Raw genomic sequence first — 57671 nt, 5'->3', positions numbered from 1 at the left:
CTACAAGTTATGATGGTGAGATAGAATCAAGTACAGAAGTGTTGATGCAATTTGTAAATCAAGTAAAAGAGTTGGAGACGAAATTGCATGATAATGAGCAATTACTTGCAACGTTTGCTGACAATTTAGAGGAACAAATTGAGAATTTAAAAGGTGACTATATTGAGCTTTTAAATCAACAAGCTAGTCATCGTAATGAATTATCTATGATTGAAGAACAATCTAAACAACAAAACTCTAAAAATGAACGCCTTGATGAAGAAAATGCGAAATATGTAGAAATGCGTATGGAAATTACAGCGAAAAAGACGAAACTTGTGGAAAGTTATGAACAAGTGAAAGAAAAAGTAGCTGGAATCCTGTCGAATATACAAAAGACAGAAGCGGCACTTGGGAAATGCAAAGCACAGTATAGTGAAAACGAAACAAAACTGTATCAAGCGTATCAATTTGTACAACAGGCACGTTCTCGAAAAGAAATGCTAGAAGAGATGCAAGAAGATTACTCTGGTTTCTATCAAGGGGTACGTGAAGTATTAAAAGCTAGAGAAAATAGGTTGCAAGGTATCGAGGGTGCTGTTGCGGAACTGCTAACGGTACCGAAAGAATATGAAGTTGCAATGGAGATTGCTCTAGGTGCAGCAACACAGCATATTGTCGTACAAAAAGAAGAGCATGCTCGTAATGCAATTGCATTTTTAAAACAAAATAAACATGGACGAGCAACGTTTTTACCACAAGCTGTTATTAAAGGTAGATCGTTATCGTTTGAGCAATTACGTATTGTAAATCAGCACCCATCGTTTGTAGGTGTGGCGGCAGAACTTGTGCAATATAACAATAAATATGAAAATGTAGTTTCGAATTTGTTAGGTACTGTTATTGTTGCAAAAGATTTACGCGGGGCGAATGAGTTGGCGAAACAACTACAATACCGTTATCGCATTGTAACAATCGAAGGTGATGTAGTGAATCCTGGTGGTTCTATGACAGGTGGAGCGGTAAAACAGGCGAAATCTTCTTTATTAGGACGTCAACGTGAGCTAGAAGAGTGGACGAACAAGTTAACTGATATGGAAGAAAAAACGACGAAGTTAGAAAACTTTGTTAAAGCAGTAAAGCAAGAAATTCAAGAAAAAGAAGTACAAATACGCGAACTGAGACAAAGTGTAGAGGTAGAGCGTGTAGAAGAACAGAAATTAAGGGAAGAAATTAGTCGCTTAGAATTAGAAGAACATCGTATTAATGATCGTTTATCAATTTATGATTTAGAGATTGAAGGGTTCTTGCAAGATCAAGTGAAAATGCAAGGGCGCAAAGAAGAGCTAGAAAAGATTTTAGCGACCCTTCAAGCAGAGATTACGGAATTAGATAGCAATATTGCAGCTTTAACAAAACAAAAAAGTGAGCAGCATTCTTCGAAAGAAAAAGTTCAAAAAGAAATGACAGAGTTAAAAGTGTTGGCAGCTGAAAAGCAACAACGCTTATCTAACCAAAAAGAAAAAGTTGAACGATTGACGAAGGAAAAAGAAGAAACAGATGCAACGCTTGTTAAAACGAAAGAGGACTTAGCATTCTTAAAACAAGAAATGACATCGAATTCAAGTGGTGAAGAGCAAATTACGAATATGATTGAGAAGAAAGCATACGATCGTAATCAAACTTCAGAGTTAATTCGCTCTCGTCGTGAACAACGTGTATCGTTACAAGAGAGAGTAGAACAGTTAGAACGTAATCTGAAAGAAACAACAGGTAAACATAAATACATTCTTGAGATGTTGAAAGATCAAGAAGTAAAAATTAACCGACTTGATGTAGAGTTAGAAAATAGATTACAACATTTACGTGAAACATATACAATTTCATTTGAAGCGGCAAAATTGAAGTATACAATGGTGATGCCTGCTGAGGATGCACGTAAAAAGGTGAAATTAATTAAACTATCTATCGAAGAGCTAGGTACAGTAAACTTAGGAGCAATTGATGAATATGAGCGTGTAGCAGAGCGTCATACATTCTTGCTAGAGCAAAAAGATGATCTAGAAGAAGCGAAAACGACATTGCACCAACTTATTACTGAAATGGATGAAGAAATGAAAAAACGCTTTTCTACTACGTTTGAAGGAATTCGAATGGAGTTTCAATCGGTATTCTCTGAATTGTTCGGAGGCGGTAGAGCGGATTTAGTCATGACGAATCCAGAGGATTTACTAAATACAGGTATTGATATTGTAGCGCAACCGCCAGGGAAGAAACTGCAAAACTTAGGTTTACTTTCAGGTGGAGAGCGTGCTTTAACAGCAATTGCGCTGTTATTTGGTATTTTAAAAGTGCGCCCAGTTCCATTCTGTGTACTAGATGAGGTAGAGGCTGCTCTTGATGAGGCGAACGTTGCCCGTTTTGCCCAGTATTTAAAGAAATTTAGTGATGAGACACAGTTTATTGTAATTACACATAGAAAAGGTACGATGGAAGAGTCTGACGTATTGTACGGTGTAACAATGCAAGAGTCAGGGGTATCTAAACTTGTCTCGGTTCGTTTAGATGATGGAGAAGAACTAGTTGCAAGCAAATAGGAAGGATGGGTCAGTATGAGCTTTTTTAAAAAACTAAAAGAAAAAATTTCGAAACAAACAGATACGGTAACAGAGAAGTTTAAACAAGGATTAGAAAAAACGAGAAATTCATTTGCGGATAAAGTAAATGATTTAGTCTTTCGTTACCGTAAAGTAGATGAAGATTTCTTCGAAGAATTAGAAGAGATTTTAATCGGTGCAGACGTTGGTGTGTCAACGGTAATGGAATTAATTGATCAATTGAAAGAAGAAGTGCAACGCCGTAACATTCAAGATCCAAGAGAAGTACAAGCTGTTATTTCGGAAAAACTAATAGAAATTTATAAAGGCGACAGCGATTTTACTAATGAAGTTAATATGCAAAAAGATGGCTTGACAGTTGTTTTATTTGTTGGTGTTAATGGTGTAGGTAAAACGACAACAATTGGTAAAATGGCTCATAAGTTTAAATCAGAAGGTAAGTCTGTCTTATTGGCGGCAGGAGATACATTCCGCGCTGGGGCGATTGAACAATTAGAAGTATGGGGCGATCGCGTTGGTGTAGAAGTGATTAAACAAGGATCAGGTTCTGATCCAGCTGCGGTTATGTATGACGCTGTACAAGCTGCAAAAGCACGTAACGTAGACGTATTACTATGCGATACAGCAGGACGTTTACAAAATAAAGTGAACTTAATGAAGGAGTTAGAGAAAGTAAAGCGTGTAATTGAGCGTGAAGTACCAGGAGCTCCTCATGAAGTATTACTTGTTATTGATGCTACAACAGGACAAAATGGTTTAAGTCAAGCGAAAACATTCCGTGAAGCAACGAATGTTACTGGTATTGTTTTAACGAAGTTAGATGGAACTGCTAAAGGTGGTATTGTATTAGCGATCCGTAATGAAATGGATGTACCGGTGAAATTTGTTGGATTAGGAGAGCAAATGGATGATCTGCAACAGTTCGATCCAGAACAATATGTATATGGTTTATTTGCGAACTTAGTAGAAACAGAAGAAGTATAAGTGAAAGAAGCGGTATTTTCCGCTTCTTTTTCTATAAAAATATGTGATGTTAAGAAAAAAACTTGACACTCTTTTGTACTCCATGTAAACTAATTCATGTAAAGGGAAATCACTTAACAAAGGATGATCCAACATGCTCGAAAAAACAACGAGAATGAACTATTTATTTGATTTTTATCAATCGTTGTTAACGCAAAAACAAAGAAGTTATATGTCGCTTTATTATCTAGATGATTTATCTCTTGGTGAAATTGCGGAAGAATTTGATGTAAGTCGCCAAGCCGTGTATGATAACATTAAACGGACTGAAGCGATGCTTGAAGAATATGAAGAAAAATTAGTATTACTTCAAAAGTTTCAAGAGCGACAGCGACTTGTTGCAAAGCTAAAACAGCTAATCAGCGAAGAAGAGCATGTGAATGAAGAAATGAAACAAGTTGTTGAAGCTATCGAAAAATTAGATTAGGAGGGCGGCAATATGGCATTTGAAGGATTAGCCGACCGACTTCAACAGACAATGCAAAAAATCCGCGGCAAAGGAAAAGTTTCTGAAGCCGATGTGAAAGAAATGATGAGAGAAGTTCGTCTAGCTCTTTTAGAAGCGGACGTTAACTTTAAAGTAGTAAAAGATTTTGTAAAGCGTGTGTCTGAACGTGCTGTCGGACAAGATGTAATGAAAAGTTTGACACCTGGACAACAAGTAATTAAAGTTGTACAGGAAGAACTTACAGAACTTATGGGCGGAGAGCAAAGCAAAATTGCTGTTGCTAATAAGCCACCGACTGTTATTATGATGGTTGGTCTGCAAGGTGCAGGTAAAACAACGACGACAGGTAAGCTTGCGAATTTGCTTCGTAAAAAGCATAATCGTAAACCTATGCTTGTTGCAGCGGATATTTACCGTCCTGCAGCGATTAAACAGCTTGAAACATTAGGGAAGCAATTGGACATGCCTGTATTCTCTTTAGGAGATCAAGTAAGTCCTGTTGAAATTGCGAAACAAGCGATTGTAAAAGCAAAAGAAGATCATCACGATTATGTTTTAATTGATACAGCAGGTCGCCTGCATATTGATGAAGAACTAATGGATGAATTAGCGAAAGTGAAAGAAGTTGCGAAACCGGATGAAATTTTCCTTGTTGTCGATGCGATGACAGGACAAGACGCGGTTAATGTTGCACAAAGTTTCCATGAACAGTTAGGTTTAACTGGGGTTGTATTAACAAAATTAGATGGTGATACGCGCGGTGGTGCGGCATTATCTATTAAAGCTGTTACAAATACACCAATTAAATTTGCTGGTATGGGTGAAAAACTAGATGCACTTGAAGCGTTCCATCCAGAACGTATGGCATCCCGTATTTTAGGGATGGGAGACGTCTTAACATTAATTGAAAAAGCGCAAGCTACAGTTGATGAAGAGAAAGCAAAAGAACTTGAGCAAAAAATGCGTACACTTTCGTTTACGCTTGACGATTTCCTAGAACAACTTGGACAAGTGCGTCAACTTGGACCGCTTGATGAATTGTTAGGAATGCTTCCTGGTGCAAATAAAATTAAAGGGCTGAAAAATGCACAAGTTGATGAAAAACAAATTGGGCATATTGAGGCAATTATTCGTTCTATGACTAAATTAGAGCGAGAACAACCGGAAATAATCAATGCTAGTCGCAAAAAACGCATTGCCAAAGGTAGCGGTACAACGGTACAAGAAATCAATCGTTTAATCAAGCAATTTGATGATATGAAAAAGATGATGAAAACGATGACTGGAATGCAAAAAGGTAAGAAAAAAGGACTAGGTGGATTGAAGTTTCCATTCATGTAAGGAAAAAAGATGGCTCTGTTAAGAAAAAATACTTTACAAAGCAATAGTCTTTTTGCTAATATAATTATCTGTGTGAAATAAATTCGGAGGTGCTTTATAAATGGCAGTTAAAATTCGTTTAAAACGTATGGGAGCTAAAAAAACTCCTTTCTATCGTGTAGTTGTTGCAGATTCTCGTTCTCCTCGTGACGGACGTTTCATTGAGGAAATCGGTACTTACAATCCGGTTGCTCAACCAGCTGAAGTTAAGATCAACGAAGAAGCAGCATTAAAATGGTTAGGAAATGGTGCTAAACCATCTGATACAGTTCGTAACTTATTCTCTAACCAAGGTATCATGGAGAAATTCCACTTATCTAAACAAGGTAAGTAATTGAGGCAATGACTATGAAGAAGTTAGTCGAGACGATTGTCAAGCCTCTTGTCGATCATCCTGAAGATGTAAAAGTTACACAGGAACTTTACAACGGAGAGATAAAGTATCGATTAACTGTACATCCTGAGGATGTTGGAAAAGTCATTGGAAAGCAAGGCAAAGTTGCGAAAGCAATTCGAATGCTCTTGTATTCAGTGGGACATCATAATGATGAAAAAGTAACACTGGAAATTCAATAAACGTAAAAAGGGCGAGGAGTTATTTCCTCTCCCTTTTTTAACATTTAAAGAGAAGTTGCATGTTCCATATGTGAAATGGGGATGCTTAATTTATATAGAAACCAGGGGTGACATACTATTTATGACAAAATGGTTTAACGTAGGGAAAATTGTAAATACTCATGGCGTAAGAGGAGAAATTCGTGTAGTTTCTCGTACTGATTTTCCAGAAGAGCGATATAAAGTAGGAAATACATTATACATATCGAATGAAAAAGGTGGAGAGCCTTTCCCGGTAAAGATTACTTCTCACCGCCAACATAAAACATTTGATTTATTGACATTTGAAGGATATGGGAATGTAAATGAAGTAGAACAGTTTAAAGGATCTCTTTTAAAAGTGCCTGAAGATCAGTTAGGCGAACTAGCTGAAGGTGAATACTACTATCATGAAATTATTGGTTGCAACGTTGTAACAGAAGAAGGAGAAGCGTTAGGGACAATAAAAGAAATTTTATCTCCAGGTGCAAACGACGTTTGGGTTATTAAACGTCCAAAAGGTCAAGATCTGTTAATTCCTTATATTGATGATGTTGTACTTCAAGTTAACATTGAGAATAAATTAGTAACCATTCATGTAATGGAAGGGCTGCTATAATGAAAATTGACATTTTAACATTGTTTCCAGATATGTTTACAGGTGTGTTTGGATCTTCAATTTTAAAGAAAGCACAAGAAAAAGAAGCAGTAGAGCTTCGTGTTGTCAATTTCCGCGATTATACAACGAGTAAGCATAATAGCGTAGATGATTATCCGTATGGTGGTGGCGCTGGGATGGTATTAACCCCTCAGCCTATTTTTGATGCTGTAGAAGATTTAACGAAAGAGACAGAGCGTAAGCCGAGAGTTGTTTTAATGTGTCCACAGGGTGAAAGATTTACTCAGAAGAAAGCGGAAGAGCTTGCGGAAGAAGAACATTTAATCTTTGTATGTGGACATTATGAAGGATATGACGAACGAATTCGTGAACATCTCGTGACAGATGAAATTTCTATTGGTGACTACGTATTAACGGGTGGAGAGTTAGCTTCTATGGTTATAACTGATAGTGTCGTGCGTCTCTTGCCAGGAGTACTAGGAAATCATGCTTCACAAGTCGAGGATTCGTTTAGTACAGGTTTATTAGAGCATCCTCATTATACACGTCCAGCTGATTTTCGTGGTATGAAAGTGCCCGATGTATTAATGTCAGGAAACCATAAAAATATTGATGAGTGGCGACATAAAGAATCGTTGCGTCGTACGTACACGCGTAGACCGGATTTACTAGAAGAAAGAGAATTGTCTAAGCAAGAAAAGAAATGGCTAGAACAGATTAAAGAAGGCAAATAAGGGCTTGATATATTTTCTATTGCAACAGTTCTAGCAATATGCTATTATAACACTTGTGCTGCTGAAATCAGTAGCCGTATTAACGATGTTCCGCTGTAATTTATTTAGACTTTATAAGAGCATCTGTTTAAAGGAGAGAATTTAATATGCAACAATTAATCGCAGAAATTACAAAAGGCCAATTAAAAACTGACCTTCCTTCATTCCGTCCTGGAGACACTTTACGTGTACACGTAAAGGTAGTTGAGGGAACTCGTGAAAGAATTCAGCTTTTCGAAGGTGTTGTAATTAAACGTCGTGGTGGCGGAATCAGTGAAACATTCACAGTTCGTAAGATTTCTTACGGTGTAGGTGTAGAGCGTACATTCCCAGTTCACACGCCAAGAATCGCGAAAATCGAAGTACTTCGCCGTGGTAAAGTACGTCGTGCTAAGTTATACTACTTACGTAACCTTCGCGGTAAAAAAGCACGTATTAAAGAAATTCGATAAGACATGTATGGGAGCTTGTAAATGCACAAGCTCCCTTTTTCCAATCTATATAAAATTTTGATATAATACGAGCAGCTTACATAATCGTGGAGGGGAAAAGCATGAAGAAAGAAAAGAGTTCACTTTGGGAATGGATCAAGGCAATTTTGATTGCTGTTGTATTAGCGGGTGTTATTAGACAGTTTTTCTTTGCGCCAATTCTCGTAGATGGAGTATCGATGGCATCTACTTTACATGATCGCGATCGAATGATTGTTAATAAAATTGGTTATCACATAGGAGATCCGAAACGATTTGATATTATTGTATTCCGAGCAACGGAAGATAAAGATTATATTAAGCGTATTATCGGCCTACCAGGCGATGAAATAGAGTATCGTAATGATAAACTATATGTTAACGGAAAGGCTTATGAGGAGCCGTATTTAGACAAGCAGAAAAAACAAATTGCTGACGGACCGCTTACATATGATTTTACTCTTGAAGAAATGACAGGGAAGAAAACTGTTCCGGAAGGTCAATTATTTGTTTTAGGCGATAATCGTCGTTTTAGTAAAGATAGCCGTTCGATTGGTACAATTTCAATGGACCAAGTGATCGGAAAAGCAAATATACTATATTGGCCGTTAAAAGATGCTCGTATTGTGAAATAAAAGAAAAAGAAGGTGGCAACATGGTAATTCAATGGTTCCCGGGCCATATGGCAAAGGCTAGACGCCAAGTAACAGAAAAATTAAAGTTAATTGATGTTGTAATTGAGCTTGTAGATGCTCGATTACCTTTATCTTCTCGAAATCCGATGATTGATGAGATTATTACACATAAACCGAGGCTTGTTGTTTTAAATAAAGCAGATATGGCGGATGATCGTTTAACAAAACAGTGGATCGCATATTTTAAAGAAAAAGGCCATATGGCAATTTCAATTAACGCACAAGCTGGACAAGGTATGAAGGAAATTGCAACGGCTTGTAAAGTGTTAGTGAAAGAAAAATTTGATAAAATGGTTGCAAAAGGTATTAGACCGAGAGCGATTCGTGCATTAATTGTAGGTATACCGAATGTTGGTAAATCTACGTTAATCAATAAGTTAGCGAAGAAAAATATTGCTAAAACAGGAGATCGCCCTGGTGTGACAACAGCTCAGCAATGGATTAAAGTTGGGAAAGAAATGGAGCTGTTAGATACACCTGGTATTTTATGGCCTAAATTTGAAGACGAATTAGTTGGTTTACGTCTAGCTACGACTGGTGCAATTAAAGACTCTATTTTAAATCTACAAGATGTAGCTGTTTATGCGTTACGTTTTATGGAGAAACATTATCCAGAACGATTAAAAGAGCGCTATAGTTTAAATGACATTCCAGAAGATATCGTGGAATTATTTGATGCGATTGGAAAAAATCGAGGCTGTTTAATGGGCGGCGGAATGATTGATTATGATAAAACATCTGAACTTGTACTTCGTGAGCTTCGTGGTGGTAAACTTGGAAAAATGACATTTGAAACACCAGAAGAGTTTGCAGAGCAAACAGAAGATGTAGAAAAAGTAGAAGAAGTATAAGACGTGCGTTTGTACGTCTTTTCTTTTTTGTATATAAAGGGAGTGGCATGAATGGAAAAAGTGACTATTCAAGAAGCGGAACATTTACTGCAAGAAATTATGAGTGAAGAGGACGATCGCTTTCAAATATTAATGAAAGATGAACGTAAAGGGGTGCAAAAGCTCATTATGAAGTGGTATAAACAAAAAGAGTTAGCGCAAAAGGAAAAAGAAAAATTTCTAGAAATGTCTAAGTATGAGAATGCTTTACGTGAAAAAGGCCTCGCATATATCGCTGGTATAGATGAAGTGGGGCGTGGACCACTAGCTGGGCCTGTTGTTACGGCGGCTGTTGTTCTTCCGGAAGATTTTTATATTCCAGGGTTAAATGATTCGAAAAAGCTGAGTGAGGCGAAGCGAGAGCGTTTTTATGATGAAATTAAAGCGCAAGCAATTGCGATTGGAGTTGGAATTGTATCATCGCAAGTGATTGATGAGATAAATATTTATCAAGCGACGAAACAAGCGATGTTAGATGCTGTAGCAAATTTATCTTGTACACCAGAATATTTATTAATTGATGCGATGAAACTTCCTACACCAATTCCGCAAACATCCATCATTAAAGGTGATGCAAAAAGTATCTCTATTTCAGCTGCATCCATTATTGCAAAAGTAACGAGAGATCGTATGATGAAAGAGCTTGGAGAAAAGTATCCTACATATGGATTTGAACAACATATGGGATATGGAACGAAACAACATTTAGAAGCGATCGAAGCGCATGGAGTATTAGAAGAACACCGAAAATCGTTTGCGCCAATTAAAGATATGATTAAAAAATAAGCTGTGTTTTCGCAGCTTATTTTTTATTTTGACATATAAACATTACTATTTTCAAAAAAGAATAAAGCGATTTCAGTTTTCTGACACTTTATTGTAGACAGCTTGCCAATCATCTTATACAATGGCAATGTAATGTTTTTTAAACATTAAAAAACTTTTCGAGTAAAACAGGAAAACAGGGGAGGATGGGACCATGAATATCCATGAGTACCAAGGTAAGGCAGTCCTTAGAAGCTATGGGGTTAGCGTTCCGAACGGGAAGGTTGCATTTACAGTAGAAGAAGCTGTAGAAGCAGCGAAAGAATTAGGAACGGATGTATGTGTAGTGAAAGCACAAATTCACGCTGGTGGACGCGGCAAAGCTGGCGGAGTAAAAGTTGCAAAAAATTTAGATGAAGTTCGTACATATGCAGAGAGCATTTTAGGAACTACACTTGTGACACATCAAACAGGTCCTGAAGGTAAGGAAGTAAAACGCTTACTTATCGAAGAAGGTTGCGATATTAAAAAAGAATATTATGTAGGTCTTGTTTTAGACCGTGCAACTTCTCAAGTTGTTTTAATGGCGTCTGAAGAAGGCGGAACAGAAATTGAAGAAGTAGCAGAAAAAACACCTGAAAAAATCTTTAAAGAATATATTGATCCGGCAGTAGGCTTACAAGGCTTCCAAGCGCGCCGAATCGCATTTAACATCAATATTCCAAAAGAGCTTGTAGGACAAGCTGTGAAGTTTATGATGGGCTTATACCGTGCGTTTATCGAAAAAGATTGCTCTATCGCGGAGATTAACCCACTTGTTACAACAGGTGACGGTAAAGTTATGGCATTAGATGCGAAATTAAACTTTGATTCTAACGCTTTATATCGCCATAAAGATATTTTAGAACTTCGTGATCTTGATGAAGAAGATGCAAAAGAAATCGAAGCCTCTAAATATGACTTAAACTACATTCCTTTAGATGGAAATATCGGTTGTATGGTTAATGGTGCAGGTTTAGCGATGGCTACAATGGATATCATTAAACATTACCATGGAGATCCAGCTAACTTCTTAGATGTTGGTGGCGGTGCTACAGCTGAAAAAGTTACAGAAGCATTCAAAATTATCCTTTCTGACAAAAATGTAAAAGGTATCTTCGTTAACATTTTTGGTGGCATTATGAAGTGTGATGTTATCGCAGAAGGTGTTATTGAAGCAACGAAACAAGTAGGTCTTGAGTTGCCTTTAGTTGTACGTCTTGAAGGTACAAACGTAGACTTAGGTAAGAAAATTTTAAATGAGTCTGGCTTAAATATTGTTGCAGCAGAATCTATGGCAGACGGTGCACAAAAAATTGTTTCACTAGTGGGCTAATAGAAAGCGGGGGAGAAAAATGAGCGTATTAGTTAATAAAGATACAAAAGTTATTGTTCAAGGTATTACAGGTTCTCAAGGGTTATTCCACACAAAACAAATGATTGAATACGGTACGAAAATTGTCGGTGGTGTAACGCCAGGTAAAGGTGGCACTGATATTGAAGGTGTACCAGTATTTGATACTGTAGAAGATGCAGTGAAAGCAACAGGTGCAAACGCTTCAGTTGTATACGTTCCACCCGCTTTTGCGGCTGATGCAATTATGGAAGCAGTTGATGCAGAAATTGATTTAGTAGTATGTATTACTGAAGGAATTCCTGTATTAGATATGGTAAATGTAAAGAGATATATGGCTGGTAAACATACACGTTTACTTGGACCAAACTGCCCAGGTGTTATCACGCCTGATGAATGTAAAATCGGTATTATGCCAGGATACATTCATAAAAAAGGTCATGTAGGCATCGTATCTCGCTCTGGTACATTAACGTATGAGGCTGTACATCAGTTAACACAAGAAGGTATTGGTCAATCTACGGCTGTAGGTATCGGCGGAGACCCTGTTAACGGTACAGACTTTATTGATGCGTTAAAAGCATTTAATGAAGATGAAGAAACACATGCTGTAATTATGATTGGTGAAATCGGTGGTACAGCGGAAGAAGAGGCAGCTGAATGGGTGAAAGCTAATATGACAAAACCTGTTGTAGGCTTCATTGGCGGCCAAACAGCGCCTGCTGGCAAGCGTATGGGTCATGCTGGTGCAATCATTTCTGGCGGCAAAGGAACTGCTGCAGAAAAGATTAAAACGATGGAAGCTTGTGGTATTAAAGTAGCGGAAACTCCAGCAGTTATGGGTGAAACGCTAATCTCTGTTTTAAAAGAAAAAGGTCTATTTGAAACTTGTAAAAACTATTAATCTGTTGAAAGACACCTTCTTGCTTGAAGGTGTCTTTTTACAAACCTCTTGTTAACATAATAAAAATTATGGGTAAGGAGAATTATGATGAAAAGAGAACGATTATTGCATCTCCACTACTTGTTAGCTGATCATTGGAAGGCGATAGAGAGGCTATTATATGTCGATCCAGAATTGAAAGGAATATACAATTTTAATGCAAAACAAATGGAATGTTACACTGGAATATCCTCGAAAAAATCTTCAGAATTAGTAAATTTTCTTCAAAGTTCAAATCTCCCGCAATATATATCTTATTTAGAGAAAAACCGAATCTTTTATATGACTATATGGGATGAAGAGTACCCACGATTATTACGTGAAATACAAGACCCTCCCTTTGTATTATATGGAAAAGGAGAGAAGGATTTCCTCAATAAAGCGAATAAATTAGCGGTTGTTGGAACGAGAGAACCGACTTTATATGGACATGAGAGTTTACAATTTATTTTACATCCATTATTAGAAAAGGAATGGCTTATTGTCAGTGGGTTTGCAAGAGGGATAGATACGATGTCTCATGAAATTACAGTAAGACGGCATTGCCCGACTATAGCGATACTAGGACACGGATTATCGTATATATATCCAAAAGAGAATCGATATTTATATGAAGCTTGGAATGAATATATATTGTTATTAACAGAGTATCCTCCGCACTATGCACCGAAAAAATGGTATTTTCCAAAGAGGAATCGGATTATTAGTGGTATAAGTAAAGGTGTTTTAGTTGTAGAAGCGAAATCGAGAAGCGGAACACTTATTACCGCGGACCTTGCTTTAGAGCAAAATAGAGAGGTATTTGCACTTCCTGGACCGATTTTTATAGATAGTGCATCAGGAACAAATCATCTAATTCAACAAGGGGCGAAACTAGTAAGAAATGCAGAAGATATCCTAGAAGAGATTTTAAATTAACCTTATATTTTTATGTTTTTATTAAACAATTATTGACAAATGGTAGATAGGCACTGTATGGTATATTCATTCTTGATTGACAAAAACAAGAGAAATCAATAAGATTAATGAAGACTTGAATCCACCTCTTAAGGAGGCACTAGCATGTCAGATTACCTCGTAATCGTGGAGTCGCCTTCTAAGGCGAAGACCATTGAGAAATATTTAGGGAAAAAATACAAAGTTGTCGCGTCTATGGGACACGTTCGCGATTTACCTAAAAGCCAAATGGGGATAGAAGTAAAGAACAACTTCACCCCGAAGTACATTACCATTCGTGGTAAAGGTCCCGTCTTAAAAGACTTAAAATCAGCGGCAAAAAAAGCAAAGAAAGTCTATCTCGCGGCCGATCCAGACCGCGAAGGAGAAGCAATTGCTTGGCATTTAGCCAATACGTTAAATGTGGACGTTGAATCAGATTGCCGAGTTGTGTTTAATGAGATTACAAAAGATGCAATAAAAGAATCATTCAAACATCCTCGAGCGATCAATATGGATTTAGTGGATGCACAACAAGCAAGACGTATACTAGATCGTCTTGTTGGTTACAATATTAGTCCTTTATTATGGAAGAAAGTAAAAAAAGGATTAAGTGCAGGACGCGTACAATCTGTAGCAGTTCGTTTAATTATCGAACGTGAAAGAGAAATTCAAAGTTTTGAGCCTGAAGAATTCTGGACAATTAAGACAGAATTTGTGAAAGGGAAAGACACATTTGAAGCAAGCTTTTACGGTGTAGATGGTGAAAAAGTTCAATTAACGAATGAAACGCAAGTGAATGAAATAATTGAACAGTTGAAAGATAATGCGTTCTCAGTTGAAAATGTAACGCGAAAAGAGCGAAAACGTAATCCTGCATTACCGTTTACGACATCTTCCTTGCAACAAGAGGCAGCGCGTAAGTTAAACATGCGAGCAAAGAAAACGATGATGCTTGCGCAGCAATTGTATGAAGGAATCGATCTTGGAAAACAAGGGACTGTCGGTCTTATTACGTATATGAGAACTGATTCAACACGTATCTCAGAAACAGCTCAAACAGAGGCGCGTGCTTACATTACTGAGGCGTTTGGTACGGAATACATAGGAACAGAAAAGAAGAAAGAGACGAAGAAATCGAACGCACAAGATGCGCATGAGGCAATTCGTCCTACTTCGGTAATGAGAAAGCCAGAGGAACTAAAGAGTTTCTTAAGTCGTGATCAACTTCGATTGTATAAATTGATTTGGGAGCGATTTGTTGCAAGTCAAATGGCGTCTGCTATAATGGATACTGTGACAGCGAGACTCATTAATAACAATGTTCAGTTCCGTGCAAGTGGATCGGTTGTAAAGTTCCCAGGATTTATGAAAGTGTATGTAGAGTCGAAAGATGACGGTGCTGAAGAAAAGGATAAGATGTTACCACCTTTAGAGGTAGGGGAAACAGTATTTTCGAAGGATTTAGAACCGAAGCAACACTTTACACAACCGCCGCCGCGCTATACAGAGGCTCGTCTAGTAAGAACACTTGAAGAGCTTGGAATTGGAAGACCGTCGACTTACGTACCGACACTTGAAACAATTCAAAAACGTGGGTATGTAGGTTTGGATAATAAACGATTCGTTCCAACTGAACTTGGTGAAATAGTAATTGAACTTATTTTAGAGTTTTTCCCAGAAATTATTAACATCGAATTTACTGCTAACATGGAGCAAAGCCTCGATGAAGTAGAAGAAGGAAATGCGAATTGGGTGAAAATTGTTGATGATTTCTACGTAGGCTTTGAACCGCGTTTAGAAAAAGCGGAAAAAGAAATGCGCGAAGTGGAAATTAAAGATGAACCAGCTGGGGAAGACTGTGAATTATGTAATCACCCAATGGTCTTTAAAATGGGTAAATACGGGAAATTTATGGCTTGTTCGAATTTCCCAGATTGTCGTAATACAAAACCGATTGTGAAAGAAATCGGTGTTACTTGTCCGAAATGTGATAAAGGCCAAATTATTGAACGTCGTAGTAATAAAAAGAAACGTCTTTTCTATGGATGCGGTACGTATCCAGAGTGTGACTTTGTATCTTGGGATAAGCCAATTGGCCGTAAATGTCCGAAGTGCGAAGGTATGCTAGTAGAGAAGAAGTTGAAAAAAGGCGTGCAAGTACAATGTATTTCGTGTGATTATGAAGAAGAACAACAAATGTGAGCGTAACTGCTCACATTTTTTTCGGGAAGAAAAGGAAAGGTGATAAATATATGACAACACAAGTAGTAAACGTCATTGGCGCAGGTCTTGCAGGAAGCGAAGCAGCTTACCAAATTGCAAAACGTGGTGTCCAAGTAAGATTATATGAAATGAGACCGGTAAGACAAACGCCAGCTCATCACACAGATAAATTTGCAGAGTTAGTATGTAGTAACTCGCTTCGTGCAAATACATTAACAAATGCTGTTGGTGTTATTAAAGAAGAAATGCGCTTAATGGATTCTGTTATTATCCGTGCAGCTGATGAGTGCTCTGTACCAGCTGGAGGGGCTTTAGCTGTAGATCGTCATGAGTTTGCGGCAAAAGTAACGGAATATGTGAAGAACCATCCAAATGTAACTGTGATGAATGAAGAAATCACTGAAATCCCAGAAGGTCCTACTGTTATCGCGACAGGTCCACTTACGTCACCTGATTTTTCTGCACAATTAAAAGAATTAACAGGTGAAGACTATTTTTATTTCTATGATGCTGCAGCACCGATTGTTGAGAAAGACAGCATTGATATGAATAAAGTGTATTTAAAATCTCGTTACGATAAAGGTGAAGCGGCATATTTAAACTGCCCAATGACGGAAGAGGAATTTGACCGTTTTTACGAGGCTTTAATCGCTGCTGAAACAGTACCTTTAAAAGAATTTGAAAAAGAAATTTTCTTTGAAGGTTGTATGCCGGTAGAAGTTATGGCAAGTAGAGGAAGACAGACATTAGTATTTGGACCGATGAAACCTGTTGGATTAGAAGATCCGAAAACAGGGAAAACGCCATATGCTGTTGTTCAGTTACGTCAAGACGATGCAGCGGGAACGTTATACAATATCGTCGGTTTCCAAACGCATTTAAAGTGGGGACCACAAAAAGAAGTTTTACAGTTGATTCCAGGATTGGAAAACGCAGAGATTGTACGTTATGGTGTCATGCATCGTAATACGTTTATTAACTCACCTAATTTACTTCGTCCAACATACCAATATAAACAACGTGATGATTTATTCTTCGCTGGTCAAATGACTGGGGTAGAGGGATATGTTGAATCGGCGGCTTCAGGATTGCTAGCAGGTATTAATGCTGCTCGACTTGTGAAAGGTGAAGAGCCAGTTGTATTACCGCCTGTAACTGCAATGGGAAGTATGGCGAATTATATTACTGCGACAAACGCGAAAAACTTCCAACCAATGAATGCGAACTTCGGATTGTTTGCACCGTTAGAGAAGAAAATTAAGAAGAAAGCAGAACGTAATGAAGCCTATGCAACACGCGCTTTAGAAACGATTCAAAATTTTGTAAATATTTAGTTAAATTTCTTGCAAAGGCTACTAAGTTGTGATACGATTTAGTAGCCTTTATTGAGGTGAATTGTGTGAATGTGAAGAAATTGTTACAATTATTCGTTGGATATTTACAAATTGAAAGAAATTATTCAAAATATACAATTGCAAGTTATCAAAATGATTTAGAACATTTTGTGCAATTTATGGAGCGAGAAGGCATATCCTCTTTTTTAGATATTACATACGCGGATGTTCGTTTGTACTTAACGACGTTGCACGATGAAAAGTTAGCCCGTAAATCTGTCGCAAGAAAAGTATCAAGCTTACGAAGTTTATATCGTTTTTTGATGCGTGAAGGTTATCGAAAAGATAATCCGTTTGCACTTGCGTCACTCCCCAAAAAAGAATTGTCAATCCCAAAGTTTTTATATGCTGAAGAATTAGAGGAATTATTTGAAGTTTCTGATACGGAAACACCGCTAGGTCAAAGGAATCAAGCTTTATTAGAGTTGATGTATGCGACTGGGATCCGTGTGAGTGAATGTGTCAATTTACAACTTACCGATATTGACTTCGCGGTGGGAACAATTTTAGTAATGGGAAAAGGGAAAAAACAAAGGTATATTCCGTTCGGGAGCTATGCACAAGATGCTTTAATTACTTATATAGAGAACGGAAGAAAACAGTTGGCTCAAAAAACTGAAGAACACTCTCATATGGTATTTTTAAACGCGAAAGGCACGCCGCTGACAAGTCGAGGGGTACGTTATGTATTAAACGAACTCATTAAGAAAGCTTCACTGACAATGCGGATAAGTCCCCACATGTTAAGGCATACATTTGCTACACACATGTTAGATGAAGGGGCGGATTTACGTACTGTACAGGAGCTACTCGGTCATGAGAATTTGTCGACGACACAAATTTATACGCATGTCTCTAAAGAAAGATTGCGTTCTGTCTACATGAAGCATCACCCACGGGCATAAATTGCTTTTAAAGCTATAAAAACATATAAAGGAGTTTTTTCTATGGGAAATTTCCACGCTACAACGATATTTGCAGTTCATCATAATGGAGAATGTGCAATGGCTGGAGATGGCCAGGTGACAATGGGAAATGCTGTTGTAATGAAACATACAGCTCGTAAAGTTCGTAAACTTTTCCAAGGGAAAGTTTTAGCTGGTTTTGCAGGCTCGGTTGCTGATGCATTTACTCTTTTTGAAATGTTTGAAGGGAAATTAGAAGAGTACAATGGGAACTTGCAGCGTGCTGCTGTTGAAATGGCGAAACAATGGCGTGGCGACAAAATGTTACGTCAGCTAGAAGCGATGCTCATTGTCATGGATAAAACAACGATGCTCCTTGTTTCAGGTACAGGAGAAGTAATTGAACCGGATGATGGTATTTTAGCAATTGGATCTGGCGGGAATTATGCGCTTTCAGCAGGTCGTGCTTTAAAGCAATATGCAAGTGAACATTTAACAGCGAAGCAAATTGCGAAAGCGAGTTTAGACATTGCTGGCGATATTTGTGTGTATACAAACCACAATATAATTGTGGAAGAATTGTAGAATCGTAAGGGAGGCATTTTATATGCATTTACATTTTACTCCGCGTCAAATTGTGGAAAAATTAGATCAATACATTATCGGTCAAAAAGATGCGAAGAAAGCGGTTGCTGTAGCTTTAAGAAATCGATACCGCCGAAGTAAATTAGCTGAAAATCTACGTGATGAAATTGCACCTAAAAATATTTTAATGATTGGACCGACAGGTGTTGGTAAAACAGAGGTAGCACGACGAATGGCGAAACTCGTTGGAGCACCTTTTATTAAGGTTGAAGCTACTAAATTTACAGAAGTTGGATATGTAGGTAGAGATGTAGAATCGATGGTGCGCGATCTTGTAGAAACGTCAGTTCGCATCGTGAAAGAAGAAATGGTAGTTAACGTACAAGACAAAGCGGAAGAACAAGCGAACCAACGTCTTGTTGAAATTTTAGTGCCGAGTCCGGAGAAGCAATCTGGATTTAAAAACCCATTAGAAATGTTATTTGGTGGCGCTCAAAATTCAAATCAAACAACAGATTCGCAGGAAGATGTTGAAATCGAAAAGAAACGTCAAGACGTAGAAAGAAAGCTTGCTGCAGGACTACTTGAAGATGAAATTGTATCGATTGAAGTGACTGAACAACAGTCTTCTATGTTTGATATGTTACAAGGAACTGGCATGGAACAAATGGGAATGAATTTCCAAGATGCATTAGGAAGTTTTATGCCGAAAAAAACAAAAAAACGTAAACTTTCTGTAAAAGAAGCAAGAAAAGTCTTGACAAATGAGGAAGCACAGCGCTTAATTGATATGGATGAAGTTACACAAGAGGCTGTTTATCGTGCTGAACAGCTCGGGATTATTTTTATCGATGAAATTGACAAAATTGCTGGTAAGCAGTCGAATAGCGTAGATGTATCACGTGAAGGTGTGCAACGTGACATTTTACCAATTGTAGAAGGATCGAATGTTGCGACAAAATACGGATCAGTAAAAACGGATTATATTTTATTCGTTGCAGCTGGAGCGTTTCATATGTCTAAACCGTCGGATTTAATTCCGGAATTACAAGGGAGATTTCCGATTCGAGTAGAATTAACAAAATTATCGACTGATGATTTTGTTAAAATATTAATCGAGCCTGACAATGCGTTAATTAAACAATATATGGCTTTATTAGCGACTGAAGGTATAGAAATTGAATTTTCAGACGAAGCTATTCGTAAGATTGCTGAGATTGCTTATCAAGTTAATCAGGATACAGATAATATTGGAGCAAGAAGACTTCATACGATTATGGAGAAGCTCCTTGAAGATTTATCGTTTGAAGCATCTGAAATTACGTTAGAGAAAATAACGATAACACCTCAATACGTTGAGGAGAAATTAGCAACGATTGCTAAAAATAAAGATGTGAGCCAGTTTATTTTGTAATAGTGTCATCAGGTGACTCGCCCTAGTTTCCAAGTGATGAAAAAATATGTGAGTAATATGTAGGAGGAACTTTTGAAATGGAATTATTAGCAAAAACAAGAAAATTAAATGCGTTATTACAGAGCGCAGCAGGAAAGCCTGTAAACTTTAGAGAAATGTCTGACACAATGTGTGAAGTAATCGAAGCGAACGTATTCGTAGTAAGTCGTCGTGGTAAATTACTAGGATATGCAATTCACCAACAAATCGAGAATGAGCGTATGAAACAAATGCTTGCAGAGCGTCAATTCCCAGAAGAGTATACACAAAGCTTATTCAACATTACAGAAACATCTTCAAACTTAGATGTAAACAGTGCTTACACAGCATTCCCAGTAGAAAATAAAGAATTATTTGGTCAAGGTTTAACTACAATCGTACCGATCGTTGGTGGCGGTGAGCGCTTAGGTACATTAGTATTAGCTCGTCTTGGTCAAGAGTTCTTAGACGATGATTTAATCCTTGCTGAATACAGCTCAACTGTTGTAGGTATGGAAATTTTACGTGAAAAAGCAGAAGAGATCGAAGAAGAAGCACGTAGCAAAGCTGTTGTTCAAATGGCGATTAGCTCATTATCTTACAGTGAGTTAGAAGCAATCGAGCACATCTTCGAAGAGTTAAACGGAACAGAAGGTTTACTTGTTGCAAGTAAAATCGCTGACCGCGTAGGAATCACTCGTTCAGTAATCGTAAATGCACTTCGTAAATTAGAAAGTGCTGGTGTAATTGAGTCGCGTTCGTTAGGTATGAAAGGAACATACATTAAAGTATTAAACGACAAATTCTTACATGAACTTGCTAAATTAAAAACAAACTAATTTATAAAACTCTCCTCATGTTTTTGAGGAGAGTTTTTTTGTATATAACAGATTGATGTTGCTTGTAAATAGCGTCATAATCGTACTCTTTTGAAAAGCTATGAATTGAATTTTACTTTTTTGCTTAAAAGAAATACAGGTTGGTAATACTAGAATTCGAGTATGAACAAAGAAAGTTTTACATTGTTCGCATTTTCGACTTGATTGTAATATTTCAGTATGATATAGTAAGCAGTGGTGTCAGTACAAAGTACACACGTTTACTGATTTAAGTGTTGGTGCTACGTTTGTAGTTTCGCTTAGAGATGAAGTAAACGGAGGATATCAAAAACCATTTAGGAGGAACTATATTATGTCAGTAATTTCTATGAAGCAATTGCTTGAAGCTGGTGTTCACTTCGGACATCAAACTCGTCGTTGGAACCCAAAAATGAAGCGTTACATTTTCACAGAGCGTAACGGTATCTACATCATCGACTTACAAAAAACTGTGAAAAAAGTTGAGGAAGCTTACAGAACGATGCGTGACATCGCTGCTGAAGGCGGAGACATCTTATTCGTAGGTACTAAAAAACAAGCACAAGAAGCTATTAAAGAAGAAGCAACTCGTGCTGGTATGTACTTCGTTAACCAACGTTGGTTAGGTGGAACTTTAACAAACTTCCAAACAATCCAAAAGCGTATCAAGCGTCTTAAAGACATCGAAAGAATGCAAGAAGATGGTACTTTCGAAGTACTACCTAAGAAAGAAGTTGTTCAACTTAAAAAAGAGTTAGAGCGTCTTGAGAAATTCTTAGGCGGTATTAAAGATATGAAAGGTCTTCCAAGTGCATTATTCGTAGTAGACCCTCGTAAAGAGCGTATTGCAGTTGCTGAAGCACGCAAATTACACATTCCAATCATCGGTATCGTTGATACAAACTGTGATCCAGACGAAATCGATCACGTTATCCCAGCAAACGATGATGCAATTCGTGCTGTAAAACTTCTTACATCTAAAATGGCAGACGCGATCCTTGAAGCAAAACAAGGTGAAGAAACTGTTACTGCGTAACAAAGTTGGAAAGGTGATAAGGGGTTCGGCCTTTTATCACCTTTTTTAAGGTATAAACACCTTTATAAAAGGTATAAATACATATTTTAGGAGGATGAAAAGTATGGCAATCACTGCACAAATGGTAAAAGAATTACGTGAAAAAACTGGCGCAGGTATGATGGACTGCAAAAAAGCTTTAACAGAAACTAACGGCGACATGGAGAAGGCAATTGACTTCTTACGTGAAAAAGGTATCGCTAAAGCTGCTAAAAAAGCAGACCGCATCGCTGCTGAAGGTTTAACTTTCATCGAAACAAACGGTAACGACGGTTTAATCTTAGAATTAAACTCTGAAACTGATTTCGTTGCGAAAAACGAAGGTTTCCAAACATTAATTAAAGAATTAGCTGCTCACTTATTAACTAACAAACCGGCTAACGTTGAAGAAGCTATGGCTCAAACAATGGAAAACGGTAAAAAAGTTGAAGAGCACATCAACGAAGCAATCGCTAAAATTGGTGAAAAACTTACACTTCGTCGTTTCGAAATCGTATCAAAAACTGATGCAGATGCATTCGGCGCTTACCTACACATGGGTGGACGCATTGGTGTTCTAACAGTTCTTGAAGGTTCTACTGACGAAGCAGCTGCTAAAGATGTTGCAATGCACATCGCTGCAGTTAACCCTAAATACATCGACCGCGATGCTGTAACAGCTGAAGAAGTTGAGCATGAGCGTCAAGTATTAACACAACAAGCATTAAACGAAGGCAAGCCTGAAAAAATCGTTGCAAAAATGGTTGAAGGCCGTCTTGGCAAATTCTTCGAAGAAATTTGCTTACTTGACCAAGCATTCGTTAAAAACCCTGATATGAAAGTTCGTCAGTTCGTTGAGTCTAAAGGCGGAACATTAAAAGGATTCGTTCGCTACGCTGTTGGTGAAGGTATCGAAAAACGCGAAGACAACTTTGCTGAAGAAGTAATGAACCAAGTAAAAGGTAGTAACTAATACAGATTAGGGAACACATTGTGTTCCCTTTTTTAAAATAAAGATGTAAGCAATTGGAGGTTCATTATGAGTAAACCGAAATATAATCGTGTCGTTTTAAAGCTAAGTGGAGAAGCTTTAGCTGGAGAGCAAGGATTTGGAATTAACCCAGCTGTTATTAAGTCAGTTGCGGAACAAGTGAAAGAAATTGCAGAACTAGATGTAGAGGTTGCTGTTGTTGTTGGTGGCGGTAACATTTGGCGTGGGAAAATTGGAAGTGAGATGGGCATGGATCGTGCAGGAGCAGATTACATGGGTATGTTAGCAACAGTTATGAATTCATTAGCTCTTCAAGATAGCTTAGAGAATATCGGAATTCAAACTCGCGTACAAACTTCAATTGAGATGCGTCAAGTAGCAGAGCCTTACATTCGTCGTAAAGCAGTTCGTCACTTAGAGAAGAAACGTGTTGTTATCTTTGCAGCAGGTACAGGTAATCCATACTTCTCTACAGATACAACAGCGGCATTACGTGCGGCAGAAATTGAAGCAGACGTAATTTTAATGGCGAAAAACAATGTAGATGGCGTATACAATGCTGACCCATCTATTGACCCAACAGCTACGAAATACGAAACGCTTACTTACTTAGATGTATTAAAAGAAGGTTTAGGTGTAATGGATTCTACAGCTTCTTCTCTATGTATGGATAACGATATTCCATTAATTGTATTCTCAGTTATGGAAAAAGGTAATATTAAACGTGCCGTTTTAGGCGAAAATATTGGAACAGTTGTAAGGGGGAAATAAATATGGGACAACAAGTATTAAAGTCTTCAAATGAAAAAATGGAAAAAGCAGTTGTTGCTTATTCTCGTGAATTAGCAACAGTTCGCGCTGGCCGTGCAAACGCGTCTGTATTAGATAAAGTACAAGTTGATTACTATGGTGCACCAACACCAGTTGTGCAATTAGCGAACATTACAGTTCCAGAAGCACGTTTACTTGTAATTCAACCTTATGATAAAACTTCTATCGGTGATATCGAAAAAGCAATTTTAAAAGCAGATTTAGGCTTAAATCCTTCTAATGACGGAACTGTAATTCGTATTGCATTCCCTGCATTAACAGAAGAGCGTCGTCGTGATCTTGTAAAAGTTGTGAAAAAATATGCTGAAGAAGCAAAAGTTGCTGTTCGTAACGTACGTCGTGACGGTAACGATGATCTTAAGAAGCTTGAAAAAGCTGGCGAGATTACAGAAGATGATTTAAGAGGATATACTGAAGATATCCAAAAAGAAACAGATAAATATATTGCAAAAGTTGACGAAATCGCAAAAAACAAAGAAAAAGAAATCATGGAAGTGTAATAGCGATACTTTCGCAAATATGACCCTCTTCTTAAGGGGGTCTTTTTACACTTTTAGGCATACGTCTGCTTGCTGGAGGGTATGAATGATGTTTAAAAACTTTCCTTTTTTTAAAGGTAAAAAGGACACATCGTTTGATCATCTCGTTGAAGAAGTGAAAAAAGGATACATCCCAGAACACATTGCCATCATTATGGATGGTAATGGAAGATGGGCAAAGAGGAGAGCGATGCCTCGTATTGCGGGACATCATGAAGGCATGCAAGTTGTAAAGAAAATCACAAAATTTGCAAGCAAACTTAATGTAAAAGTATTAACTCTTTATGCTTTTTCAACTGAGAACTGGAAAAGACCGAAAAAGGAAGTTGATTATTTAATGAGGCTTCCGGAAGAATTTTTAGGTACATTTTTACCAGAATTGATTGAAGAGAACGTACAAGTCCGAGTAATAGGACAACAAGATCGTCTTCCTACGCATACACGCAGAGCGATGGAGAAGGCCATGGAAGATACGAAAGAGAATACGGGATTAATTCTGAATTTCGCGTTAAACTATGGAAGTCGAGATGAAATCGTTTCTGCTGTGCAACATATGATGAAAGATAGTGAGCAAGGAAAGATTCGTGTAGAAGATGTAAGTGAAGAAATGCTTTCTTCCTACTTAATGACGAGTTCTTTACCTGATCCAGAGTTGTTAATCCGTACGAGCGGAGAGCTACGTATTAGTAATTTCATGTTATGGCAAATTGCATATTCGGAATTTTGGTTTACAGATGTGTATTGGCCAGATTTTACTGAGGAACATTTGTTAAATGCGATTACAGACTTTCAACATAGAGGGCGCAGATTCGGAGGCGTGTAGAAAGAGAGGGTTTGGTAGTGAAACAGAGAATTATTACTGGAGTGGTTGCTGCCGCGCTGTTCATTCCCATCGTAATTTACGGTGGCGTGCCTTTTACGGTTTTAGTGTATGCACTTGCTTCTATAGGCTTATATGAATTAATTCGTATGAATAAGCTTACGCTTATTTCAGTACCAACAGTTTTAGCTGCAGTATTATTATGGGTTATTTTAATTCCAAGTAGTGCATCAGAACTGTTTACTTGGATTGGATTAGGTAAATTAGAAATCACATTTGTGATTGTTTTATTACTTTTATCATATACAGTCCTTTCTAAGAATACATTTACTTTTGACCATGCTTCCTTTTTACTAATGGCAACAACATATGTTGCAATGGGATTCTTATATTTGAATGAAACGAGAATTTTAGGAATTAAATATGTGTTTTGCGCATTATTTATTATATGGGCTACTGATTCAGGCGCATATTTCGTAGGAAAAGCATTAGGGAAAAGAAAATTATGGCCAGAAATTAGTCCAAATAAAACGATTGAAGGTTCATTGGGCGGCATCGTTTGTGGGATTGTTGTGGCAATTGTTTACAATATGTTCTTCCCAGTTGAGGCTAATGTAGGGATTTTAATTGTGTTGACAATTATCATTTCTATTTTTGGACAAATTGGTGATTTAGTACAATCTGCATTTAAACGTCATTATGGCGTAAAAGATTCAGGTACAATTTTACCTGGACATGGTGGTATATTAGATCGAACAGATAGTTGGTTATTTGTTTTACCAATTCTCTACTTCTTATTACAATACAATTAATAAATGAACGAGGGGTTGGAGTCATGAAAAACATTAGTTTATTAGGTGCAAGCGGATCAATTGGTACACAAACTTTAGATGTATTACGCTCGCACCCAGACCAATTCCGTCTCGTTGCTTTTTCTGTAGGGAAAAATATTGACTACGCAGTAAAGGTAATTCAAGAATTTTCTCCGCAAATTGTCTCTGTGCAAAGAGAGGAAGATGTTTTAAAATTACAAGCTGTCTCTGGTAATACAAAAATTGTATATGGTAGTGAAGGGCTTTTAGAAGTAGCATTACATCCAGATGCAGAGATTGTAGTAAATGCTGTTGTAGGTAGCGTAGGGTTGTTACCAACACTTCGTGCAATTGAGGCGAAAAAAACAATTGGAATTGCAAACAAAGAAACGTTAGTAACTGCAGGGCATCTTGTAATGGAAGCAGCGCGAAAACATAATGTTTCGTTACTTCCAGTAGACAGTGAACATTCAGCTATTTTTCAATGCTTGAATGGTGAAAATGAAAAAAGAATTTCTCGGCTAATTATTACGGCTTCTGGAGGAAGTTTCCGCGATAAAACGAGAGATGAATTGCATCATGTGACCGTAGAAGATGCGCTTCGACATCCAAACTGGTCAATGGGTTCGAAAATTACAATTGATTCTGCTACAATGATGAATAAGGGGCTAGAAGTAATTGAAGCACATTGGCTTTTTGGTATCCCTTATGAGCAAATCGATGTTGTTTTACATAAAGAAAGTATTATTCATTCTATGGTTGAATTTGAAGATCGTAGTGTGATGGCACAGCTTGGCTCACCTGATATGCGAGTACCAATTCAATACGCACTTACATATCCTGATCGATTACCTCTTTCAGACACAAAGCAGTTAAATTTATGGGAAATGGGTACATTGCATTTTGAGAAAATGAACCAAGAACGTTTCCGTTGCTTGCGCTTTGCGTATGAAGCTGGAAAAGCAGGCGGAAGTATGCCAGCTGTAATGAATGCAGCGAATGAAGTAGCTGTTGAAGCTTTTTTACAAAAGAGAATTGGTTTCTTAACAGTGGAAGACCTCATTGAAAAAGCAATGAACCATCACAATGTCATTGCACGTCCGAGCTTAGAGGAAATTCTGGAAATTGATGCAACCACAAGACGGTTTGTGATGGAACAAATTTAGCAAAGGTGGTATGGAATTGAATACAGCGATTGCCTTTATATTAATTTTCGGTGCACTCGTATTTTTCCATGAGCTAGGGCATCTATATTTCGCAAAAAGAGCAGGTATTTTATGCCGTGAGTTTGCGATTGGTTTTGGTCCGAAAATATTCTCATTTGAAAAGAATGAAACGGTGTATACGATTCGATTACTGCCCCTTGGTGGCTATGTAAGAATGGCTGGCGAGGATGCAGACACAGTAGAGTTAAAGCCTGGGAAAAAGGTTGGCCTTGTATTAAATGAAAAAGACGAAGTTACAAAATTAGTTTTTGATGGGCATGAAAAGTATCCAAATGTCCGCGTTATAGAAGTGGAGCAAGCTGATTTAGAACATAAGTTAACAATTTCGGGCTATGAAGAGTACGAGGAAGAGCTTCAAACATTCCGTGTGAATGAAAAGGCTCGTATTATTACTGCTGGTGAAGAGATTCAAATTGCTCCGTATAATAGGCAGTTTGGCTCTAAAAAATTAGGTCAACGTGCCTTAACAATCTTTGCAGGTCCTGCTATGAACTTCATTTTAGCGTTTGTTATTTTTGTGATTCTTGGATTTGTACAAGGTGTTCCTGTTGACAAGCCAATGGTCGGAAAAGTAATGGAGAATAGTGCAGCAGAGCAAGCTGGATTAAAAGAAAATGATACAATTCAAGCAATTGATGGGAAAAACACAAGTACATGGAAAGATGTTGTTACCATTGTACGTGAAAACCCGAATAAAGAAATTACGTTACAAGTAAAGCGTGATAGTGAACAGTTTAATGTGAAAGTAACGCCAACGCTTGATAAAGAAGGTAAAGAAGAAGTTGGTAGAATCGGTGTTTACTCTCCTGTAGAGAAAACAGTGATGGGTTCTATTAAATCAGGTTTTGAGCAAACATACCAATGGACGAAACTAATTTTTGAGTCTCTTGTAAAATTAGTAACTGGTCAATTCTCTATTAATGAGTTATCAGGTCCAGTAGGAATTTATAATCTAACAGATCAAGTAGTAGATTATGGATTTACGCGTGTATTAAGTTTAGCTGCAGTATTAAGTATTAACCTTGGTTTATTTAATTTACTACCAGTTCCTGCTTTAGATGGTGGACGTTTGTTCTTCTTCTTAATTGAAGCGTTACGAGGGAAACCAATTGATCGCCAAAAAGAAGGTATGGTTCACTTTATCGGTTTTGCATTATTAATGTTACTTATGTTAGTTGTAACTTGGAATGACATTCGTAAGTTTTTCTTGTAAAATAAAGTGAAACTTATAATGAAATAGAGCTCGTAGAATAAAATCCCTCACCTAACTCGAGGTGAGGGGTTTTCCTGCGTGTAAGAGTAAAATGAAGAGGTGCGAATAAATGAAACAAAGTATGGTATTCAGTCCTACATTACGTGAAGTTCCAGCTGATGCGGAGATTAAGAGTCATCAGTTATTACTTCGTGCAGGTTTTATGCGTCAAAATGCTTCTGGTATTTATAGTTTTCTACCATTTGGTTTAAAAGTACTACACAAAGTAGAACGTATCGTTCGAGAAGAAATGGAGCGCGCAGGTGCTGTAGAGTTATTAATGCCAGCGATGCAAGCTGCAGAATTATGGCAAGAATCAGGCCGTTGGTATTCTTACGGATCTGAATTAATGCGTATGAAAGATCGTAACGCTCGTGAATTCGCATTAGGAGCAACACACGAGGAAGTAATTACAGATCTTGTACGTGATGAAGTAAAATCATACAAAAAATTACCGTTAACATTATACCAAATTCAAACAAAATTCCGTGATGAACAAAGACCTCGTTTCGGTTTATTACGCGGAAGAGAGTTTCTAATGAAAGATGCATACTCTTTCCATGCTACACAAGAGAGCTTAGATGAAGTGTATGATCGCTTATACAAAGCATACTCTAACATTTTTGCTCGTTGTGGTTTGAATTTCCGTGCGGTTATTGCCGATTCTGGAGCAATGGGCGGAAAAGATACACATGAATTTATGGTATTATCTGATGTTGGTGAAGATACAATTGCATATTCTGATACATCTGATTATGCAGCGAACATCGAAATGGCTCCTGTTGTAGCTACGTATACGAAGAGTGACGAAGCAGAAAAAGCACTTGAAAAAGTAGCAACGCCAGACCAAAAAGCAATTGAAGAAGTATCTGCATTCTTAAACATTGAAGCTGACAAGTGCATTAAGTCTATGGTATTTAAAGTAGATGAGAAATTAGTAGTGGTACTTGTTCGTGGAGATCATGAAGTAAACGATGTAAAAGTGAAAAATGTATACGGTGCTTCAGTTGTTGAGCTTGCTTCTCATGAAGAAGTAAAACAACTATTAAATTGTGAAGTTGGTTCATTAGGACCGATTGGTGTAACAGGTGATATCGAAATTATCGCTGACCATGCTGTAGCATCGATTGTTAACGGATGTTCAGGAGCGAACGAAGAAGGATTCCATTATGTAAATGTAAATCCAGAACGTGATTTTAAAGTAAGTCAATATACAGATTTACGTTTCATCCAAGAAGGAGACCAATCTCCGGATGGAAACGGAACAATTCTTTTCGCACGCGGAATTGAAGTTGGTCATGTATTCAAATTAGGAACTCGTTATAGTGAAGCAATGAACGCAACATTCCTAGATGAAAACGGAAAAACACAACCACTTATTATGGGTTGTTACGGTATCGGGGTATCTCGTACAGTAGCAGCAATTGCAGAGCAGTTTAATGATGAGAACGGTTTAGTTTGGCCAAAAGCTGTTGCACCATTCCATGTGCATGTAATTCCAGTAAATATGAAATCTGATGCACAACGTGAAATGGGTGAAAACATTTACAACTCACTACAAGAGCAAGGATATGAAGTATTACTAGACGATCGTGCAGAACGTGCAGGTGTTAAATTTGCAGATGCAGATTTATTCGGCCTTCCAGTTCGTGTGACAGTTGGTAAAAAAGCAGACGAAGGTATTGTAGAAGTGAAAGTACGCGCTACAGGCGAGTCTGAAGAAGTGAAAGTAGAAGAACTTCAAACATATATTGCTAATATTTTAAAATAAGAAGAGGTACCTCGTAATGAGGTACCTTCTCTTTCTTTGTAAACGTATTTTGTAAAAGAAGAAGGGAGAAATCTTTCTTTGTAGTACGTTTCAATTTATAATAGCAAATGGAAGGAGAGTGCTTATGTCTTTAACAAATGAACAACAAGAGCGATTTCAAATTTTGCTCCAGCAGTTGCAAATACCAGACGACCTTATAAATCAATATTTACAAGGCGGTGGTATTGAAAGGCTCGTTATTGATAAAACAAATAAAAGTTGGCATTTTAATTTACAAGTGCCACGTATTTTGCCTACAGAATTATATGAATTGCTAGAAACAAAGCTTAAGCAATCATTTTCTCATATTGCAAGAACAACATTTGCATTAGAAACAGAGAATAAACAATTTACAGAAGAAGAAGTGAGGGCGTATTGGCCACTTTGTACGGAACGAATTACATTTTCACCTATGTTTGCTTACTTAAAGAAGCAGCTTCCTCAGGTGAATGGAGTGAAGTTGCTTATAAATGTGAATAATGAGCTGGAATCTACGGCTTTAAAGAAAAACGTTGCGAAACCAGTAGGGGATCAATATGAAGCTTTTGGATTCCCACGTTTCCAGTTAGACACACATATACAGCAAAATACAGAAGAAATGCAAAAGTTTCGTGAGCAAACGCAGCAAGAAGACCGCGAACGTGTTATACAAGCTATGGAAGAAATGGCGAAGAAGCAAGCTGAAGAAAGTAGCGTTGTGCATGAAGGACCGGTTGTACTCGGATATCTTATTAAGCCAGATGAAGAGATTACACCGATGCGAGAAATTCAAGATGAAGAAAGAAGAAAAACGGTTCAAGGATATGTCTTCCACGTAGAAACGAAAGAACTTCGTAGTGGACGTACGTTATTAACTTTAAAAATAACGGATTATACGGATTCTATTATGATCAAAATGTTCTCCCGTGACAAAGAAGATATTCCAATGCTGCAGTCCTTGAAAAAAGGAATGTGGGTAAAAGCGCGTGGTTCTGTTCAAAATGATACATTCGTTCGAGATTTAGTAATGATTGCAAATGATATTAATGAAATAACGGGACCGTCCCGTAAAGATAAAGCGCCAGAAGGTGAAAAACGAGTAGAACTTCATCTTCACACTCCGATGAGCCAAATGGACGCTGTTACTCCTGTTTCTAGACTTGTGGCCCAAGCAGGTAAATGGGGGCATGAGGCTATTGCAGTAACGGATCATGCTGTTGCACAGTCTTTCCCAGAAGCGTATTCTGCGGGTAAAAAGGCTGGGGTTAAAGTTATATACGGTGTCGAGGCAAATTTAGTTAATGATGGTGTACCGATTGCATATAACGAAGCGCATCGTCTACTTGCAGATGAAACATATGTTGTCTTTGACGTTGAGACGACGGGCTTATCTGCTGTGTATGACACTGTTATTGAGTTAGCTGCTGTAAAAGTAAAAGGTGGCGAAATTATTGACCGTTTTGAATCTTTTGCAAATCCGCATCAACCGTTATCGGCAACGATTATTGAATTAACAGGTATTACAGATGATATGTTAACTGATGCACCAGAAGTGGACGAAGTGTTTAAAAAGTTTGCGGAATGGATGGGTGACCATACACTTGTTGCTCATAACGCAAGCTTCGATATGGGCTTTATTAACGTAGGTTTTAAAAAGGCTGGACTAGAAAAAACGAATAACCCAGTTATTGATACGTTAGAACTTGCAAGATTCTTATTTCCAGAAATGAAAAACCACCGATTAAATACAATGTGTAAAAAGCTTGATATTGAATTAACGCAACATCACCGTGCGATTTATGATACAGAAGCAACGGGATATTTACTTGTGAAAATGTTAAAAGATGTAATTGAAAAAGGTTTTGAATATCACGATCAATTAAATGATAGTATGGGGCAAGGAGATGCGTATAAACGCGGGCGTCCAAGCCATATGACATTGCTTGCTACATCAGATGTTGGATTGAAAAATTTATATAAACTAGTTTCATACTCTCACTTAAATTACTTTTACCGTGTACCACGAGTACCGAGATCACTATTAAAAAAGTATCGTGAAGGTATTTTAGTAGGAACGGCTTGTGATAAAGGTGAAGTGTTTGAGGCAATGATGCAAAAAGCTCCTGAAGAGGTAGAAGAAATTGCGCAGTTCTACGATTACATTGAAGTAATGCCACCAGAAGTGTTACGTCATTTAGTAGAGCGTGAACTCGTTCGAGATGAAGGGCAATTAAAAACAATTATTGCTAACTTAGTAAAACTAGGTGAGACTTTAGATAAACCAGTTGTTGCTACAGGAAATGTGCACTACTTAAATCCAGAAGATGCAATGTATCGTAAAATTTTAGTTAGTTCACAGGGCGGAGCCAATCCGTTAAACCGACACTCATTACCACCTGTACATTTCCGTACAACGGATGAAATGTTAGAGTGTTTCTCATTTTTAGGTGAAGACGTAGCGAAAGAAATTGTTGTAACGAATACACAAAAGATTGCATCATTAATTGGTGATGTTCATCCAGTAAAAGATGATCTATATACACCGAAAATTGAAGGTGCAGATGATGAAACGCGTGATATGAGTTATAAAATGGCGCGTAGCATTTATGGTGAAGAGTTACCTGAAATAGTAGAAGCACGTTTAGAAAAAGAATTAAAAAGTATTATTGGGCATGGATTCGCCGTAATTTATTTAATTTCACATAAACTTGTGAAAAAATCATTAGTAGACGGATATCTAGTAGGTTCGCGTGGATCGGTAGGTTCATCATTCGTTGCAACGATGATGGAAATTACAGAAGTAAACCCATTACCACCACATTATGTATGTCCGAAATGTAAGCAATCAGAATTCTTTAATGATGGTTCTGTAGGTTCTGGTTTTGACTTACCGGATAAAGAATGTCCTGCATGTAACGTTCCATACGTAAAAGATGGACATGATATTCCGTTCGAAACGTTCCTTGGATTTAAAGGAGATAAGGTACCCGACATCGATTTGAATTTCTCCGGGGAATATCAACCACGTGCCCATAACTATACGAAAGTACTGTTTGGTGAAGATTATGTATATCGTGCAGGAACGATTGGTACAGTTGCGGAAAAAACGGCTTATGGATATGTAAAAGGTTATGCGAACGATCATAACTTAACGATCCGAAATGCAGAGATTGACCGCTTAGTAGCAGGATGTACTGGTGTAAAACGTACAACAGGACAGCATCCAGGTGGTATTATTGTTGTGCCAGATTATATGGACATCTTTGATTTCTCACCAATACAGTTTCCGGCAGATTCAATAGGGGCTGAGTGGAGAACAACACACTTTGATTTCCACTCGATTCATGATAATTTATTGAAACTTGATATACTAGGACACGATGATCCGACGGTTATTCGTATGTTACAAGATTTAAGTGGTATTGATCCGAAAACAATCCCAACGGACGATCCAGAAGTAATGAAAATTTTCTCAGGTCCAGAATCATTAGGGGTAACGGAAGAACAAATTAACTGTAAAACAGGTACACTTGGTATACCAGAGTTTGGTACGAAATTCGTAAGACAGATGTTAGAAGAGACGAAACCGACGACATTCTCAGAGTTAGTTCAAATTTCTGGACTATCGCATGGTACGGACGTATGGCTAGGTAATGCAAACGAGTTAATTTATAACGGTACATGTACGCTGAGCGAAGTTATTGGTTGTCGTGATGACATCATGGTATATTTAATTTATCAAGGTTTAGACCCATCATTAGCCTTCAAAATAATGGAGTCCGTTCGTAAAGGGAAAGGTGTACCAGAAGAATGGGAAGAGGATATGAAAAGTAATAATGTACCTGGTTGGTATATTGAGTCATGTAAGAAGATTAAGTACATGTTCCCTAAAGCCCATGCAGCTGCGTACGTACTTATGGCTGTGCGTATCGCATACTTTAAAGTGCATTTTGCGCTTCTATTCTATGCCGCATACTTTACGGTTCGTGCAGATGACTTTGACGTAGAAGCAATGGCGAAAGGTTCAGCATCTATACGTGCAAGAATTGATGAAATTGCGCAGAAAGGTTTGGACGCAGCGCCGAAAGAGAAGAGTTTATTAACGGTACTAGAAATGACACTTGAAATGTGTGAGCGTGGATATTCATTCCAAAAGGTTGATTTATATCGCTCACATGCAACAGACTTTATTATTGATGGGGATACGTTAATTCCTCCATTTAATGCAGTGCCTGGACTTGGTACAAACGCAGCTTTAAGTATTGTAGAAGCGCGCAAAAATGGAGATTTCTTATCAAAAGAAGATTTACAGCAGCGCAGTAAGGTTTCAAAAACAATTATTGAGTATCTAGATAGTCAAGGTTGTTTAGGAGATCTACCTGACCAAAACCAGTTATCACTGTTCTGATAGGTAGGAAAAGTCTTTGCAAATCAACATTTGCTATGGTATACTATTAACCGAGATAACCATGTCATGTATATTGTGTGAAAAAAAGAGTGGGGAAACCCACTCTTTCTTGTTACTATCTACATTTTATTGATGTGGAGAGGTAAGAAATTTCTGTCGTATATACATATTTTGTTACAAGTTTTACTTCTTAAATTTGGTAATACTAAGACAGATATTCCCTGCTTAATGGCAGGGGCTTTTGTTAGCTAACGAGAAAGAATAAGATAGACCGTTCTATGGACGGGGTCTTTTCTTGTAAATGGTACATGACGGCAGGAAGGAGGCTGTTTATGGATAAGAAAGTCACAGAAGTTGTAGAAGCATTTGCGCAGCCAATCGTTGAAGAGTTAAATCTTGAACTTGTAGATGTAGAGTATGTGAAAGAAGGACAAGACTGGTTCTTACGCGTATTCATCGATTCTGAAAAGGGAGTCGACATTGAAGAATGCGGTGCGGTGAGTGAACGTTTAAGCGAAGCTTTAGATAAAGAGGATCCAATTCCTCATCTTTACTTTTTGGATGTATCATCTCCTGGAGCAGAACGTCCATTAAAGAAAGAGAAAGACTTCCAGCAAGCGGTAGGAAAACAAGTGGCAATTAAAACATATGAGCCGATTGATGGTGAAAAGATGTTTGAAGGCAAAATGCTTTCCTACGATGGTACTACAATTACACTATTATTAACAATTAAAACACGTAAAAAAGAAATCCAAATTCCAATGGATAAAGTTGCAAATGCGCGACTTGCTGTTACGTTTTAGTTAGAAGGGGGATCTTCATGAGCACTGAGTTGTTAGATGCCTTGCTCGTATTAGAGTCAGAAAAAGGAATTAGCAAAGATATTATTATTGATGCGATTGAAGCAGCGTTAATCTCTGCTTATAAACGCAATTTTAACCAAGCACAAAACGTTCGTGTGAGCTTTAACCCAGAAGTGGGAACAATCCAAGTTTTAGCACGTAAAGACGTTGTTGATAATGTGTTTGATCCACGTCTTGAAATTTCTGTTGAAGAAGCAAGACAAATTAATCCAAACTATCAAGATGGTGACGTACTAGAAATTGAAGTAACACCAAAAGATTTCGGTCGTATTGCAGCACAAACTGCAAAACAAGTTGTAACACAACGAGTGCGTGAAGCAGAGCGTGGTGTTATTTACTCTGAGTTTAGTGACCGTGAAGAAGATATCATGGTTGGTATCGTACAACGTCAGGATGCTCGTTTCATTTATGTAAGCTTAGGGAAAGTAGAAGCTTTATTACCTGTAAGTGAGCAAATGCCAAACGAACAGTACAAACCACATGATCGCATTCGCGTATTCATTACGAAAGTAGAAAAAACAACAAAAGGACCACAAATTTACGTATCACGTACACATCCTGGTCTTTTAAAACGTTTATTCGAAATGGAAGTTCCTGAAATTTATGATGGAACTGTTGAAATTCGTTCTGTAGCACGTGAAGCGGGCGATCGTTCAAAAATCTCTGTACATGCAGAGAACATTGATGTTGATCCAGTAGGTTCTTGTGTAGGACCGAAAGGACAACGTGTACAACGCATTGTAGACGAACTAAAAGGTGAAAAGATTGACATCGTTCGCTGGTCAAATGATCCAGTAGAATATGTTGCCAATGCTTTAAGCCCATCACAAGTTGTGAAAGTACTTGTAGATGAAGAAGAAAAAGCAACAACTGTTGTTGTTCCAGACCACCAACTGTCATTAGCTATCGGTAAACGTGGACAAAATGCACGTCTAGCAGCTAAATTAACAGGTTGGAAAATTGATATTAAGAGTGAGTCTGATGCGAAACAACTTGGTATTGTAACAGAAGAAGATAGCGTAGTCGCATTCGGATTCGATTCAGTTGAAGACGAAATCGAATAGAGGTGATGAGTATGAGCAATCGAAAAGTTCCGTTACGAAAATGTGTTGCAACGCAAGAAATGAAATCAAAACGAGAGCTCGTTCGCATTGTTCGTTCCAAAGAGGGAGAAGTGTCTATTGATTTAACTGGAAAGAAATCAGGACGAGGTGCTTATTTATCAAAAGATAAAGAAAGCATTCTTCAAGCTCAAAAGAAAAATGTTTTGGAACATCATCTAAAAGCGAAAATCGACAGTTCTCTTTATGAAGAGCTTCTTGAGCTTGTTGAGAAGGAGTCGAAATAAGTGTCCGATTGGAAATCGTTTTTAGGACTAGCAAACCGGGCTCGAAAAATTATTTCGGGTGAAGAACTCGTTTTAAAAGAAGTACGAAGTGGTAAAGCAAAACTTGTTTTGCTATCTGAGGATGCGTCAGCAAATACTGCAAAGCGTATTACGGATAAAACGACGTATTACAACGTACCAATGAGAAAGGTCGAAAATCGACAACAATTAGGGCATGCGATTGGGAGAGATGAGCGAGTCGTTGTAGCTGTGTTAGATGAAGGCTTTGCGAAAAAGCTGCGTAGCATGCTCGATACAAATTACCGGGGGTGAAGGTATGAGTAAAATTCGAGTGCATGAATATGCAAAAAAACATAATATCTCAAGTAAAGATCTTATGACAAAACTAAAAGAAATGAATATCGAGGTTTCGAATCATATGACAATGTTAGACGATGAAGTAGTAAACAAATTAGATAATGAGTATCAAACTGAAAAACCTTCTGTTGCAGATGAGTTTGAAGTAGAAGAAAAAGTTGTTCGTAGTAAAAAGAACAGCAATAAGAAAAAGAAAAAAGGCAAAGGAAACGAAGACAAGCGTCAAGAGAACTTTGCTGGAAGACAACAAACACAAACTGTAGAAACACCAGATAAAATTACTTTCTCTGGAAGCCTTACAGTAGGTGATCTTGCTAAGAAATTAAGCAAAGAGCCATCTGAAATTATTAAGAAGCTCTTCATGCTTGGAATTATGGCAACAATTAACCAAGACTTAGATAAAGATACAATTGAGTTAATTGCTAACGACTACGGTATTGAAGTAGAAGAAGAAGTAATTGTGAGCGAGACTGAGTTTGAAACATTCATCGATGAGCAAGATGATGAAGAGAACTTAAAAGAGCGTCCAGCTGTAGTTACAATCATGGGACACGTTGACCATGGTAAAACAACATTACTTGACTCTATCCGTAACTCTAAAGTAACTGCTGGAGAAGCAGGTGGAATTACTCAGCATATTGGTGCATACCAAGTTGAAGTAAATGACAAGAAGATTACATTCTTAGATACACCTGGTCACGCGGCGTTTACAACGATGCGTGCTCGTGGTGCACAAGTAACGGATATTACAATCCTTGTTGTTGCAGCTGATGACGGTGTTATGCCACAAACAGTTGAAGCAATTAACCATGCGAAAGCAGCAGGAGTACCAATTATTGTTGCTGTGAATAAAATGGATAAACCAGCTGCGAACCCTGATCGCGTAATGCAAGAACTAACAGAATATGAATTAGTTCCAGAAGCATGGGGTGGAGATACTATCTTCGTACCAATTTCTGCGATTCAAGGTGAAGGTATTGACAACTTACTAGAAATGATTCTTCTTGTAAGTGAAGTAGAGGAATACAAAGCAAATCCAAACCGCTATGCAACTGGTACTGTAATTGAAGCACAGCTTGATAAAGGTAAAGGAACTATCGCGACATTACTTGTTCAAAACGGTACGCTTCGAGTTGGAGACCCAATCGTTGTTGGTACTTCATTCGGACGTGTTCGTGCAATGGTAAGTGATATTGGTCGTCGTGTAAAAGTTGCTGGTCCATCAACTCCTGTTGAAATTACAGGTTTAAACGAAGTACCACAAGCGGGAGATCGTTTCATGGCATTCGCTGATGAGAAGAAAGCTCGTCAAATCGGTGAATCACGTGCACAAGAAGCGTTACTTGCTCAACGTGGTGAAAAATCTAAATTAAGCCTTGAAGATTTATTCCAACAAATCCAAGAGGGCGATGTAAAAGAAATTAACTTAATTGTCAAAGCAGACGTACAAGGTTCTGTAGAAGCAATGGCAGCATCACTTCGTAAAATTGATGTTGAAGGTGTTAAAGTTAAAATTATCCATACAGGCGTAGGTGCGATTACAGAATCTGATATCATTTTAGCTTCTGCATCTAATGCAATTGTAATTGGATTTAACGTACGCCCAGATGTGAATGCGAAGCGTACAGCTGAATTAGAGAACGTTGATATTCGTTTACACCGTATTATTTATAAAGTAATCGAAGAGATCGAAGCAGCGATGCAAGGTATGTTAGATCCAGAATTCGAAGAAAAAGTAATCGGTCAAGCAGAAGTACGTCAAACGTTTAAAGTAACAAAAGTTGGAACAATCGCAGGTTGTTACGTAACAGACGGTAAAATTACACGTGATAGTGGCGTGCGTATTATCCGTGATGGCGTAGTAATCTTCGAAGGACAACTTGATACGTTAAAACGTTTCAAAGACGACGTAAAAGAAGTTGCACAAAACTATGAGTGTGGTATTACAATTGAGCGATATAATGATCTTAAAGAAGGGGACATCATTGAAGCTTACATTATGGAAGAAGTGAAGCGATGATTATCGCTTCACTCTCATTCGAGTGTATGATTTACGATGTGCATTCTTTAAAAGAGAAACGAGCAATTTTGCAAAGGGTGCTAACTCGTGTGAAACAGCGTTATAACGTAGCTGTTTCAGAAGTAGGGCATCAAGATGTATGGCAACGTACAGAAATTGCAATTGTTTCTGTATCCTCTAATCGTGTTATTTGTGAAAAAGAAATGAATCGTGTACTTGAGTACATCGATTCATTTCCTGAAATTGAACGTACGGTAACACAATTGGAATGGTATTGAATGAGGTGAAGAATTATGAAATTACGTGCAAACCGTGTAGGCGAGCAAATGAAAAAAGAATTAGGCGACATCATCAGTCGTAAAATTAAAGATCCACGTGTCGGATTTGTTACTGTAACAGATGTACAAGTGAGTGGAGATTTACAAATTGCTACAGTGTATATTTCTGTTTTAGGTGATGAAGAACAGAAAGAAAGCACATTAAAAGGTTTAGCGAAGGCAAAAGGCTTCATTCGTTCAGAAATTGGCCAACGTATTCGTCTTCGTAAAACGCCGGAAATTTCTTTTGAATTTGATGAATCTATCGGATATGGTCATCGAATTGATACACTTTTACATGAAATTAATAAAGAAGGTAAACGTGAAGAATAATGGATAGACATTTGTCTATCCATTTTTTCAATGTAAAATAAGTTTTAGGTAATCATTATGAAACAAATACGATGAGGTGAACATATATGGAAGGTGTAGTATTATTACATAAGCCAAAAGGCATGACATCACACGATTGTGTATTTAAATTAAGAAAAATATTGCGTGAAAAACGAATTGGTCATACAGGAACATTAGATCCAGATGTAACAGGAGTATTACCTATTTGTGTTGGACGAGCAACGAAGATTGCACAATTTTTAACAAGCGAAACGAAAACATATGAAGGCGAAGTAACATTAGGGTTTTCAACAACAACTGAAGATGCTTCTGGTGAAGTTGTGGAAACGAAACATGTAGATCGTATTATTACTCGTAAAGAAGTGGAAGATGTTCTTGCGGCATTAACAGGTACGATTGAGCAAATGCCTCCGATGTTTTCTGCTGTAAAAGTTAACGGAAAAAAATTATATGAATACGCAAGAGCCGGACAAGAGGTTGAACGTCCAGTGCGTACAATTACAATTCACGAATTTGTATTACTAGATGACCGTGAAGTGTTTGAAGGTGAAAATATTTCATTCCGTTTCCGTGTAACGTGTAGTAAAGGAACATATGTAAGAACATTAGCGGTAATGATCGGTGAAAAACTTGGTTTTCCATCACATATGTCTCACCTTGTAAGAACAGCTTCTGGTGAATTTTTATTAGAAGATTGCATATCATTTGAAGAAATTGAAGAAAACGTGCAAAATGGAACAGTAGAGTCTATCTTCATTTCAATTGATGAAGCATTAAGTAAGTTCCCGAAAATGGTTGTAGATGAAAAGCAAGCAGAAAAAATAAAGAATGGTATGTTCTTAAAAAATGAATTGCAAATAACAGCGCCATTTATAACAGTATTTGATAAAAGCGATCGCTGCCTTGCAATTTATGAACACCATCCAAAACACCCTGGTATGCTAAAGCCGATGAAAGTACTTGTGAATAATCAAGAACTAAAGCTATAATGAATTATTGGAAGGATTATTACAGAAAAAGGTGAATTCAAGCGTGAAACTTATTCATTTAACTCATCCACATGAACAAAATAAATTAGAATTACCACCTACTGTAATGGCATTAGGATTTTTTGATGGCATTCATTTAGGACATCAACGTGTAATTCGAACTGCGAAACAAATAGCGGATGAACGAGGGTATAAAAGTGCAGTGATGACATTTTACCCACACCCATCTGTTGTTTTAGGTAAAAAAGAAGCGCATGCCGAGTATATTACACCGATGTGTGATAAAGAAAAAATAGTCGAGAACTTAGGAATCGATATATTATATGTTGTTAAATTTGATGAATCATTTGCAGGCTTATTGCCACAACAATTTGTAGATGATTATATTATTGGTTTAAATGTAAAGCATGTAGTAGCAGGGTTTGATTATTCATATGGACGTTTAGGAAAAGGAAAGATGGAGACTTTACCATTTCATGCAAGAGGGGAGTTTACACAGACTGTGATTGAAAAAGTTGAATTTCAAGAAGAGAAAGTAAGTTCTACAGCATTACGAAAGTTAATTCGAAATGGCGAAATGGAACAAATTCCATCTATTTTAGGTAGAGCATATACAGTAGGGGGAACGGTTGTACACGGTGATAAACGTGGACGTCAAATTGGTTTCCCAACAGCGAATGTAGGTTTAAGTGATGAGTATCTATTACCACCTGTAGGTGTTTATGCAGTGAGATTAAAAGTTCACGATGAATGGTTCGATGGTGTATGTAATATTGGATATAAACCAACCTTTAAAGAAGATGAGCGTCAACTTTCTATAGAAGTGCACTTATTTGAATTTAACAAAGACATATATGATCAGGATGTTACAGTAGAGTGGCATATGCGTATAAGAGAAGAGAAGAAATTCAATGGCATCGATGAGTTAGTTGGACAAATCGCAAAAGATAAGAAAACAGCACAAGAATATTTTGCGAACGAAAAGAATATACTTGCTTTTTCAAATGAAAAGTAGTATTCTATGTTATGTACTTTATGACAACCATTGCTTGGCATTGCGACTCACCGACGCTTGCTAGGTAATCGGGGGTTTAATTAATAGGAGGTGAAATAGGATGGCTTTAACACAAGAGCGTAAAAATGAAATCATTGCACAATTTAGAACTCATGAGACTGATACTGGTTCTCCAGAGGTTCAAATTGCTGTCCTAACGGAGCAAATTAACACTCTAAACGAGCACTTACGTACTCACAAGAAAGATCATCATTCACGTCGTGGTCTATTAAAGATGGTTGGTAAACGTCGTAACTTACTAACTTACCTTCGTAATAGCGATATCACACGTTACCGTGAATTAATCACAAAGCTTGGCTTACGTCGATAGTCAAAGAAGCGGGAATATTCCCGCTTTTTTGTTAGGTAAAAATATATCTTCTACTCTTTATAGCTTACTTCATTTTCGGTAATACTAGAGGTAGAATATTGTGATATACTATCCATTTACATAGAAGAATTGAATACTTTAAATTGAGAGGGGTACTTAAATGAGTCAAGAAAAGCAAGTCTTCTCGATAGATTTAGCTGGTCGCCAGCTAACAGTTGAAACAGGTCAGCTTGCAAAGCAAGCAAACGGAGCAGTATTAGTAAGATATGGCGATACAGCGGTTCTATCTACAGCAACTGCATCAAAAGAAGCAAAAAATGTAGATTTCTTCCCACTTACAGTAAACTATGAAGAGCGTTTATATGCAGTCGGAAAAATTCCAGGCGGTTTCATTAAACGTGAAGGTCGTCCAAGTGAAAAAGCAATTTTGGCAAGTCGTTTAATCGACCGTCCAATTCGTCCACTTTTCGCAGATGGTTTCCGTAACGAAGTACAAGTTGTCAGCATCGTAATGAGTGTTGATCAAGATTGTTCTTCTGAAATGGCGGCTATGCTTGGTTCTTCATTAGCGTTATCGATTTCAGATATTCCATTTGAAGGTCCAATCGCGGGTGCAACAGTTGGTCGTATTAACGGCGAATTCGTTATCAACCCAACAGTAGAACAGCAAGAACAAAGTGATATTCACCTTGTTGTAGCTGGTACGAAAGATGCAATTAACATGGTTGAAGCAGGAGCAGATCAAGTGCCTGAGGAAACAATGTTAGAAGCAATTATGTTTGGTCATGACGAAATTAAACGTCTAATTGCATTCCAAGAAGAGATTGTCCAAGCTGTAGGTAAAGAAAAATCAGAAGTGAAACTTTATGAAGTTGACGCTGAGCTTAACCAAGCTGTACGTGAAATGGCTGAAAAGGATATGCATTCTGCAATTCAAGTACATGAGAAACATGCACGTGAAGATGCAATTAACGAAGTGAAAAAGCGTGTAATTGAGCATTACGAAGCACAAGAAGCTGACGCTGATACATTAGGACAAGTAAATGAGATTTTATATAAAATTGTAAAAGAAGAAGTACGTCGTCTTATTACAGTTGAAAAAATCCGCCCAGATGGCCGTAAAGGTGACGAAATCCGTCCATTAGCATCAGAGGTTGGCATTTTATCTCGTACACACGGTTCTGGTTTATTCACACGTGGACAAACACAAGCATTAAGTATTTGTACATTAGGTGCATTAGGCGATGTGCAAATTTTAGATGGTCTTGGTGTAGAAGAATCAAAACGCTTTATGCACCATTACAATTTCCCATCATTTAGTGTTGGTGAAACAAGACCAATGCGTGGACCAGGTCGTCGTGAAATCGGTCACGGTGCACTAGGAGAACGTGCTCTTGAGCCTGTAATTCCATCTGAAAAAGATTTCCCATACACAGTACGTCTTGTATCTGAAGTTTTAGAATCAAATGGTTCTACTTCTCAAGCAAGTATTTGTGGTAGTACTTTAGCAATGATGGATGCTGGTGTTCCACTTAAAGCTCCAGTTGCAGGTATTGCAATGGGTCTAGTTAAAACTGGAGAGCATTACACAATTTTATCTGATATTCAAGGTATGGAAGATCATTTAGGTGATATGGACTTTAAAGTAGCAGGTACAGCACAAGGTGTAACTGCACTACAAATGGACATTAAAATCGATGGTCTATCTCGTGAAATTTTAGAAGAGGCATTACAACAAGCGAAAGTTGGTCGTGTGCACATTCTAAATCATATGTTATCTGTTATTGCAGAGCCACGTACTGAATTATCAGCGTACGCTCCAAAGATTATTACAATGACAATTAACCCAGATAAAATCCGTGACGTTATCGGACCAAGCGGTAAACAAATCAATAAAATTATTGAAGAAACTGGCGTTAAAATTGATATCGAGCAAGATGGCACAGTATTCATTTCTTCAATAAATCAAGAAATGAACGACAAAGCTAAGAAAATTATCGAAGATATCGTTCGCGAAGTACAAGTAGGTGAAATCTACGAAGGAAAAGTGAAACGTGTTGAGAAATTCGGTGCTTTCGTTGAATTATTCAGTGGTAAAGATGGATTAGTGCACATTTCTGAACTTGCACTTGAGCGTGTAGGTAAAGTAGAAGACGTTGTGAAAATCGGTGATGTAATTACAGTTAAAGTTATCGAGATTGACAAGCAAGGTCGTGTGAATCTATCTAGAAAAGTATTGCTAAAAGAAGAGCAAGAAAAAGAAGCTGCTAAAGAGGAAAACAAACAAGAGCAGCAATAAGTAAAAGCCAGTTTAACTGGCTTTTTTTGTTATGTAAAAAACATGATTTATATATTTTTTTATGTCAGCATAGGTATAGTTTTCATTATAACGCTCAAATTAACAAAGATAAGAAGAAAAATGTTTTTTATATAGTTAATGGGAGGGTTTATATGAAAGCTCGTATATTGGCATACATATGTATATTCTTTTTATATGTTAGTGTAGGCTCTTATTCCGTTTTTGCACAGGATAACTTATATGAAGAAATTCAAAAGCATGCAAAACAATATGAGATTGCACCTCAAAATGCGATGATTGATAAGATATGGAAAGCAACGCCAGGTTATAATGGAAGAAAAGTTGATATGGAAGCATCCTATAACAATATGAAGAAGCTAAAGAAATTTGATCAAAAACATCTTGAATTCAAGGAAGTATCACCGAGTGTCCATTTAGAGGATTTATCACCCGCTCCAATTTATAGAGGGCATCCGAATAAAAAGATGGTGGGATTAACAATAAATGTGGCATGGGGAAATGAGTATTTGCCTCGTATATTAGAAATATTGAAAAAACATGATGTGAAGGCAACTTTCTTTTTAGAAGGACGTTGGGTGAAAGAAAATTTACGATTTGCAAAAATGATTGTCGATGCAAATCAAGAAGTCGGAAATCATTCATACACTCACCCTAATATGAAAATGCTATCGTCTGATGAAATACGAGATCAGTTACAAAAAACAAATCGAATGATTGAAGCAGCTACGAATCAAAAGGTGAGATGGTTTGCACCGCCGAGCGGAAGTTTTCGGGATGAAGTCGTGAAAATTGCAGATGATTTTCAAATGGGAACAATCATGTGGACTGTCGATACAATCGATTGGAAGCGACCTGAGCCAGCTGTACTATTGCAGAGAGTAATGAGAAAAATACATCCTGGTGCTATCGTATTAATGCATCCTACTTCGTCAACAACAGAATCATTAGATACAATGATTACAAAATTGAAGGAACAAGGATATAAAGTAGGGAATATAACAGAATTACTGGATGAAAAACGTGTGGATTAAATACATTTGCATGACATTCATCCTTAAACTTGTTATCATTAAATAATAGCACTTATTTAGAGAAACTGGCAGTAGGAGGAAAGTTTTTGATTAAAAAATATACTTGTAAAAATGGTGTAAGAATAGTTATGGAGAATATACCAACTGTAAGATCGGTTGCGATTGGTATTTGGATTCATGCAGGATCAAGAAATGAAAATGAAAAAAATAACGGAATTTCTCACTTTTTAGAGCATATGTTCTTTAAAGGGACGGAAACACGCAGTGCACGAGAAATTGCAGAATCATTTGATAGCATTGGTGGGCAAGTGAATGCTTTTACTTCAAAAGAATACACTTGTTACTATGCAAAAGTGCTAGATGAGCATGCTAAATACGCTTTAGATGTATTAGCAGACATGTTCTTTAATTCAACATTTGATGAAGAAGAATTGAAAAAAGAGAAGAATGTCGTATGTGAAGAAATTAAAATGTACGAAGATGCTCCAGATGATATTGTGCATGATATGTTAACAAAAGCAACATATGAAACGCATCCGCTTGGATATCCTATTTTAGGAACAGAAGAAACGCTTAATACGTTTACAGGTGATACGCTACGTCAATATATTAAGGATCATTACACACCTGAAAATGTAGTTGTTTCAGTCGCAGGAAATATTGATGAAGCCTTTTTACAAACGGTAGAGCAATATTTCGGTAGCTATGAAGGAACGACAAACCGTGAACAAGTACATAGCCCAATCTTCCATTTTAATAAGGTAGCACGTAAAAAGGAAACAGAACAAGCTCATTTATGTTTAGGATATAAAGGCTTACAAATGGGGCACGAAGATATTTATAACTTAATCGTATTAAATAACGTTTTAGGCGGTAGTATGAGTAGCCGTTTATTCCAAGAAGTACGTGAGCAACGTGGATTAGCATACTCAGTATTTTCTTACCATTCTTCTTATGAAGATACAGGTATGTTAACACTGTATGGTGGAACAGGTAGCCAACAATTAGATACACTGTATGAAACAATGCAAGAAACATTAGAAACATTGAAAAATACAGGTATTACAGAAAAAGAGCTTATTAATAGTAAAGAGCAATTAAAAGGAAACTTAATGTTAAGTTTAGAAAGTACGAATAGCCGTATGAGCCGTAATGGTAAAAATGAATTGCTACTTCGTAAGCACCGTTCACTTGATGAAATTATTGAAAGTGTAAACACTGTAACGAAAGAAAATGTAGATGGGTTAATTCGTAACATGTTTACAGATGAATTCTCTGCAGCATTAATTAGTCCAGATGGAAAACTTCCAAAAGGAATAAAACTATAATTGCTTTATATGAAGTATGTAAAAATAACCGTATCTCTTTTAAATGAGGTACGGTTATTTTTTTTGGATATACAGAATAGGTACTAATTATGGATAACTTACATTCATAATTTCGATAGGGGGAGAGCATATGCGATTAAGTGAATTGAGTGGTAAAGAGATCGTAAATTTAGAAAGAGCCGAAAAAATGGGAGTTTTAGGATATGTGGATTTAGAGATTGATGAGAAGGAGGGCCAAATACAGGCTCTTATCATACCTGCTGGGAAATGGGGAGGTTTTAAAAAGGAACCACAAGAAATAAGAGTAGGGTGGAGCCAAATAAAAAAAGTAGGGCATGATATGATCCTTTGTGATATTACAGATCGTTCAAATTTGAAGTGAAAGATGGCCATTTTGGTCATCTTTTTTTGTGCATTACCCGCAGAGTATTAGCTCACATGAATCGAGCTTCTACGGGCAATCAAATTCCTACATAATGTCCTCTCCTATGCGGAATTTTGAGGGGAGGTTTTTCTGCATACAAAGAGCGGGATCAATCATGTGTGCTTTTTGTTTTTCAATCACCTAAAACTCGTACATTACATATGATGTGGAGGAAAAAGAAAAAGTAGGCACTTTTCTTATAAATGACAGAAAAAGAAGGTGAATTAGGGAATGTTGACTGAGATGCATATTGCTGTCATAGGAGGAGATGCAAGACAGCTAGAAGTAATTCGCAAGCTAGTTGAATTGGATGCGAAACTTTCATTGATAGGGTTTGATCAGTTAGATCATGGCTTCACAGGGGCAGCAAAAGAAAGTATACAAAATTTAGATTTCACTTCTGTAGATGCAATTATTTTGCCAGTTGCAGGTACAAATGCCAAGGGAGAAGTAGATACTATTTTTTCAAACGAAAAAGTTTCTATAACGAAAGAACAAATTGAAAATACACCAGAACATTTTACTATATATTCAGGTATTGGTACGCCTTACTTGGAAAATCTCGTATCTACTACAAACCGTAAACTAATTAAATTATTTGATCGTGATGATGTGGCAATCTACAATTCTATACCAACTGTAGAAGGTACATTAATGATGGTAATTCAACATACCGACTATACGATTCATGGTTCTAATGTAATGGTTTTAGGATTTGGTAGAACAGGGATGAGTGTTGCCAGAGCGTTTCAATCATTAGGAGCCCATGTCAAAGTTGGAGCAAGACGATCGGAACATATTGCACGTATTACAGAAATGATGTTTTCTCCTTTTCATATGCAAGACATTGAGAAAGAAGTAGGGAATATAGATATTGTCATTAATACAATTCCACATCTCGTTGTGACAGCGAATGTCATTTCAAAAATGCCGGCTCATACGTTAGTAATTGATTTAGCTTCTAAACCAGGCGGTACCGACTTTAGATATGCGGAAAAAAGAGGAATCAAAGCGCTATTAGCACCTGGATTGCCAGGCATTGTTGCTCCAAAAACAGCAGGACAAATTTTAGCGAACGTTCTTTCTCAGTTATTAGCAGAAGATGTAATCGCAAGAAAGGAGAATGGAGAATGAATTTAAAAGGGAAGAGAATAGGATTTGGTTTTACTGGTTCACATTGTACGTACGAAGAAGTAATGCCTCATTTAGAAAAATTGATTGCTGAGGGAGCAGAAGTACGTCCCGTTGTTTCTTATACTGTTCAATCAACGAATACAAGATTTGGCGAAGGAGCAGAGTGGATTAAAAAGATTGAAGAAGTAACAGGCTTTAAAGCGATTAATTCAATCGTTGGTGCAGAACCACTAGGACCTAAAATTCCACTAGATTGTATGGTAATTGCACCACTAACAGGAAATTCAATGAGTAAATTTGCAAATGCAATGACAGACTCTCCAGTATTAATGGCAGCGAAGGCGACGCTAAGAAATGGCAAGCCTGTCGTATTGGCTGTTTCGACGAATGATGCTCTAGGGCTTAATGGAGTAAATCTAATTACACCAACAAGATGACGACAAAGAGCGAACGCTTATATGTCGCCATCTTGAGGGAGCTTAGGGTAAAGCACAAGTTCGAAATCATCGAGCCTTTGCCACTTTTCCTTTTTATAAACAGCTTTTTCTAAAACCGACTTTAGGAGGCTGTTTTTCTTTTTGGGATCATCTGTTTTAAAGTACAGATCAAGAACATGCTCTACTTGAGGTATTGTATCTTTCTTCACTTTCTCCTTCTTAATTTCGGTTTTAATTTCTTTCTTTAAGTTTTCCATTGTGGAAGTAATTTCAGTTATACGGTCAGAAACTACATTCGAGCGTTCTAAAAACATATCGACTGTGTAAACGCCACGTTCTAATAAATCATGTAAATTATTTTTTTGTTTTTGGACATCCACTAATTCTTTTTCAAGCTTGCGTAATGCAGCTTCATTCATTTGAATGACTTGTGTCTCTTTTAATTTGTCATCTTGCTTATGTTTTTCAAAATCAGCTTTATAATTGATGTACCATTCTTTTAATGCCTCGAGTAAACGCTTCTCGATTAATTCAGTATAACTTGATTTGTTTTCACAACCGCGATGTTTACAATCCATTGTTTCCTTTCGGTTCTTCGGATAACGCTGTACCATACTATAACCACATTTACTACATTTAATAATTCCGGCTAGAGGATTTTTAATTCCGTTCGTATTGTAAGGAACGTGATATCTTGAGTTTAATTTTTCTTGTGCTTGCTCAAACAAGCTTTCGGGTATGATAGGCTCATGTTTACCATCAGCAATAATCCAATCTGATTTATCCTGACGAGCACAACTTCTTTTTACGGCATCAGGCTGTTTTACTTCTTTTCGTTTTTGCCACGTTACTTTTCCGATGTACACATTGTTCTTTAATATATCTAAGATGCTATAAGGATTCCATTCGTTTCCTAACTTACTTTTGTAGCCAAGATCATTTAACTTGCTCCTAATTGCATTTGCTCCCATATCCTCATTTGCATACCAATCAAATATCATTCTTACGACAGAAGCTTCTTCTGGATTAATCGTTAACGTACGCTCTCGCTTATTTAAACGGTGGATATCATATCCGAATGGTGCATGTGTACCAAGGTAATTCCCAGCCTCTACACTAGCAACACGACCTCGTTGCATACGACGTGTAATAATCTTTAACTCCTTACGAGCCATAAACGCTTCAAATTCGCTGTATTCTTCGTCCCACTCATCATTAAGATCATAAGTCTTCCTAGGCGTCATAATCTTCGTATTCGAACGTTTAAACGTCTCTAAAATGATTCCTTGCTCTTTCATACCGCCACGACCTAAACGGTCCATATCCATACAAAGAACAACATCATATTTGTTATCTTCAATTTCTTCGAGCAGTGCTAACATCTCAGGACGTTTCACTAAGCTTTCACCAGAAACGATTTCCTCACGAACAGATAAAACATTTAAGTTCATTTCCTTGGCAATTTTCAGCAGGGTAGAGCGGTGCTTTGCTAAAGTTTCGCCTTCGCCGCGTGCTTCAGCTTCGAGATCGGCACGGGATTTTCTTAGATAGATTGCGGTTTTCATAGAGAGACCTCCTTATATAGTTAATTCATATACGAGAAATGTATATATAAGAAGTAGAAATAGTTATTTGAAGTAGCGAAAGTAATGATATGTTTGATTTAAGAAAGCATGTAAGACTCTATACTGTTTTCCGATGTATTTAATATTTCGATGATTGGTTTGCTTTGAAATGCTGAGCAACTAATATGGCAGTACTAACAAATTAGTAGCATACAAATATAGAAAGTACTTCAAGAGGTGACACCATGAGCCAACAAGAAGAATATGCCGCGTCTTATAAATTTGGGAAAACGAAAGTTTATATTGTGGCCCCAGAGCCGAAAATAAAAAAAGATATTGATAAAATTCTTCGAGCATATTACAAGGCTAGTTGGGCCATCATCGATGAATTGCAAAGGAAAGAAAATATTGAGGAGTAATTCCTCTTTTTTTGTATAGAAAATAGACAGGTTATGTTTGTGAGAATAACTTTAATTATTTGGTAAATTGATATAAAAATAATTAAATGTTTCTGGGATTATTGCGAGCTACCAACGATTTAAATGACCTCCATATTATTAAAAATGGTAATGAAGGACAGATAATGCATTATTTGAAAATCATTTTTTAGAAGTTAAAAATAAAATAGTTATTTTTAAAAAACTAGTAAAAAATTAATATTTTTTATAATATTGAATCCAATCAAGCCTTGAACGGAGAGGGTTTAAAAGAAATATAGCAATCTAAATTGTTTATTATTAATTTGGTAATTTATATACAAATAAAGAAAAATATGTTAATGAAATAAGCGCAATATGAAAATAATGAAAAAGGGAGAAAAGAGTATATGCTAAAAAAAAGTGTAATGTTATTATTCTTTATTCTATCTATCTCGGCATTTAGTATGGTAACTCACGCTGCTGGTAATTCAGAATACGTGAATCAATCATTCTATGGGTATAAGGAAGCATCTTTTAATTCAGCCAAAACAAATGGCGGATCAGAGTATGGTGCTCAAAATGTAGGAGTCGTGGAAAAAAGAGATAATGGCTGGTGGAAGATTGAAACATGGGAAGGTTCGGTTTGGATTAATTTAAATGGGGAAGAACGTGTCATGGGAGATTTCTATGCATATGATGGACCATCTTTCTCATCAAAGGTTGCGAATGCTGGAGCGAAGGTACGGGCGACAAACATTTAGAATAGTAGATGGAACAACAGATGGCTGGTTGAAAATTAAGACTTGGGAAGGCGAAAAATGGATGAATCTAGATGGAGAAGAAAGATTTATCAATCAATCAATCAATCAATCATTCTATGCGTACAACGAACCTTCATTTAATTCAGGCAAAGCAAACGCAGGAGCATTATATAGTCCACAGAATTTTAGAATAATAGATGGAACAACTAGTGGATGGTTAAAGATTAAAACTTGGGAAGGCGACAAGTGGATGAACCCGCATGAAACAGATCCTGGTTCTTCTAAATATCAAATGCCTGTAAAAAACCCAAATGTGAGTTCATGGTATGGAAGTCGATGGGGGACAGTGCATAAAGGTATTGATTTCGCAGCACAGCAAAGGGTACACCAATAATGGCATCTAAATCAGGAACTGTACAATTTGCTGGTTTTGGTGTAAGAGGTCAAGGATTTGGTGGATATGGTAATGCTGTGGTTATTAAGCATGATGACGGACTTTGGACATTATACGGTCATATGGACTCAATTTTAACTACTGTAGGCGCACGTATACAACAAGGTCAAGTAATAGGAAAAGTAGGTAGTACAGGCGATTCTACTGGGAACCATTTACACTTCGAAATTAAGAATCAGTATATAGGTGGACAAGTAGATCCAAAACCATACTTACCATTTTAATAAACATTAAGTCTGAATGTATAATATATTTATTACATATTTAAAATTAGTGGATACAATATTGGAAGAACAAGTATAGCTGTATATTGGGAAATGGTTACAAAAAAGTTACCCTCAATCAGTTGAATAAGTATTCTTACAAAATAATTAAATAAGGTTTAATAAAAAAGCAGTTATCTAAGGATAGCTGTTTTTTTTATAGTTTGTGTTAAAACCAACAACATCTAATGATTATTTTGAGTTATTTTAATTGTTCGATGTTGTAGAGTGGTGCTATAAGCGAGTGGTAGATAAATAGTTTAATTAAATGGTTTATAACGAAATTGGTATGAGTGAGCGTACGTATAGACGAAATAAATCTAATGCTTTTTATAAATTAGCTTTTGCTCTTAGATTAGAAGTATATGAGGCAGAAGAAACGGGAGGTAATGAATAATGAATTTTGTTCAACCAATACGTGATCCAGAGCAAATACAGCAGTTAAAAGAGTATTTTAAGGAAAAGAGCTTACGTAATTACATTCTCTTCATTATGGGTATTAATACAGGCCTCAGAATCTCAGATATTTTGAAATTGAAAGTAGAGGATGTTAAAGGCAGTCATATATCTATGTGGGAAAAGAAAACAGGGAAACAGAAACGAATACAAATTACTGCAGCAACAACTACCATAATTTTTTTAAGTTTTTTTAACATCTTTTCCATCCCTTTCCCTATGTGTTTGTTACATCCATTATATTACATCATTCGATTTTTAGAGTAAAATAATATATTAGAATTTTCGATATTCTTTTAGTCATAATTTGCGAAGTTGACAACAAAAATGGAATTATATATGGGAAGTGATTTCTTATAAAAGAATAGTTTGATTAAGAAAAGAAAGAGCCGTCCTATGGAGCGGCTCTTTTTATTTATACTCATTTTTATTAGTTCATTAACTCGTTTAGAATAGTTCTCTTTTTGATAAAAATATTTTTATCAAACTCTTTTGAGTTTGCCATTTACCGATGCATTATATATCATAGTAACAACTTCAGCTCTTGTGGCAAAAGCATTTCCGCGAGAACCATCAAAGATACCAGCTGATTTAGCCCAATTATTTGAGTTGTAGAATCCAGTTTCAGGATTCCATGCTGGACTTTTTAGTCTGTATTGATACAACATTCCAGCCATTTCATCACGAGTAACCCAGTTAGTGCCTCTTGTACCATCTGTAACATCAAGATACCCTAAAAATTGGCGTGCATAGTTATAGTCATATCCACCTTGTCCCTTTATTGCACGCGTTAGAATTAACCATGCGTCCTGTCTAGTAGCTAGATTATCTCTTAGGTCAGCGGTGATATAGCCTCTGCTCATAGCCCAATTCATCTGTTTATCAGCCCAATGAGCAGCATGAGCTTCCTTCGGTGCAACTGTTGCAAAGCCAGCAGATAACATAACAGCTGCAGCAGCAACGACCATAATTTTTTTAATTTTCTTTAACATAAATTCCATTCCTTCCCCTGTGTTGTTTGTAACACTTAATTTTATACAGAAAATTCCGTAAAATATAAAATTATATATGCATAGAATAAAATAAGTCCTATGTATATGTGAAATTAGTGAAAGAGGGGTTACCTAATTGCGGGAAATCCCTTTTTCTTATATTTTCTTATATTTTCTTATCGATTGGAACGTGTGTTATATATCATAGTAACAACTTCAGCTCTCGTAGCAGCGTCATTTCCACGGCTACCATCATAGACACCTACTGTACGTCCCCAAGAAAATGCGTCTCCAAAGCCTTTATTAGGAGTCCAACCACCACTACCGTAGAAGTAGTTATACAACATGGCAACTGTTTCATTACGAGTAACCCAGTTAGTTCCACGAGTACCATCAGAAATACCATTTCGCACTACATACTGACGTGCTTTCTCATAATTCCCAACGTAATTTCCATCCCAACGAGCAATCATTATCCAAACATCTTGTCGAGTTGCCAGACTGTCTCTTAAATCAGCGGTAATAATTCCTTTGTTGAAAGCCCAATTCATTTGATTGTCTGCCCAATGAGCAGCATGAGCTTCCTTCGGTGCAACTGTTGCAAAGCCAGCAGATAACATAACAGCTGCAGCAGCAACGACCATAAACTTTTTGATTTTTTGTAACATCTTTTCCATTCCTTTCCCTATGTGTTTATAACATACATTATATTACAATATTTGGTTTCGGGAGTAAATAGATATATTCGAATTTTCGATATTCTTTTAGTCATAATTTGTGAAGTTTACAACAAAAATGGAATTATATATGGGAAGTGATTTCTTATAAAAGAATAGTTTTATGAACAAAATTATTATCTGGTTCTATATGTAGATAATTATATATTGATTTTCATCTTTATAAATGTTAGGGTAAATATACACCGTTTCTTGTTTATCTATGAGTACTGTCTGTAGAACGAATAGAATAATTTGAAAAAAATCCCCTTTTGCACCTATATGCAGAAGGGGATTTTAATATTTATGAGATTTAAAATTTACTTTTAGATAATGCTTTAAGTATTGGCTTTACAATTAAATTTATTAAACGAAAGCCTTTAAATATAGAGCGTACAACTTTCAAGGAATGTTCCTCCTAGTTGATGTTAATAAATGTATCATTATATAAAAAATAGAGATATAAAAATTTTTCTTCCATTTATCTTGTTCTTTTAAATTCTTCTTTCTTTTCCCTTAGAATCTAGCAAAATAGCATAAAAACTAATTAAAAAAGACAATTATTCTATTTATAAAACTATCCACTAAATTATTACCTTAATTAATCTTTAGAATCCTCATCGCTCATAATATATTCGATATCTTCATCTGTAAATTCATTGCCTTTAAATACTGGATGCCCATTTGGATCGAGCATACCCATTACTTTTTTATCTCTATCAGACACAATTAGTGTATAGTCCTCCATAAGAAAAGGGTTTTTTGGTAAATCCACTAATATTCTCCAAGCTGGTCTTATATCATCATTGTTTCTATTTTCTTTCACAATTTTAAATGTATAAGCCTCATCAAAGAAAAGCTGGTTGATATCTTCATTAACTACTCCATCTAATTTATTTTTCTTATGATAATGTTTAGCAATTTCTATTGCTTCCTGAGGCTTTAACATTACATCTACAGTAATTTCATTTATTTTCCTATAATGTCTTGAGAAATCTTCTTGCTTTAATTTTATATAATTTTGAAATTCTTCAGTAGACAATTGTTTAAACTCTTCATCAGACATATTTTTATACTTATCTAAAGACATATAAAATTCTCCTTTTATTTATATTTCAATCTTAATCTTTCGATATATTCTATTGAATGGTCAATAGAAGCTTTATCAAATAAATGTTTATTTTTCATTACTTGTTCAAATACATATTCTTCTCTTTCTAACCTACTAAGATTCATATATTGCTCTTTTCCTATATCTAACCACTGCTCTGCATGAAAACCCTCATGATGCATATTTATGACGGATGGTTTTTTCTTTAAATATATATCCCCATTAACAAAGTCAAATGCTGCTTCTACATTGTTTGGAAGAATTGTTCCTTTTTTATCTATATTAACTTTTATACCTAATTCTCCCCATTCCTTTTTATACGCTCGAATTTCCTTTCTAGTAGCTAAAGTTTCTCCAATTTCATTGGTTTGAATATTTACTTTTCTAAAATCCAAGTCAGCTCCGCTTGTTGCCTTATTAACTTCACCTGTACTTTCAGCAAACTGATGAGTAAATAGTTTTTCTTTAGCTTGTTTAAGAGCATTGCTATCTGAGAAAGAGTCTACAATATTTCTGCCTGCATAAGCAAATTGATTTTTTGGCATTAGAATATTATTCAACATGTCAACGCTTTGCCTATACTTATCTAAAGTTATTACGTTTTTAGTACCTTGTATAAAGTTTACGCTTTCACTAAGTTTTGAAGTTTTGTCCAACTTTGAAACTTCACCTAATTTTGGAATTTTATCTACACCTTTTGTTCCTACAAATAATTCAGCAATTGCTAATTTAACTTGCATCTCTACATTTCCATACCATTTAGCTCTGCTATTCCAATCTCCATTTACAACATCTTGATTCCACGAATCAGAAATAGCTTGTTCTACAGCAGCAAATGTTTCGTCGATGTGAGAAAGAGCATACACAGCCCCCTCAACACTATCTATTGGATGTAAAATTGTGTTTAATATTCCTTTAAGTTCATCTAACACCGCTTCATTTTGCCCTTTTTTGTAGTTGTAATATTGCCCAATAAGGGGAGTGTTTTCTATCTGGCGAATAAACTTTTCGTACAACTGATCTATCGCTTCTACGTTATTTTCAACAGTATCTTTAAATTTATCGAACAACGATTCTTCTATAATACTACTTCCTTCAGAATGACGTTTTTTTTCTTCTGTAATCGCTTGGATAGAAGTTATCCACTCCATATTCAACCCTTGCGTACTAAATGTACCACTTGCAGGACTAAAGCCTTTTCCACTTTGAACTTCCGCCAACCCCATCGCAATGCTAGCGGCTAGTTGGAGTGCAGTATCATAATTATTACTAGAAGTATAATTAAATTCATATAGATGTTCTAATTTTTCTTGCAGTTTTTTCCTCATGACAGTAAAAAGATTCGCCATAGCGTCCATACCCGGGAGTGGCATAGCTTGATTGATAGCTTCTATACTTGTTTTCATTCGGTCAATTTCTCGAATTTGTTCTAGTAACTCTTGTTCAACGACATCCGTGGAAGCGACCTGTGATTGGAATTGACTTGGAAAAGCATCATTCTGACGAATTAACTCTTCACACAGATAAATGATTCCTTGTGCTAAAGGGCGAAAGGTTTGTACAAAAAATGATTTTGCACTGCTATATGTTTGTCCTTGTAACACAGTATCAATTGCAAAAGCGTCAATCGACTGAATCGCTTGTTCCATACCTTGAATGGTAGCCGTACATACAGCATTCATACTTTGTGTTTGGGCATGTACTTCCCCTAAATACATATTTAAACTCAAAAATCTCCCCCCCCTTTTATGCGAACAAGTAAACCATACCAATTAAAGGATATATATGTAAATATGCTGCTGTAGTAAACTCAATATCAAAGTAGAACTTTTCCATTTAATTACTAAAGTACCGTCTAATTCGTTTATGGGTACCTGTGAAGAATATGGTATACAAAATAAATTTACAGGATTTGAAATGAATATATAATAGAAGAGAAAAGAAATGTTTATATTGTCGCTACCCTGTTGGCGTCAACCT

Annotated in this window: 55 protein-coding genes and 3 pseudogenes (1 of these 58 running past the window's edge); 53 read left to right on the top strand and 5 right to left on the bottom strand. The window is 36.8% G+C overall.

Annotated elements, in window-relative coordinates; all coding sequences use genetic code 11:
* The 47 genes and pseudogenes from smc to dpaB form a co-directional block, all read left to right on the top strand.
* Positions 1 to 2576: the 3' portion of a chromosome segregation protein SMC gene (gene smc / locus Q9B79_RS08285; protein WP_306183364.1), read on the top strand. Its footprint begins 994 nt before the window's first position; the window shows 2576 of its 3570 coding nt (coding positions 995-3570); its start codon lies off the left edge, out of view; it ends in the stop codon at positions 2574 to 2576.
* A gap of 15 nt (positions 2577 to 2591) precedes the next feature.
* The gene (gene ftsY, locus Q9B79_RS08280) at positions 2592 to 3581 is read left to right on the top strand and encodes a signal recognition particle-docking protein FtsY (RefSeq protein WP_000007650.1); all 990 of its coding nucleotides are present in this window, start codon (positions 2592 to 2594) and stop codon (positions 3579 to 3581) included.
* A gap of 133 nt (positions 3582 to 3714) precedes the next feature.
* Positions 3715 to 4047, top strand: a complete 333-nt coding sequence (locus Q9B79_RS08275; RefSeq protein ID WP_000891062.1) for a putative DNA-binding protein — start codon at positions 3715 to 3717, stop codon at positions 4045 to 4047.
* A 12-nt stretch (positions 4048 to 4059) separates the two neighbouring features.
* Entirely contained in the window at positions 4060 to 5409 is a 1350-nt protein-coding gene (gene ffh, locus Q9B79_RS08270; protein WP_306183360.1) for a signal recognition particle protein, read from the top strand.
* A gap of 100 nt (positions 5410 to 5509) precedes the next feature.
* On the top strand, positions 5510 to 5782 hold the full coding sequence (gene rpsP / locus Q9B79_RS08265) for a 30S ribosomal protein S16 (protein WP_000268750.1): 273 nt from the start codon (positions 5510 to 5512) through the stop codon (positions 5780 to 5782).
* Positions 5783 to 5796: 14 nt separating this feature from the next.
* The gene (locus Q9B79_RS08260; protein ID WP_000737397.1) at positions 5797 to 6024 is read left to right on the top strand and encodes a KH domain-containing protein; all 228 of its coding nucleotides are present in this window, start codon (positions 5797 to 5799) and stop codon (positions 6022 to 6024) included.
* A gap of 121 nt (positions 6025 to 6145) precedes the next feature.
* The gene (gene rimM / locus Q9B79_RS08255) at positions 6146 to 6661 is read left to right on the top strand and encodes a ribosome maturation factor RimM (RefSeq protein WP_048530513.1); all 516 of its coding nucleotides are present in this window, start codon (positions 6146 to 6148) and stop codon (positions 6659 to 6661) included.
* The gene (gene trmD, locus Q9B79_RS08250) at positions 6661 to 7395 is read left to right on the top strand and encodes a tRNA (guanosine(37)-N1)-methyltransferase TrmD (RefSeq protein WP_000686892.1); all 735 of its coding nucleotides are present in this window, start codon (positions 6661 to 6663) and stop codon (positions 7393 to 7395) included. The genes rimM and trmD overlap by 1 nt, the downstream gene beginning before the upstream one ends.
* A 146-nt stretch (positions 7396 to 7541) precedes the next feature.
* Positions 7542 to 7886 (top strand): 50S ribosomal protein L19, encoded by a 345-nt coding sequence (gene rplS / locus Q9B79_RS08245; protein ID WP_001186516.1) that lies wholly within the window; start codon positions 7542 to 7544, stop codon positions 7884 to 7886.
* Positions 7887 to 7987: 101 nt separating this feature from the next.
* Entirely contained in the window at positions 7988 to 8539 is a 552-nt protein-coding gene (gene lepB / locus Q9B79_RS08240; protein ID WP_000711857.1) for a signal peptidase I, read from the top strand.
* Between the two features lie 20 nt (positions 8540 to 8559).
* A complete protein-coding gene (ylqF, locus tag Q9B79_RS08235) occupies positions 8560 to 9450 on the top strand; it encodes a ribosome biogenesis GTPase YlqF (protein ID WP_306183359.1) in 891 nt (296 codons plus the stop codon).
* A 51-nt stretch (positions 9451 to 9501) separates the two neighbouring features.
* The gene (rnhB, locus tag Q9B79_RS08230) at positions 9502 to 10275 is read left to right on the top strand and encodes a ribonuclease HII (protein WP_306183358.1); all 774 of its coding nucleotides are present in this window, start codon (positions 9502 to 9504) and stop codon (positions 10273 to 10275) included.
* 193 nt (positions 10276 to 10468) lie between these two features.
* On the top strand, positions 10469 to 11629 hold the full coding sequence (gene sucC, locus Q9B79_RS08225; RefSeq protein ID WP_306183357.1) for an ADP-forming succinate--CoA ligase subunit beta: 1161 nt from the start codon (positions 10469 to 10471) through the stop codon (positions 11627 to 11629).
* A 19-nt stretch (positions 11630 to 11648) separates the two neighbouring features.
* The gene (sucD, locus tag Q9B79_RS08220; protein WP_000115178.1) at positions 11649 to 12551 is read left to right on the top strand and encodes a succinate--CoA ligase subunit alpha; all 903 of its coding nucleotides are present in this window, start codon (positions 11649 to 11651) and stop codon (positions 12549 to 12551) included.
* Positions 12552 to 12638: 87 nt separating this feature from the next.
* Positions 12639 to 13508 carry a DNA-processing protein DprA gene (gene dprA, locus Q9B79_RS08215; protein ID WP_306183356.1) on the top strand — a complete coding sequence of 290 codons (870 nt, stop codon included), beginning with the start codon at positions 12639 to 12641 and terminating at the stop codon, positions 13506 to 13508.
* Positions 13509 to 13652: 144 nt separating this feature from the next.
* Positions 13653 to 15731 carry a type I DNA topoisomerase gene (topA, locus tag Q9B79_RS08210; protein WP_087966343.1) on the top strand — a complete coding sequence of 693 codons (2079 nt, stop codon included), beginning with the start codon at positions 13653 to 13655 and terminating at the stop codon, positions 15729 to 15731.
* 50 nt (positions 15732 to 15781) lie between these two features.
* On the top strand, positions 15782 to 17086 hold the full coding sequence (trmFO, locus tag Q9B79_RS08205; protein WP_306183355.1) for an FADH(2)-oxidizing methylenetetrahydrofolate--tRNA-(uracil(54)-C(5))-methyltransferase TrmFO: 1305 nt from the start codon (positions 15782 to 15784) through the stop codon (positions 17084 to 17086).
* A gap of 65 nt (positions 17087 to 17151) precedes the next feature.
* Positions 17152 to 18051: a tyrosine recombinase XerC gene (gene xerC, locus Q9B79_RS08200; protein WP_060631986.1), complete on the top strand. Its 900-nt coding sequence runs from the start codon at positions 17152 to 17154 to the stop codon at positions 18049 to 18051.
* Positions 18052 to 18093: 42 nt separating this feature from the next.
* Positions 18094 to 18636 carry an ATP-dependent protease proteolytic subunit HslV gene (gene hslV, locus Q9B79_RS08195; RefSeq protein ID WP_000526271.1) on the top strand — a complete coding sequence of 181 codons (543 nt, stop codon included), beginning with the start codon at positions 18094 to 18096 and terminating at the stop codon, positions 18634 to 18636.
* Between the two features lie 22 nt (positions 18637 to 18658).
* Entirely contained in the window at positions 18659 to 20050 is a 1392-nt protein-coding gene (hslU, locus tag Q9B79_RS08190; RefSeq protein WP_002194930.1) for an ATP-dependent protease ATPase subunit HslU, read from the top strand.
* 77 nt (positions 20051 to 20127) lie between these two features.
* Complete coding sequence (codY, locus tag Q9B79_RS08185; RefSeq protein ID WP_000421288.1) at positions 20128 to 20907, top strand: GTP-sensing pleiotropic transcriptional regulator CodY; 780 nt, start codon at positions 20128 to 20130, stop codon at positions 20905 to 20907.
* 352 nt (positions 20908 to 21259) lie between these two features.
* Complete coding sequence (gene rpsB / locus Q9B79_RS08180; protein WP_000111485.1) at positions 21260 to 21961, top strand: 30S ribosomal protein S2; 702 nt, start codon at positions 21260 to 21262, stop codon at positions 21959 to 21961.
* 103 nt (positions 21962 to 22064) lie between these two features.
* On the top strand, positions 22065 to 22952 hold the full coding sequence (tsf, locus tag Q9B79_RS08175; RefSeq protein ID WP_060631984.1) for a translation elongation factor Ts: 888 nt from the start codon (positions 22065 to 22067) through the stop codon (positions 22950 to 22952).
* 66 nt (positions 22953 to 23018) lie between these two features.
* On the top strand, positions 23019 to 23741 hold the full coding sequence (gene pyrH, locus Q9B79_RS08170; RefSeq protein WP_000042663.1) for a UMP kinase: 723 nt from the start codon (positions 23019 to 23021) through the stop codon (positions 23739 to 23741).
* 2 nt (positions 23742 to 23743) lie between these two features.
* Positions 23744 to 24301 (top strand): ribosome recycling factor, encoded by a 558-nt coding sequence (gene frr, locus Q9B79_RS08165; protein WP_306183354.1) that lies wholly within the window; start codon positions 23744 to 23746, stop codon positions 24299 to 24301.
* A gap of 85 nt (positions 24302 to 24386) precedes the next feature.
* The gene (gene uppS, locus Q9B79_RS08160; RefSeq protein WP_306183353.1) at positions 24387 to 25163 is read left to right on the top strand and encodes an undecaprenyl pyrophosphate synthase; all 777 of its coding nucleotides are present in this window, start codon (positions 24387 to 24389) and stop codon (positions 25161 to 25163) included.
* A 17-nt stretch (positions 25164 to 25180) separates the two neighbouring features.
* Positions 25181 to 25972, top strand: coding sequence for a phosphatidate cytidylyltransferase (gene cdsA, locus Q9B79_RS08155; RefSeq protein ID WP_306183352.1), 792 nt, complete (start codon positions 25181 to 25183; stop codon positions 25970 to 25972).
* 23 nt (positions 25973 to 25995) lie between these two features.
* On the top strand, positions 25996 to 27138 hold the full coding sequence (dxr, locus tag Q9B79_RS08150) for a 1-deoxy-D-xylulose-5-phosphate reductoisomerase (RefSeq protein WP_098667735.1): 1143 nt from the start codon (positions 25996 to 25998) through the stop codon (positions 27136 to 27138).
* 16 nt (positions 27139 to 27154) lie between these two features.
* Positions 27155 to 28411 (top strand): RIP metalloprotease RseP, encoded by a 1257-nt coding sequence (gene rseP / locus Q9B79_RS08145; RefSeq protein ID WP_306183351.1) that lies wholly within the window; start codon positions 27155 to 27157, stop codon positions 28409 to 28411.
* 109 nt (positions 28412 to 28520) lie between these two features.
* Positions 28521 to 30221, top strand: a complete 1701-nt coding sequence (locus Q9B79_RS08140; RefSeq protein ID WP_210625277.1) for a proline--tRNA ligase — start codon at positions 28521 to 28523, stop codon at positions 30219 to 30221.
* Between the two features lie 124 nt (positions 30222 to 30345).
* A complete protein-coding gene (locus tag Q9B79_RS08135; RefSeq protein ID WP_306183350.1) occupies positions 30346 to 34647 on the top strand; it encodes a PolC-type DNA polymerase III in 4302 nt (1433 codons plus the stop codon).
* Positions 34648 to 34979: 332 nt separating this feature from the next.
* Complete coding sequence (gene rimP, locus Q9B79_RS08130; protein WP_000359097.1) at positions 34980 to 35450, top strand: ribosome maturation factor RimP; 471 nt, start codon at positions 34980 to 34982, stop codon at positions 35448 to 35450.
* 17 nt (positions 35451 to 35467) lie between these two features.
* Positions 35468 to 36574: a transcription termination factor NusA gene (gene nusA, locus Q9B79_RS08125; protein WP_098667740.1), complete on the top strand. Its 1107-nt coding sequence runs from the start codon at positions 35468 to 35470 to the stop codon at positions 36572 to 36574.
* 11 nt (positions 36575 to 36585) lie between these two features.
* The gene (gene rnpM / locus Q9B79_RS08120; protein ID WP_000071128.1) at positions 36586 to 36858 is read left to right on the top strand and encodes an RNase P modulator RnpM; all 273 of its coding nucleotides are present in this window, start codon (positions 36586 to 36588) and stop codon (positions 36856 to 36858) included.
* A complete protein-coding gene (locus tag Q9B79_RS08115; protein WP_001286518.1) occupies positions 36859 to 37170 on the top strand; it encodes a YlxQ family RNA-binding protein in 312 nt (103 codons plus the stop codon).
* Positions 37171 to 37174: 4 nt separating this feature from the next.
* Entirely contained in the window at positions 37175 to 39235 is a 2061-nt protein-coding gene (gene infB / locus Q9B79_RS08110; protein ID WP_000036344.1) for a translation initiation factor IF-2, read from the top strand.
* On the top strand, positions 39232 to 39513 hold the full coding sequence (locus Q9B79_RS08105) for a DUF503 domain-containing protein (protein ID WP_078419073.1): 282 nt from the start codon (positions 39232 to 39234) through the stop codon (positions 39511 to 39513). Before infB ends, Q9B79_RS08105 begins: the two co-directional genes overlap by 4 nt.
* Before the next feature lie 15 nt (positions 39514 to 39528).
* A complete protein-coding gene (gene rbfA / locus Q9B79_RS08100; protein WP_000776443.1) occupies positions 39529 to 39885 on the top strand; it encodes a 30S ribosome-binding factor RbfA in 357 nt (118 codons plus the stop codon).
* An 86-nt stretch (positions 39886 to 39971) separates the two neighbouring features.
* Entirely contained in the window at positions 39972 to 40895 is a 924-nt protein-coding gene (truB, locus tag Q9B79_RS08095) for a tRNA pseudouridine(55) synthase TruB (protein ID WP_263696141.1), read from the top strand.
* Between the two features lie 43 nt (positions 40896 to 40938).
* Complete coding sequence (gene ribF, locus Q9B79_RS08090) at positions 40939 to 41910, top strand: bifunctional riboflavin kinase/FAD synthetase (protein ID WP_306183349.1); 972 nt, start codon at positions 40939 to 40941, stop codon at positions 41908 to 41910.
* 100 nt (positions 41911 to 42010) lie between these two features.
* On the top strand, positions 42011 to 42280 hold the full coding sequence (rpsO, locus tag Q9B79_RS08085) for a 30S ribosomal protein S15 (RefSeq protein WP_001229392.1): 270 nt from the start codon (positions 42011 to 42013) through the stop codon (positions 42278 to 42280).
* Between the two features lie 160 nt (positions 42281 to 42440).
* Positions 42441 to 44579: a polyribonucleotide nucleotidyltransferase gene (pnp, locus tag Q9B79_RS08080; protein ID WP_306183348.1), complete on the top strand. Its 2139-nt coding sequence runs from the start codon at positions 42441 to 42443 to the stop codon at positions 44577 to 44579.
* A 152-nt stretch (positions 44580 to 44731) separates the two neighbouring features.
* Positions 44732 to 45631, top strand: a complete 900-nt coding sequence (locus Q9B79_RS08075) for a polysaccharide deacetylase family protein (RefSeq protein WP_306183347.1) — start codon at positions 44732 to 44734, stop codon at positions 45629 to 45631.
* 86 nt (positions 45632 to 45717) lie between these two features.
* Positions 45718 to 46959, top strand: a complete 1242-nt coding sequence (locus Q9B79_RS08070; RefSeq protein ID WP_098667746.1) for a M16 family metallopeptidase — start codon at positions 45718 to 45720, stop codon at positions 46957 to 46959.
* 130 nt (positions 46960 to 47089) lie between these two features.
* Positions 47090 to 47341 (top strand): YlmC/YmxH family sporulation protein, encoded by a 252-nt coding sequence (locus Q9B79_RS08065; RefSeq protein WP_306183346.1) that lies wholly within the window; start codon positions 47090 to 47092, stop codon positions 47339 to 47341.
* A gap of 273 nt (positions 47342 to 47614) precedes the next feature.
* The gene (gene dpaA / locus Q9B79_RS08060) at positions 47615 to 48517 is read left to right on the top strand and encodes a dipicolinic acid synthetase subunit A (RefSeq protein ID WP_060631971.1); all 903 of its coding nucleotides are present in this window, start codon (positions 47615 to 47617) and stop codon (positions 48515 to 48517) included.
* Positions 48514 to 48939: pseudogene (gene dpaB, locus Q9B79_RS08055) on the top strand (dipicolinate synthase subunit B); the annotation flags it as partial. The gene dpaA and the pseudogene dpaB, both read left to right, overlap by 4 nt.
* A gap of 32 nt (positions 48940 to 48971) precedes the next feature.
* Here dpaB and Q9B79_RS08050 read toward each other — a convergent pair.
* Entirely contained in the window at positions 48972 to 50519 is a 1548-nt protein-coding gene (locus tag Q9B79_RS08050; RefSeq protein WP_306183345.1) for a recombinase family protein, read from the bottom strand.
* Positions 50520 to 50737: 218 nt separating this feature from the next.
* On the opposite strand from Q9B79_RS08050, the gene Q9B79_RS08045 reads away from it, so the two are divergent.
* The 6 genes and pseudogenes from Q9B79_RS08045 to Q9B79_RS08030 all read left to right on the top strand — a co-directional run.
* The gene (locus tag Q9B79_RS08045) at positions 50738 to 50938 is read left to right on the top strand and encodes a cell division protein FtsZ (protein WP_306184781.1); all 201 of its coding nucleotides are present in this window, start codon (positions 50738 to 50740) and stop codon (positions 50936 to 50938) included.
* A 407-nt stretch (positions 50939 to 51345) separates the two neighbouring features.
* The gene (locus Q9B79_RS26980; RefSeq protein ID WP_372339544.1) at positions 51346 to 51699 is read left to right on the top strand and encodes a hypothetical protein; all 354 of its coding nucleotides are present in this window, start codon (positions 51346 to 51348) and stop codon (positions 51697 to 51699) included.
* Positions 51626 to 52093, top strand: coding sequence for a hypothetical protein (locus tag Q9B79_RS26975; RefSeq protein WP_372339543.1), 468 nt, complete (start codon positions 51626 to 51628; stop codon positions 52091 to 52093). The genes Q9B79_RS26980 and Q9B79_RS26975 overlap by 74 nt, the downstream gene beginning before the upstream one ends.
* Positions 52093 to 52377 carry a M23 family metallopeptidase gene (locus Q9B79_RS26970; RefSeq protein WP_372339542.1) on the top strand — a complete coding sequence of 95 codons (285 nt, stop codon included), beginning with the start codon at positions 52093 to 52095 and terminating at the stop codon, positions 52375 to 52377. The genes Q9B79_RS26975 and Q9B79_RS26970 overlap by 1 nt, the downstream gene beginning before the upstream one ends.
* Before the next feature lie 307 nt (positions 52378 to 52684).
* Positions 52685 to 52813 (top strand): annotated as a pseudogene (locus Q9B79_RS08035) (ArpU family phage packaging/lysis transcriptional regulator); the annotation flags it as partial.
* Positions 52813 to 53037, top strand: a pseudogene (locus Q9B79_RS08030) (tyrosine-type recombinase/integrase); the annotation flags it as partial. The pseudogenes Q9B79_RS08035 and Q9B79_RS08030, both read left to right, overlap by 1 nt.
* Positions 53038 to 53354: 317 nt before the next feature.
* Here the strand turns inward: Q9B79_RS08030 and Q9B79_RS08025 are convergent.
* The 4 genes from Q9B79_RS08025 to Q9B79_RS08010 all read right to left on the bottom strand — a co-directional run bounded on the left by Q9B79_RS08025 (position 53355) and on the right by Q9B79_RS08010 (position 57421).
* On the bottom strand, positions 53355 to 53864 hold the full coding sequence (locus Q9B79_RS08025; RefSeq protein WP_306184778.1) for a protein phosphatase 2C: 510 nt from the start codon (positions 53862 to 53864) through the stop codon (positions 53355 to 53357).
* Between the two features lie 176 nt (positions 53865 to 54040).
* Positions 54041 to 54532: a protein phosphatase 2C gene (locus Q9B79_RS08020; protein WP_306183344.1), complete on the bottom strand. Its 492-nt coding sequence runs from the start codon at positions 54530 to 54532 to the stop codon at positions 54041 to 54043.
* 649 nt (positions 54533 to 55181) lie between these two features.
* Positions 55182 to 55670 (bottom strand): hypothetical protein, encoded by a 489-nt coding sequence (locus tag Q9B79_RS08015; protein ID WP_000050864.1) that lies wholly within the window; start codon positions 55668 to 55670, stop codon positions 55182 to 55184.
* A gap of 14 nt (positions 55671 to 55684) precedes the next feature.
* The gene (locus Q9B79_RS08010) at positions 55685 to 57421 is read right to left on the bottom strand and encodes a zincin-like metallopeptidase toxin domain-containing protein (protein ID WP_306183343.1); all 1737 of its coding nucleotides are present in this window, start codon (positions 57419 to 57421) and stop codon (positions 55685 to 55687) included.
* Positions 57422 to 57671: the final 250 nt, after the last annotated feature.

Source organism: Bacillus sp. MHSD_36, assembly GCF_030757775.1.
In the GTDB taxonomy this organism is placed as follows: domain Bacteria; phylum Bacillota; class Bacilli; order Bacillales; family Bacillaceae_G; genus Bacillus_A.
Note: the sequence above shows the minus strand (reverse complement) of the source record. Positions and strands in the feature narration are given on the sequence as shown.

Excerpts from the sequence above, each read along its gene's own strand:
- rpsB (WP_000111485.1), top strand. The coding sequence starts at position 21,260 with ATGTCAGTAATTTCTATGAAGCAATTGCTTGAAGCTGGTGTTCACTTC.
- rbfA (WP_000776443.1), top strand. The coding sequence starts at position 39,529 with ATGAAATTACGTGCAAACCGTGTAGGCGAGCAAATGAAAAAAGAATTA.
- rnhB (WP_306183358.1), top strand. The coding sequence starts at position 9,502 with ATGGAAAAAGTGACTATTCAAGAAGCGGAACATTTACTGCAAGAAATT.
- truB (WP_263696141.1), top strand. The coding sequence starts at position 39,972 with ATGGAAGGTGTAGTATTATTACATAAGCCAAAAGGCATGACATCACAC.
- rimM (WP_048530513.1), top strand. The coding sequence starts at position 6,146 with ATGACAAAATGGTTTAACGTAGGGAAAATTGTAAATACTCATGGCGTA.
- sucD (WP_000115178.1), top strand. The coding sequence starts at position 11,649 with ATGAGCGTATTAGTTAATAAAGATACAAAAGTTATTGTTCAAGGTATT.
- Q9B79_RS08025 (WP_306184778.1), bottom strand. The coding sequence starts at position 53,864 with ATGTTAAAGAAAATTAAAAAAATTATGGTCGTTGCTGCTGCAGCTGTT.
- ylqF (WP_306183359.1), top strand. The coding sequence starts at position 8,560 with ATGGTAATTCAATGGTTCCCGGGCCATATGGCAAAGGCTAGACGCCAA.
- trmFO (WP_306183355.1), top strand. The coding sequence starts at position 15,782 with ATGACAACACAAGTAGTAAACGTCATTGGCGCAGGTCTTGCAGGAAGC.
- codY (WP_000421288.1), top strand. The coding sequence starts at position 20,128 with ATGGAATTATTAGCAAAAACAAGAAAATTAAATGCGTTATTACAGAGC.
- rpsP (WP_000268750.1), top strand. The coding sequence starts at position 5,510 with ATGGCAGTTAAAATTCGTTTAAAACGTATGGGAGCTAAAAAAACTCCT.
- Q9B79_RS08050 (WP_306183345.1), bottom strand. The coding sequence starts at position 50,519 with ATGAAAACCGCAATCTATCTAAGAAAATCCCGTGCCGATCTCGAAGCT.
- rnpM (WP_000071128.1), top strand. The coding sequence starts at position 36,586 with ATGAGCAATCGAAAAGTTCCGTTACGAAAATGTGTTGCAACGCAAGAA.
- Q9B79_RS08135 (WP_306183350.1), top strand. The coding sequence starts at position 30,346 with ATGTCTTTAACAAATGAACAACAAGAGCGATTTCAAATTTTGCTCCAG.
- sucC (WP_306183357.1), top strand. The coding sequence starts at position 10,469 with ATGAATATCCATGAGTACCAAGGTAAGGCAGTCCTTAGAAGCTATGGG.
- ffh (WP_306183360.1), top strand. The coding sequence starts at position 4,060 with ATGGCATTTGAAGGATTAGCCGACCGACTTCAACAGACAATGCAAAAA.
- tsf (WP_060631984.1), top strand. The coding sequence starts at position 22,065 with ATGGCAATCACTGCACAAATGGTAAAAGAATTACGTGAAAAAACTGGC.
- Q9B79_RS26970 (WP_372339542.1), top strand. The coding sequence starts at position 52,093 with ATGGCATCTAAATCAGGAACTGTACAATTTGCTGGTTTTGGTGTAAGA.
- lepB (WP_000711857.1), top strand. The coding sequence starts at position 7,988 with ATGAAGAAAGAAAAGAGTTCACTTTGGGAATGGATCAAGGCAATTTTG.
- rpsO (WP_001229392.1), top strand. The coding sequence starts at position 42,011 with ATGGCTTTAACACAAGAGCGTAAAAATGAAATCATTGCACAATTTAGA.
- Q9B79_RS08260 (WP_000737397.1), top strand. The coding sequence starts at position 5,797 with ATGAAGAAGTTAGTCGAGACGATTGTCAAGCCTCTTGTCGATCATCCT.
- Q9B79_RS26975 (WP_372339543.1), top strand. The coding sequence starts at position 51,626 with ATGCATATGATGGACCATCTTTCTCATCAAAGGTTGCGAATGCTGGAG.
- Q9B79_RS08075 (WP_306183347.1), top strand. The coding sequence starts at position 44,732 with ATGAAAGCTCGTATATTGGCATACATATGTATATTCTTTTTATATGTT.
- Q9B79_RS08015 (WP_000050864.1), bottom strand. The coding sequence starts at position 55,670 with ATGTCTTTAGATAAGTATAAAAATATGTCTGATGAAGAGTTTAAACAA.
- rimP (WP_000359097.1), top strand. The coding sequence starts at position 34,980 with ATGGATAAGAAAGTCACAGAAGTTGTAGAAGCATTTGCGCAGCCAATC.
- Q9B79_RS26980 (WP_372339544.1), top strand. The coding sequence starts at position 51,346 with ATGCTAAAAAAAAGTGTAATGTTATTATTCTTTATTCTATCTATCTCG.
- Q9B79_RS08020 (WP_306183344.1), bottom strand. The coding sequence starts at position 54,532 with ATGTTACAAAAAATCAAAAAGTTTATGGTCGTTGCTGCTGCAGCTGTT.
- uppS (WP_306183353.1), top strand. The coding sequence starts at position 24,387 with ATGATGTTTAAAAACTTTCCTTTTTTTAAAGGTAAAAAGGACACATCG.
- pyrH (WP_000042663.1), top strand. The coding sequence starts at position 23,019 with ATGAGTAAACCGAAATATAATCGTGTCGTTTTAAAGCTAAGTGGAGAA.
- ftsY (WP_000007650.1), top strand. The coding sequence starts at position 2,592 with ATGAGCTTTTTTAAAAAACTAAAAGAAAAAATTTCGAAACAAACAGAT.
- dpaA (WP_060631971.1), top strand. The coding sequence starts at position 47,615 with ATGTTGACTGAGATGCATATTGCTGTCATAGGAGGAGATGCAAGACAG.
- pnp (WP_306183348.1), top strand. The coding sequence starts at position 42,441 with ATGAGTCAAGAAAAGCAAGTCTTCTCGATAGATTTAGCTGGTCGCCAG.
- hslU (WP_002194930.1), top strand. The coding sequence starts at position 18,659 with ATGCATTTACATTTTACTCCGCGTCAAATTGTGGAAAAATTAGATCAA.
- nusA (WP_098667740.1), top strand. The coding sequence starts at position 35,468 with ATGAGCACTGAGTTGTTAGATGCCTTGCTCGTATTAGAGTCAGAAAAA.
- infB (WP_000036344.1), top strand. The coding sequence starts at position 37,175 with ATGAGTAAAATTCGAGTGCATGAATATGCAAAAAAACATAATATCTCA.
- hslV (WP_000526271.1), top strand. The coding sequence starts at position 18,094 with ATGGGAAATTTCCACGCTACAACGATATTTGCAGTTCATCATAATGGA.
- rplS (WP_001186516.1), top strand. The coding sequence starts at position 7,542 with ATGCAACAATTAATCGCAGAAATTACAAAAGGCCAATTAAAAACTGAC.
- frr (WP_306183354.1), top strand. The coding sequence starts at position 23,744 with ATGGGACAACAAGTATTAAAGTCTTCAAATGAAAAAATGGAAAAAGCA.
- dprA (WP_306183356.1), top strand. The coding sequence starts at position 12,639 with ATGAAAAGAGAACGATTATTGCATCTCCACTACTTGTTAGCTGATCAT.
- Q9B79_RS08065 (WP_306183346.1), top strand. The coding sequence starts at position 47,090 with ATGCGATTAAGTGAATTGAGTGGTAAAGAGATCGTAAATTTAGAAAGA.
- dxr (WP_098667735.1), top strand. The coding sequence starts at position 25,996 with ATGAAAAACATTAGTTTATTAGGTGCAAGCGGATCAATTGGTACACAA.
- topA (WP_087966343.1), top strand. The coding sequence starts at position 13,653 with ATGTCAGATTACCTCGTAATCGTGGAGTCGCCTTCTAAGGCGAAGACC.
- Q9B79_RS08105 (WP_078419073.1), top strand. The coding sequence starts at position 39,232 with ATGATTATCGCTTCACTCTCATTCGAGTGTATGATTTACGATGTGCAT.
- Q9B79_RS08275 (WP_000891062.1), top strand. The coding sequence starts at position 3,715 with ATGCTCGAAAAAACAACGAGAATGAACTATTTATTTGATTTTTATCAA.
- trmD (WP_000686892.1), top strand. The coding sequence starts at position 6,661 with ATGAAAATTGACATTTTAACATTGTTTCCAGATATGTTTACAGGTGTG.
- Q9B79_RS08140 (WP_210625277.1), top strand. The coding sequence starts at position 28,521 with ATGAAACAAAGTATGGTATTCAGTCCTACATTACGTGAAGTTCCAGCT.